At 63.7% G+C, this 55,793-nt stretch carries 57 protein-coding genes and 1 riboswitch (1 of these 58 cut by a window edge); of the genes, 26 read left to right on the forward strand and 31 right to left on the reverse strand.

The genetic code is table 11. The features are described 5' to 3' along the window. Positions 1-343 precede the first annotated feature (343 nt). Complete coding sequence (locus tag NW855_RS06430) at positions 344-1,849, reverse strand: methyl-accepting chemotaxis protein (RefSeq protein ID WP_414508534.1); 1,506 nt, start codon at positions 1,847-1,849, stop codon at positions 344-346. 108 nt (positions 1,850-1,957) lie between these two features. Here NW855_RS06430 and NW855_RS06435 point away from each other — a divergent pair, with 108 nt between their 5' ends. Then, positions 1,958-2,899, forward strand: coding sequence for a S66 peptidase family protein (locus tag NW855_RS06435; RefSeq protein WP_414508535.1), 942 nt, complete (start codon positions 1,958-1,960; stop codon positions 2,897-2,899). An 11-nt stretch (positions 2,900-2,910) separates the two neighbouring features. Here the strand turns inward: NW855_RS06435 and NW855_RS06440 are convergent, their stop codons facing one another. Beyond that, positions 2,911-3,696 carry a hypothetical protein gene (locus NW855_RS06440; RefSeq protein WP_414508536.1) on the reverse strand — a complete coding sequence of 262 codons (786 nt, stop codon included), beginning with the start codon at positions 3,694-3,696 and terminating at the stop codon, positions 2,911-2,913. A gap of 448 nt (positions 3,697-4,144) precedes the next feature. Here NW855_RS06440 and NW855_RS06445 point away from each other — a divergent pair, with 448 nt between their 5' ends. Beyond that, complete coding sequence (locus NW855_RS06445; protein WP_414508537.1) at positions 4,145-4,972, forward strand: tetratricopeptide repeat protein; 828 nt, start codon at positions 4,145-4,147, stop codon at positions 4,970-4,972. Between the two features lie 6 nt (positions 4,973-4,978). Here NW855_RS06445 and NW855_RS06450 read toward each other — a convergent pair whose 3' ends face one another. From NW855_RS06450 to NW855_RS06470, 5 genes are all read right to left on the reverse strand, one after another. Continuing rightward, entirely contained in the window at positions 4,979-5,755 is a 777-nt protein-coding gene (locus NW855_RS06450; RefSeq protein WP_414508538.1) for a Uma2 family endonuclease, read from the reverse strand. Positions 5,756-5,770: 15 nt separating this feature from the next. Further along, positions 5,771-7,057 (reverse strand): dihydroorotase, encoded by a 1,287-nt coding sequence (locus NW855_RS06455; protein ID WP_414508539.1) that lies wholly within the window; start codon positions 7,055-7,057, stop codon positions 5,771-5,773. A 129-nt stretch (positions 7,058-7,186) separates the two neighbouring features. Further along, positions 7,187-8,023, reverse strand: a complete 837-nt coding sequence (folP, locus tag NW855_RS06460) for a dihydropteroate synthase (RefSeq protein ID WP_414508540.1) — start codon at positions 8,021-8,023, stop codon at positions 7,187-7,189. Positions 8,024-8,069: 46 nt separating this feature from the next. Next, a complete protein-coding gene (locus NW855_RS06465; protein WP_414508541.1) occupies positions 8,070-8,828 on the reverse strand; it encodes a tetratricopeptide repeat protein in 759 nt (252 codons plus the stop codon). A gap of 72 nt (positions 8,829-8,900) precedes the next feature. Further along, positions 8,901-10,874 carry a diguanylate cyclase gene (locus NW855_RS06470; RefSeq protein WP_414508542.1) on the reverse strand — a complete coding sequence of 658 codons (1,974 nt, stop codon included), beginning with the start codon at positions 10,872-10,874 and terminating at the stop codon, positions 8,901-8,903. Positions 10,875-11,055: 181 nt separating this feature from the next. On the opposite strand from NW855_RS06470, the gene NW855_RS06475 reads away from it, so the two are divergent. Together NW855_RS06475 and NW855_RS06480 are read left to right on the forward strand one after the other, a co-directional pair. Next, positions 11,056-13,116, forward strand: a complete 2,061-nt coding sequence (locus tag NW855_RS06475) for an ATP-binding protein (protein ID WP_414508543.1) — start codon at positions 11,056-11,058, stop codon at positions 13,114-13,116. A 48-nt stretch (positions 13,117-13,164) separates the two neighbouring features. Continuing rightward, the gene (locus NW855_RS06480) at positions 13,165-13,350 is read left to right on the forward strand and encodes a DUF2892 domain-containing protein (protein WP_414508544.1); all 186 of its coding nucleotides are present in this window, start codon (positions 13,165-13,167) and stop codon (positions 13,348-13,350) included. Between the two features lie 141 nt (positions 13,351-13,491). Here NW855_RS06480 and NW855_RS06485 read toward each other — a convergent pair whose 3' ends face one another. Further along, complete coding sequence (locus NW855_RS06485) at positions 13,492-14,457, reverse strand: electron transfer flavoprotein subunit alpha/FixB family protein (protein ID WP_414508545.1); 966 nt, start codon at positions 14,455-14,457, stop codon at positions 13,492-13,494. 12 nt (positions 14,458-14,469) lie between these two features. Continuing rightward, a complete protein-coding gene (locus NW855_RS06490) occupies positions 14,470-15,219 on the reverse strand; it encodes an electron transfer flavoprotein subunit beta/FixA family protein (protein WP_414508546.1) in 750 nt (249 codons plus the stop codon). Between the two features lie 125 nt (positions 15,220-15,344). Between NW855_RS06490 and NW855_RS06495 the strand changes: the two genes are divergently transcribed. Beyond that, positions 15,345-16,883, forward strand: coding sequence for a YifB family Mg chelatase-like AAA ATPase (locus NW855_RS06495; protein ID WP_414508547.1), 1,539 nt, complete (start codon positions 15,345-15,347; stop codon positions 16,881-16,883). Positions 16,884-16,970: 87 nt separating this feature from the next. On the opposite strand, the gene NW855_RS06500 is transcribed toward NW855_RS06495, so the two are convergent. From NW855_RS06500 to rpmE, 11 genes are all read right to left on the reverse strand, one after another. After that, a complete protein-coding gene (locus NW855_RS06500; RefSeq protein WP_414508548.1) occupies positions 16,971-19,058 on the reverse strand; it encodes a hypothetical protein in 2,088 nt (695 codons plus the stop codon). Positions 19,059-19,163: 105 nt separating this feature from the next. Continuing rightward, on the reverse strand, positions 19,164-20,018 hold the full coding sequence (locus NW855_RS06505; RefSeq protein ID WP_414508549.1) for a helix-turn-helix domain-containing protein: 855 nt from the start codon (positions 20,016-20,018) through the stop codon (positions 19,164-19,166). Between the two features lie 4 nt (positions 20,019-20,022). After that, positions 20,023-20,421 carry an exo-alpha-sialidase gene (locus NW855_RS06510; protein ID WP_414508550.1) on the reverse strand — a complete coding sequence of 133 codons (399 nt, stop codon included), beginning with the start codon at positions 20,419-20,421 and terminating at the stop codon, positions 20,023-20,025. A 107-nt stretch (positions 20,422-20,528) separates the two neighbouring features. Next, positions 20,529-21,035, reverse strand: coding sequence for a hypothetical protein (locus tag NW855_RS06515; RefSeq protein WP_414508551.1), 507 nt, complete (start codon positions 21,033-21,035; stop codon positions 20,529-20,531). Between the two features lie 3 nt (positions 21,036-21,038). Then, positions 21,039-22,532 (reverse strand): ThiF family adenylyltransferase, encoded by a 1,494-nt coding sequence (locus tag NW855_RS06520; RefSeq protein WP_414508552.1) that lies wholly within the window; start codon positions 22,530-22,532, stop codon positions 21,039-21,041. Then, a complete protein-coding gene (locus NW855_RS06525) occupies positions 22,523-22,966 on the reverse strand; it encodes an E2/UBC family protein (RefSeq protein WP_414508553.1) in 444 nt (147 codons plus the stop codon). The genes NW855_RS06520 and NW855_RS06525 overlap by 10 nt, the downstream gene beginning before the upstream one ends. 3 nt (positions 22,967-22,969) lie before the next feature. Beyond that, complete coding sequence (locus tag NW855_RS06530; protein WP_414508554.1) at positions 22,970-23,161, reverse strand: hypothetical protein; 192 nt, start codon at positions 23,159-23,161, stop codon at positions 22,970-22,972. Positions 23,162-23,265: 104 nt separating this feature from the next. Next, positions 23,266-24,891: a hypothetical protein gene (locus NW855_RS06535; protein WP_414508555.1), complete on the reverse strand. Its 1,626-nt coding sequence runs from the start codon at positions 24,889-24,891 to the stop codon at positions 23,266-23,268. A 160-nt stretch (positions 24,892-25,051) separates the two neighbouring features. Further along, on the reverse strand, positions 25,052-25,819 hold the full coding sequence (gene csx2, locus NW855_RS06540) for a TIGR02221 family CRISPR-associated protein (RefSeq protein ID WP_414508556.1): 768 nt from the start codon (positions 25,817-25,819) through the stop codon (positions 25,052-25,054). Beyond that, complete coding sequence (locus NW855_RS06545) at positions 25,788-26,747, reverse strand: DUF1385 domain-containing protein (RefSeq protein WP_414508557.1); 960 nt, start codon at positions 26,745-26,747, stop codon at positions 25,788-25,790. Before NW855_RS06545 ends, csx2 begins: the two co-directional genes overlap by 32 nt. Beyond that, the gene (gene rpmE / locus NW855_RS06550; RefSeq protein ID WP_414508558.1) at positions 26,747-26,965 is read right to left on the reverse strand and encodes a 50S ribosomal protein L31; all 219 of its coding nucleotides are present in this window, start codon (positions 26,963-26,965) and stop codon (positions 26,747-26,749) included. Before rpmE ends, NW855_RS06545 begins: the two co-directional genes overlap by 1 nt. 191 nt (positions 26,966-27,156) lie before the next feature. Between rpmE and NW855_RS06555 the strand changes: the two genes are divergently transcribed. From NW855_RS06555 to NW855_RS06565, 3 genes are all read left to right on the forward strand, one after another. Further along, on the forward strand, positions 27,157-27,789 hold the full coding sequence (locus tag NW855_RS06555; RefSeq protein ID WP_414508559.1) for a matrixin family metalloprotease: 633 nt from the start codon (positions 27,157-27,159) through the stop codon (positions 27,787-27,789). A 93-nt stretch (positions 27,790-27,882) separates the two neighbouring features. Beyond that, positions 27,883-29,493, forward strand: coding sequence for a DUF255 domain-containing protein (locus NW855_RS06560; RefSeq protein WP_414508560.1), 1,611 nt, complete (start codon positions 27,883-27,885; stop codon positions 29,491-29,493). Then, positions 29,490-30,155: a hypothetical protein gene (locus NW855_RS06565; protein ID WP_414508561.1), complete on the forward strand. Its 666-nt coding sequence runs from the start codon at positions 29,490-29,492 to the stop codon at positions 30,153-30,155. The genes NW855_RS06560 and NW855_RS06565 overlap by 4 nt, the downstream gene beginning before the upstream one ends. A gap of 8 nt (positions 30,156-30,163) precedes the next feature. On the opposite strand, the gene NW855_RS06570 is transcribed toward NW855_RS06565, so the two are convergent. After that, positions 30,164-30,916: a prepilin-type N-terminal cleavage/methylation domain-containing protein gene (locus NW855_RS06570; protein ID WP_414508562.1), complete on the reverse strand. Its 753-nt coding sequence runs from the start codon at positions 30,914-30,916 to the stop codon at positions 30,164-30,166. Between the two features lie 132 nt (positions 30,917-31,048). Continuing rightward, a riboswitch (cobalamin riboswitch) is annotated at positions 31,049-31,230 on the reverse strand. 15 nt (positions 31,231-31,245) lie between these two features. Between NW855_RS06570 and prmC the strand changes: the two genes are divergently transcribed. Then, positions 31,246-32,187: a peptide chain release factor N(5)-glutamine methyltransferase gene (prmC, locus tag NW855_RS06575; protein WP_414508563.1), complete on the forward strand. Its 942-nt coding sequence runs from the start codon at positions 31,246-31,248 to the stop codon at positions 32,185-32,187. Positions 32,188-32,194: 7 nt separating this feature from the next. Here the strand turns inward: prmC and NW855_RS06580 are convergent, their stop codons facing one another. Beyond that, complete coding sequence (locus NW855_RS06580) at positions 32,195-32,785, reverse strand: sigma-70 family RNA polymerase sigma factor (RefSeq protein ID WP_414508564.1); 591 nt, start codon at positions 32,783-32,785, stop codon at positions 32,195-32,197. Between the two features lie 221 nt (positions 32,786-33,006). Further along, positions 33,007-33,903, reverse strand: coding sequence for a glycine--tRNA ligase subunit alpha (gene glyQ / locus NW855_RS06585; protein ID WP_414508625.1), 897 nt, complete (start codon positions 33,901-33,903; stop codon positions 33,007-33,009). Positions 33,904-33,943: 40 nt separating this feature from the next. Between glyQ and NW855_RS06590 the strand changes: the two genes are divergently transcribed. The 10 genes from NW855_RS06590 (at position 33,944) to NW855_RS06635 (ending at position 41,646) form a co-directional block, all read left to right on the forward strand. Next, complete coding sequence (locus tag NW855_RS06590) at positions 33,944-34,600, forward strand: site-2 protease family protein (RefSeq protein ID WP_414508565.1); 657 nt, start codon at positions 33,944-33,946, stop codon at positions 34,598-34,600. Between the two features lie 17 nt (positions 34,601-34,617). Further along, positions 34,618-35,862 (forward strand): 2,3-bisphosphoglycerate-independent phosphoglycerate mutase, encoded by a 1,245-nt coding sequence (locus NW855_RS06595; protein WP_414508566.1) that lies wholly within the window; start codon positions 34,618-34,620, stop codon positions 35,860-35,862. A 44-nt stretch (positions 35,863-35,906) separates the two neighbouring features. Next, on the forward strand, positions 35,907-36,149 hold the full coding sequence (secE, locus tag NW855_RS06600; RefSeq protein WP_414508567.1) for a preprotein translocase subunit SecE: 243 nt from the start codon (positions 35,907-35,909) through the stop codon (positions 36,147-36,149). A 20-nt stretch (positions 36,150-36,169) separates the two neighbouring features. Further along, positions 36,170-36,700, forward strand: coding sequence for a transcription termination/antitermination protein NusG (gene nusG / locus NW855_RS06605; RefSeq protein WP_414508568.1), 531 nt, complete (start codon positions 36,170-36,172; stop codon positions 36,698-36,700). A gap of 11 nt (positions 36,701-36,711) precedes the next feature. Next, entirely contained in the window at positions 36,712-37,137 is a 426-nt protein-coding gene (gene rplK / locus NW855_RS06610) for a 50S ribosomal protein L11 (RefSeq protein ID WP_414508569.1), read from the forward strand. A gap of 51 nt (positions 37,138-37,188) precedes the next feature. Beyond that, entirely contained in the window at positions 37,189-37,938 is a 750-nt protein-coding gene (gene rplA / locus NW855_RS06615) for a 50S ribosomal protein L1 (RefSeq protein ID WP_414508570.1), read from the forward strand. A gap of 65 nt (positions 37,939-38,003) precedes the next feature. After that, positions 38,004-39,518, forward strand: coding sequence for an ATP-binding protein (locus NW855_RS06620; protein WP_414508571.1), 1,515 nt, complete (start codon positions 38,004-38,006; stop codon positions 39,516-39,518). Positions 39,519-39,534: 16 nt separating this feature from the next. Next, on the forward strand, positions 39,535-40,566 hold the full coding sequence (locus NW855_RS06625) for an ROK family protein (RefSeq protein ID WP_414508572.1): 1,032 nt from the start codon (positions 39,535-39,537) through the stop codon (positions 40,564-40,566). Continuing rightward, positions 40,563-40,781, forward strand: a complete 219-nt coding sequence (locus NW855_RS06630) for a hypothetical protein (RefSeq protein ID WP_414508573.1) — start codon at positions 40,563-40,565, stop codon at positions 40,779-40,781. Before NW855_RS06625 ends, NW855_RS06630 begins: the two co-directional genes overlap by 4 nt. A 61-nt stretch (positions 40,782-40,842) precedes the next feature. Next, positions 40,843-41,646: a DUF3800 domain-containing protein gene (locus NW855_RS06635; protein ID WP_414508574.1), complete on the forward strand. Its 804-nt coding sequence runs from the start codon at positions 40,843-40,845 to the stop codon at positions 41,644-41,646. 161 nt (positions 41,647-41,807) lie between these two features. Here NW855_RS06635 and NW855_RS06640 read toward each other — a convergent pair whose 3' ends face one another. Then, positions 41,808-42,014: a hypothetical protein gene (locus NW855_RS06640; protein WP_414508575.1), complete on the reverse strand. Its 207-nt coding sequence runs from the start codon at positions 42,012-42,014 to the stop codon at positions 41,808-41,810. 74 nt (positions 42,015-42,088) lie between these two features. Further along, complete coding sequence (locus tag NW855_RS06645; protein WP_414508576.1) at positions 42,089-42,604, reverse strand: hypothetical protein; 516 nt, start codon at positions 42,602-42,604, stop codon at positions 42,089-42,091. Between the two features lie 177 nt (positions 42,605-42,781). Here NW855_RS06645 and NW855_RS06650 point away from each other — a divergent pair, with 177 nt between their 5' ends. Together NW855_RS06650 and NW855_RS06655 are read left to right on the forward strand one after the other, a co-directional pair. Next, entirely contained in the window at positions 42,782-43,036 is a 255-nt protein-coding gene (locus NW855_RS06650) for a DUF433 domain-containing protein (protein ID WP_414508577.1), read from the forward strand. Between the two features lie 4 nt (positions 43,037-43,040). After that, a complete protein-coding gene (locus NW855_RS06655; RefSeq protein WP_414508578.1) occupies positions 43,041-43,358 on the forward strand; it encodes a hypothetical protein in 318 nt (105 codons plus the stop codon). 80 nt (positions 43,359-43,438) lie between these two features. Here NW855_RS06655 and NW855_RS06660 read toward each other — a convergent pair whose 3' ends face one another. Further along, positions 43,439-44,146 carry a hypothetical protein gene (locus NW855_RS06660; protein ID WP_414508579.1) on the reverse strand — a complete coding sequence of 236 codons (708 nt, stop codon included), beginning with the start codon at positions 44,144-44,146 and terminating at the stop codon, positions 43,439-43,441. 200 nt (positions 44,147-44,346) lie between these two features. Here NW855_RS06660 and NW855_RS06665 point away from each other — a divergent pair, with 200 nt between their 5' ends. From NW855_RS06665 to NW855_RS06680, 4 genes are read left to right on the forward strand one after another with little or no spacing between them, the layout of a single operon-like run. Further along, positions 44,347-44,634: a hypothetical protein gene (locus NW855_RS06665; protein WP_414508580.1), complete on the forward strand. Its 288-nt coding sequence runs from the start codon at positions 44,347-44,349 to the stop codon at positions 44,632-44,634. Next, positions 44,609-45,022: a type II toxin-antitoxin system VapC family toxin gene (locus tag NW855_RS06670; RefSeq protein ID WP_414508581.1), complete on the forward strand. Its 414-nt coding sequence runs from the start codon at positions 44,609-44,611 to the stop codon at positions 45,020-45,022. The genes NW855_RS06665 and NW855_RS06670 overlap by 26 nt, the downstream gene beginning before the upstream one ends. A gap of 49 nt (positions 45,023-45,071) precedes the next feature. Continuing rightward, complete coding sequence (locus tag NW855_RS06675; RefSeq protein ID WP_414508582.1) at positions 45,072-45,554, forward strand: hypothetical protein; 483 nt, start codon at positions 45,072-45,074, stop codon at positions 45,552-45,554. Beyond that, entirely contained in the window at positions 45,554-47,422 is a 1,869-nt protein-coding gene (locus NW855_RS06680; RefSeq protein WP_414508583.1) for a type ISP restriction/modification enzyme, read from the forward strand. Before NW855_RS06675 ends, NW855_RS06680 begins: the two co-directional genes overlap by 1 nt. Positions 47,423-48,310: 888 nt before the next feature. Here the strand turns inward: NW855_RS06680 and NW855_RS06685 are convergent. Next, a complete protein-coding gene (locus NW855_RS06685) occupies positions 48,311-50,596 on the reverse strand; it encodes a DUF255 domain-containing protein (RefSeq protein ID WP_414508584.1) in 2,286 nt (761 codons plus the stop codon). Positions 50,597-50,649: 53 nt separating this feature from the next. Between NW855_RS06685 and NW855_RS06690 the strand changes: the two genes are divergently transcribed. Then, positions 50,650-51,825, forward strand: a complete 1,176-nt coding sequence (locus NW855_RS06690; RefSeq protein ID WP_414508585.1) for a thiolase family protein — start codon at positions 50,650-50,652, stop codon at positions 51,823-51,825. 165 nt (positions 51,826-51,990) lie between these two features. On the opposite strand, the gene NW855_RS06695 is transcribed toward NW855_RS06690, so the two are convergent. The 4 genes from NW855_RS06695 to NW855_RS06710 form a co-directional block, all read right to left on the reverse strand. Then, positions 51,991-52,905: a hydroxymethylglutaryl-CoA lyase gene (locus tag NW855_RS06695; protein ID WP_414508586.1), complete on the reverse strand. Its 915-nt coding sequence runs from the start codon at positions 52,903-52,905 to the stop codon at positions 51,991-51,993. A 102-nt stretch (positions 52,906-53,007) separates the two neighbouring features. After that, positions 53,008-54,618, reverse strand: a complete 1,611-nt coding sequence (gene groL / locus NW855_RS06700) for a chaperonin GroEL (RefSeq protein WP_414508587.1) — start codon at positions 54,616-54,618, stop codon at positions 53,008-53,010. 21 nt (positions 54,619-54,639) lie between these two features. After that, entirely contained in the window at positions 54,640-54,927 is a 288-nt protein-coding gene (gene groES, locus NW855_RS06705) for a co-chaperone GroES (protein ID WP_414508588.1), read from the reverse strand. 172 nt (positions 54,928-55,099) lie between these two features. Continuing rightward, positions 55,100-55,793: the 3' portion of a hypothetical protein gene (locus NW855_RS06710; RefSeq protein ID WP_414508589.1), read on the reverse strand. 1,310 nt of this gene lie beyond the right edge of the window; the window shows 694 of its 2,004 coding nt (coding positions 1,311-2,004); its start codon lies beyond the right edge, outside the window — the gene reads right to left on this strand; its stop codon occupies positions 55,100-55,102.

Here is a 55,793-nt window from a genome sequence, read left to right on the forward strand (position 1 = left end):
GGAGTGCGGAAGCGAAGCTTCCGCCCGACGCTGAAGCTGACGCTTCAGCACTCCATAGGGTCGGCGCACTGCGTGGGAGAGGGGTTAGGGATGAGGGCAAAACAGCACGCGCCCGCCCGCACGCAGGCGAGGGGGATATGGAGTGCGGAAGCGAAGCTTCCGCCCGACGCTGAAGCTGACGCTTCAGCACTCCAAAGAGGGGACTCGTGCAGATTTCGCGCGTGCTGAAGCGAACACAACGGCTTATGGAGTGCGGAAGCGGAGCTTCCGCCCGACGCTGAAGCTGACGCTTCAGCACTCCAAAGGGGGCATGGGGCGCGGCTCCCGCGCCCCGAGTTGGTTCCTACGCCGCGCGGGTGGTGGTGTGCATCTCGCGGCGCTGGAACGCACTCAGCGCGTGATTGAGCCGCTCGGCGATTTGGTAAAGCTCGTTCGCCCAGCGGGCGACCTCCTGCGCCTGCGCGGCAAGCTCTTGGCTGGACGCGCTGACCTCTTGCGCAGCGGCGCTGGTCTGCTCGCCCGAGCTGGCGACCTCGTCCATCGCGACGCGCACCTGCTCCGCGCTTTGCGCCATCTGGCGCGCCACGCTGCGGTACTGCTCGACAATCGCGCTCACCTCGCGCACGGCGGTGACCAGCTCCTGCTCGAACTGCTGGGTGGACTGCTCCATCGCGCCGACCGCCTCGCCGACCACCTGTCGGATTTGGTTCACGAGTTGCCCGACATCTTTGGCGGACTGCGCGGAGCGTTCGGCGAGTTGTTGCACCTCTTTGGCGACGACGGCGAAGCCGCGTCCCGCCTCGCCCGCGCGCGCGGCTTCAATCGCGGCGTTGAGCGCGAGCAGGTGCGTCTGAAACGCGATTTGGTTGACCACTTCGATCATCTCGCCGATGCGCTGCGAATGCTCGCCCATCGCGCGTACCTTGTCGGCGGTCGTGCGGATTTTGCCGCCCACTTGGTCGATGACCTGCGTGGCGCGTTGCACGGCTTGCGCCTGCTCCTCAACGCCGCGCGAGACGGTCTGCACGCCCTCGCTTAAGGTGCGCGTTGACTCGGCGGCGTGGTGAATCTGCGTCGCTTGGTGCGTCGTCGCGCGCGCCACCTGCTCAATCGCGGAGGCAATTTGATTTACTGCCAGCTGCGTCTGGTCGGTCGTCTCCTTGAGATTCGAGGACGCCTGCAGAATCTCGCCACTGGCATCGAGCGAGGAGTTAATCGCATCGGCGAACAGGCGACGGATGTCGCCAAGATACTCTGTCAGGTCTTGGCTCTGCGATTGTACACGTACTGTGCTGGTGTCCAATCCGAAATCTTGCAGCAGCATCACAATAAACGAGTCGACGACCGCCTGAATGTCGTAGTAGAACACCCGCAGCACGGCTTGGAACAGGTCGCGACCCTCATCTGCTGGGATATGCTCGGACTCGCGGATGTAGCGCGCTAACAGGTCTGTGTGCAGTCCGTAGCTGCCAAGGTACCACTTCATCGGCAGGTCGATGACATTATGTGTGTAGCCGATGCGCAGCCGTCTGGCGAAAAAGTCCATCCCGAAGTCGCCGCCGCGTTGCGCCTCGCGGAAGATGTCCAGTAGGTAGTTCGCCTGTGCGTTCTCCAGCGCTACCCGCAACTGGGCGAGGGAGACGCCTTTTTTATGCGCATAGCGTTCGAAAAAGGCGCGCGTCTCAGGGAAGTCGAACTGGAAGTCGTAGAACTCACGGGCGTAGGCGGGGGCGATTTGCTCTGCCCAGCCAGCGTACTTGCGCAAAAGCTCCGCCTCGTGTTGACTGAGGCGCAGAAACTGCTTGCGCTGCCTTAAGTTCTGCTCGTTGATGTGCAACTGCTCCGCCAAGTTTGCGTGAATATGCATCTCCTTCTGCCTCCTGCGCTAATTATTGGTAGACGGGCGCGTTTTTTAGAGGGGCAGGATTCTCTCGCTGGGGGGCGTATCCGAACCGCTATGGAGTTGCTCCGACCGAAGGCGATTGAACCTGGCATGACGCTGGGGGTGGTCTCGCCCTCCAGCGCGATCGAGGCGGAGGACTTGGAGAAAGGGCTGGAACCGTTTTACCAGCGCGGCTACAAGATTGTGCTGGGCGAGTATGCGCTGGCGCGGCGGGGCTACTTAGCAGGCACGGACGAGCAGCGCGCCCACGACTTGATGGCGATGTTCGCTCGCGACGATGTGGACGCTGTGCTGTGTTCGCGTGGGGGCTACGGCGCAGCGCGGCTCATCCCGTATTTAGACCCTGCGGTGTTTCGCAACCACCCGAAGCTGCTCATCGGCTACAGCGACATCACCGTGTTGCATCTGTGGCTGCTGCGGCAGGTGGGGCTGGTCGGGCTGTACGCGCCGATGCCCATCACGATGACGCGCCCCATCCCCGACCACGCGATGGAGGTGTTCTGGCGCGCGCTGGAGGTTCCCGAACCGCTGGGCGAGCTGCCCCCTTGGAACGCGCCCTACCGCACGATTGTGCCGGGCAAGGCGCAGGGGCGCATCACGGGCGGCTGCCTCTGCCTGATGGCGGACTCCATCGGCACGCCCTACGAACTGGACACGCGCGACGCGATTGTGATTATCGAAGATGTCGACGAGCCGCCCTATCGCCTCGATGCGATGCTGAACCACCTTGCGCTGGCGGGCAAGTGGGCGGTCTGTCGCGGAATCGCCTTCAGCGAGGACACCCGTTGGGAACAACATGTCAAGGAGGGCGAGCGGACACTCACGCCCGACGAGATACTGGACGACTACTTCGGCGGGTTGCCGCAGCCGTCGATGGCGGGCTTCCCGTTCGGGCACATCAAAGACCCGCTCACGCTGCCCTATGGCGTGCTGGCGGAGCTGGACAGCGTGCGCGGGACACTCACGATTCTGGAGTCGGCGACGGTGCGGCGGTGATGGTCTCACACTTAGTACAAAAACACCACCGCCAGCCGTTCCAGGAAGCCGCCGACGGCGTTCTCGCGAAGTAGGCGTTCGGCGTCGGCGGAGTCGAGGATGATCTCGTTGCGCCCCACGCCTTGCACACGAATCGCGCGTATCCAGAGCGGGTTCTCGCCGATGCGCGCACGCAGATTAGGGTGCTGGAGTTCGGCTTCGGTGCGCGCCCAGCCTGCCAGCCCGTACTCGATGACCACTTCGGGCGCTATCTCGAGGTTGCCCCAGAGTGTGTTGCCGTAGGCGTCGCGCAGGCGCGGCGACATACTGGGCTGCAGCCCCAGTCCGCGCGCGTCGATAACCACGCCCGTGTAGCCCATCGGGATGCGCGGTGCATGGCGCGTCGGGGGCGTTCCAACGGGCGTCGGCTTCGGCAAGGCAGGCTGTCGCTCTGGCTGGGGGAGCGCACCTGCCCCGCTGGGCGGCGTCCAGCGCATGCGCACCTCGTACATATCGCCCCGATCGCGCTCGGCGACGATCCGCGCGCCCCGCAGCACGCCCTTCGTGTGGACGACGATGTCCTCGTCTATACGCTGATTGCTCTTGCGCCGTGTGGCAGTGACCTGCACGCCGTACAACTGCTCCACCAACTGCTGCTGGGCGTCCAGAATCGCCGCCTGACGCGCCTGCATACGCGCGTGCGCACGCGACTCGGCGCGGGCAGGATACGGCGCGACGCCCACCACCTCAATTGCCTCGCTGGGCAAGTAGTTCAGCGTCCAATCCGCCGAAACGCCGACGCGCTCGGCGGATGCCAACCGACGCTCAGGCGGCGCGGCATGGGCAACGGACGGCTTCGGCTTCGGCGGGCCGAACGGCTTCGGCTTCGGCGGGGCGGACGGCTTCGGCTTCGGCGGGCCGAACGGCTTCGGCTTCGGCGGGGCGGACGGCGTCGCGGGGAGGGACTCCTCCACACGCTCAGCCGCAGGGGGCGACTTGCGCTCCGCACGCTTGGGCGTCGCGTGCGCCATAGGCACAACAGACGCTGCAACCAGCCCTAACACTCCACATACGAGTAGACCACGCGCCCAAATGCAAGTGATTCGCATACTGCACCTCCTTGTGAAAAGTTCTCCTGCAGCAGCAGGTACACATATGGACGCCTGTGAACGCATGCGGTTTCTGTTGCCCGACACTAAGTGAGACGCAACGCCCGTCCTGCCGATAATTGACCCCGTGCAAGTGGGTACGCTGATAGGCGCGGTAGTGGTTGCCCTATGCGCCGTAGTGAGCGGCGCGCTGGTACGGGTCGCCACGCCCTACCACACGCAGCGCGCGGAGACGCTGGACGCACTGACCGTGTACGACAAAAAGGCGCTGGCGTCGGTGATGGGCGAGTTTCGCGGCAGCGTCGCCAGCTACCTGTGGGCGAAGACCGACGAGTATACGCACGGGGGCGTGCGCCTGCGCCCGATGACCGAGCGCGAGAAACAGCACGGCACGGCGCACGCCGCCAGCAGCGCGGACGGACTGCACGACCACCACGACGAAACGGGCGTCATCCCCGAACCCGAACGCGACCCGCGCTGGCTCTGGGGCGACATTGAGCGAAATGTGAAGCCCTACTTCGATGTGCGCCACCACTTCCACCGCCCCGTGCGCGAGGTGCTGCCCCTGTACCGCTTCATGACTTGGATTGACCCGACCTTTGTGCCCGGCTACCTCGTAGGCGCGCAGATGATTCTGTTCGACAACTCCAAAAACCTCCCGCAGGCGTTGGCGTTTCTGGAAGAGGGTGCACGCAACAGCCCCAAAAGCATCGCCATCTTCACCGAGCTGGGACGCTACCACCTGCTCTACACCGAGCGGTACGACCTGAGCGAGCGGTATCTGCTGCGGGCGGTGGAGAACGGCGCGGACTGGACGCCGAGCAATCCGTTCGAGCGGGAGGGGCTGCTGTACGCCTACCGCTGGCTTGCCTTGAGAGCCTACAAGCTCGGCGAATTGGGCAGGATGCGCACTTGGGCGTGGCGCGGACTGCAACGCTTCCCCGACGACGGCGTGCTGCAAATGCTGATGGAGAAGCGGGAGTAAGCGACGCTACTCCAGCGTGTCAGGGTCAATCCCCAGTTCACGCAGCCGTTGCGCCAATCGCTCGGCGCGGCGCTGCTCTTGTCGTGCGAGCCGTTCCTCGCGTTCCGCGCGCCGTTGCGCCTCCAGCATCTGCTGACGGAACCGCTCTGCCATCTGACGCTCGCGCTCGGCGCGCCGTTCCGCAAGCTCCGCCATACGCGCCAACGCCTCAAAAGTGATGAACGCGCTGCCATCAGGACGGCTCAAGCCTGGGTTCTCTTTGAACCCCTTGCCGAACACGATCCCCAGCAGCGGGCTGCGCCAGCCCTCCATCTGACGCACGCGCGTCAACCGACGCCCCCGACGCACCCAACCCTGCCACAGCCCCGTGTCAGGGTCATACACATAATACTCCTGCACCCCATACCGCGCATAAAACCGACGCTTCGCATTCATCGCCGCCGTGCGATTGCCCGGCGACAGCACCTCAAACACCACCTGCGGCGCAACGCCGCCCTCCTCCCACTGCTTGTAGGAGCCGCGATGCCCTTTGGGGCGTCCGAGCGCGACCAGCACATCGGGCGCGACGCGAATGCGCGGGTTGCCCTCCACAGGGTACCACAGCAAGTCCATCGCGACGAACACATTCGGGTCGTCGGCGAAGATGGCGCGCAGATTGTTGTAGATAATCGTCATCGCGTCTGCTTGCAGGGTGTTGTCTGCCATCGGTTTGCCGTCCGAGTCAGGGTAGATGATTTCGGTCGGTTGTTGTTTTGCGGCGATTGTCGCCATACGCATCACCATGCGCAGTATACCCGATTAGTCCCCGCGATGCACCAACGCGCCGCCGACGAAGGTATAGCGCGCCTTGCCCGTCAGTGCCCAGCCCTCGAACGGCGTGTTGCGGCTGCGCGAGCGGAACTGCGTTGCGTCCACCCGCCAGCGCAGGTCGGGATCAATCACTACCACATCGGCGGGCGCGCCGAGTTGCAGTGTGCCCGCAGGCAACCCCATCAGTCGCGCGGGCGCGGTACTCATCAGGTTCACCAGTTGCAGCGGCTCCAGCGGCTGGGGCAACTGGCGGTTCCAGTGCAGGATGCATCCCAGCGCGGTCTCCAGCCCGACAATCCCGAACGGCGCGCTGGGGAACGGCTGCGCTTTCTCGAACGGCGCGTGCGGCGCGTGGTCGGTCGCGATGCAGTCGATGACGCCCTCCAGCACGCCGTGCGTGAGCGCGTCGCGGTCGGCGTCCGTGCGCAACGGCGGGTTCATCTTCGCGTCGGTATCGAAGCCTGCGCACGCCTCGTCGGTCAGCAGCAGGTGGTGCGGGGCGACTTCGGTTGTTAGGCGCACGCCCAGCCCCTTGAAAAACCGCACGAGCGCGACGCCCACCGCCGTCGAGAGGTGCTGCACATGCAGGTGGCAGCCTGTCTCGTGCGCCAGCAGCGCGTTGCGAGCAATCTGCACGGTCTCGGCGGAGGTAGGCGCGCCCTTCAGCCCCAACCGCGCGCTGACCGTCCCCGCGTGCATGCTCGCGCCGTCGCTGAGCGACTTGTCCTCGCAGTGCGTCACCACAGGCAGCCCGTAGGCGGCGCAGCCGAGCATCGCGCGGCGCATCACCTCGGCAGACTGCACGGGGAAAGCATCGTCGGAGCAGGCGACCGCGCCCGCCTGCTTGAGCGCGTGATAGTCGCACGGCGTCTCGCCCCGCATACCCTGCGTGAGCGCGGCGACCACATAGACCCTGCAGGGCGACTCGCGTTCGGCGCGAGCGTAAATCTCGCGCACGAGCGCTGGGCTGTCCAACGGCGGCTCGGTGTTAGGCATACAGCAGACGCTGGTGAACCCGCCTGCGACCGCCGCCGCGCCGCCCGTCTGCAGCGTCTCCTTGTAGCTTTGCCCCAAGCCGCGCAGATGCACATGGATGTCCACCAGCCCTGGCGCGACCCAGCAGCCCGTGCAGTCAATCACCGTCTCGCCTGCGTCGGGCGCGAGCGCGTCGCCCCATTCAGCGATGCGCCCCTCGCGCAGCCGCAGGTCGCCCCGCACATCCAGCGACTGCGACGGGTCGAGCAGGCGTCCGTTCCTCAGCAGGTAGCGATTCATAGCCGTTTATACCAATCGCGCGTCTAAAATTCCCCCCTCCTTTAGGTTCCCCCCGCTTCGCGAGGGGAACCAAGCCGCGCGCCCGTTCGGTTCCCCCTGCTTGCAGGGGGAACCTTACGGAGGGGGTCATCAATTGCTCTCATTTTTGCGAACTTGGGCGGTGTGGACTGTTGTTAGTGTTTCCTCACGCACGAGCGCGTCGGCAATCCGCACGGTGCGCACGGCAGCCTGCACATCATGCACGCGCACGATGTCCGCGCCCCACGCGACGGCGAGCGCGAGCGTCGCCAGTGTGCCCTCCAGCCGCTCTTCAGGGGGCAGCCCGCCCAGCAGATGCCCGATAAACGACTTACGCGAAGTGCCTATCAAGATAGGGTAGCCCAGCGACTTGAGCGTCGGCAGATGGCGCAGCAGTTGCAGGTTGTGCTGCACGGTCTTGCCGAAGCCGATGCCAGGGTCCAGCCAGATGTTCTCGCGTGGGATGCCTGCTTGCTCGGCGCGTTGGGCGTGGGCGCGGAGCGCGTCGCGCACTTCGGCGACCACATCGGTGTAGTGGGGGCTAAGTTGCATGGTGCGCGGCGTGCCTTGAATGTGCATCAGCACGACCAGCGCGCCTGCCTGCGCTGCGACCTCCGCCATGCGCGGGTCGAAGGTCATCCCGCTGATGTCGTTGACGATGCACGCGCCGGCATGCAGCGCAAGTTCGGCGACGCGGCTTTTGGTCGTGTCGATGGAGATAATCGCTTGCGGATAGCGCGCGGCGATGGCTTCGATCACGGGGACGGTGCGGCGCAGCTCCTCGTCTTCGGGCACGGGTTCCGCGCCAGGTCGGGTCGATTCGCCGCCGATGTCGAGGATGTCCGCGCCTTCGGCGAGCATCTGTTCGGCGCGTGCGAGGGCGCGCTCGAACGCCGCGTACCTGCCGCCGTCGTAGAAGCTGTCGGGCGTGGTGTTCAGCACGCCCATCACCAGCGTGCGCGCGCCGAGCGCGTGGCGAACGGGCTGCAGTCGCTCAGCTATAGCCTGCATTGTGGCGGAGGGGGCGCGGCATCTCGCGCAAGAGCGTGTCGGGCAGCGCCTCCAGCACCTCTTCGCCGACGCGACTGAAGATGAAGCCGCGCTCGCGCGCCGCGTCTTTCGGGTCGCGGATGAACTTCACCCAGAACAGCGCGTCCTCCATCAGCAGGCACATCAGCTGGCGAATCTGCAGCCTGTCAAGCCGTTGCAGTTCGAGGGTCGCCCAGACCGTGATTCCACGCGGGGCGTGCGCTTCAAAGGCGAGCCATTCGTAGTCGCGGACGGCTTCCCCGCGCCGTCCGAGGTTGTCCAGCAGGCGTGCGCGGCGCAGGCGGTAGTGCGCGGCGTAAGGCTGCAGGTTCACCAGTCGGTTCGCCGCCTGTAGGGCGCGCGGGTAGTCCATCGCGTGCCAGTGGGCGTCCAGCAGCAGTTCCAGCGGGGTGGGGTGCTCGGGCATTTCGCTGAGCCAGCGTTCGCACTCGGCGACGGCTTCGGCAAGGCGTCCGCTCTCGATGAGCAGCTCGATGAGCCGTTCTCGAGCCACTACGGAGTCGGGCTGGCATTGAAGTGCGGCTCGGATGGCGTCGATGGCGTCGCGCCAGTTCTCTTGCATGCGGCACACCTCCGCAAGGCGCAGGTAGCATTCCAAGGGCGCGTCGCCCGCCTGCACGGCGCGTCGCAGCACCCGCGCCGCTTGTTTTAGCCGTCCGCGCTGTAGATACTCCTCGGCTTGTTGCAGGGTCGTGGGTTTCATCACGCGCTCTCCACTTTCGCCCAGCACAGTGCCTATATTATAATCCGTCGGCGGTGCGGGCGACTTCAGTATTTATACGATATTTTCGCTGGCGACGACCCGATTCCTGCCACTTCGCTTGGCGGTTTCGAGCGCTTCATCCGCCTTTTCCAGTAATTCGACGGGGTTCTGCGTGCTGTCGGGGTAGGCGGCGACGCCGATGCTCAGCGTAATTCGGAAGCGCGGCGCGCCCATCGTGTCCAAAAAGTGCGTCTCGCGCACGGCGTGCAAGACCCGATTCGCGGCAGCGACGCCCCCCTGCAAATTCGTGGAGGGCATCAGCACCACGAACTCGTCGCCCCCGTAGCGGGCAATCAGCTCCGTGTTGCGCAGCGTATGGCGCAGCACATCCGCCAGCTGCACCAGCAGGTAGTCGCCCTCCAGATGCCCGTAGGTGTCGTTCACCTGCTTGAAGCCGTCCAAGTCGATGAGCATCATCGCCAGCGGGTGGTGGTAGCGTCGGCAGAGGTTCACCTCCTCCCGATACCGCTCTTGGAAGTGGCGGTAGTTATATAGCCCCGTCAGCCCGTCCGTCACGGCGAGCCGTTCCAAGTCGCTCAGCAGCAGGGCGCGCTCCAGCACGCTGGTCAGCTGGAACGCCAGCGTCTGGAGCAGTTCGAGGTCTACCTCATGGAATGCGGGCAGCTCCGTGCGACCGAGCGCAATCAGCCCTTGGATGCGCACGCCGCCGCGCAGGGGGGCTATCATCAAACTGGTGGCGGGCGCGAACGCCTGTGCCTGCTCGTGGTTGGCGTCGTAGAGGCACGCCTGCGCGGGCAGCTCGGCTTGGCTCAGGCTCGGCAACGCCGTGTGCAGCGGGGGCATCGCCCCCTCTTGTGCCACGAGTTCCAACTGCTTGTCGCTACACAGCAGCAGCTGGGCATGCTCATACGGCAGCACCAACTTGAGTACGGCAAGCGCACGCTGGGGCAGGGCGCGCGGGCTCTCGACGCTGAACAGCAGGTTCTCCAAGTCGTACAGTGTCTGGGTCTCCGCAAGGCGCACGCTCATCAGGCGCATCTGGTCGATTAGCGTCACCAGCGCGGTGAGGTGCGGCGCAAGTGCGCGGACGCGGGCGCGCGTTTCGGGACTGAACCCGCTTGCTGCGCGCGCCGTGAGCGCGACCACGCCCAGAATACGCCCCTCGCCCATCAGGGGAACAACGATTGCGTCGGCGCGCTCGGCAGATTCCTGATGCGCCTCCGTCAATCGCTCGATTCCCAGAACAGCCGCACGAACATGGTTGACCAGCGGCTGGATACTGGGCTGTTTTTGAAACGGGCGCACGGGCGTGGTGAACGCGGTTTTCTCAAGTTTGGCGAGTGCGCCTGTGGCGCACGCGGCTTGCACCACCGCGCCCGTTTCGTCGGTGAGGTAGATTGCCGCGCCTGATGCGCCGAACCGCGCCCGCAGCCGTTCGAGCAGCGCGTGCAACAGCGATTCTGGCTCCCGCGCCTGCTGCAGCGCGTGCAGCAACTCAGCGGTGTCCTGTAAGGCGGTCAGGTGTTCCTCCAGCCGATGGTAGTGGTGCGCCAGCTCGCGATAGCTCTCACGCACGCGCCGTTCGGCGGCTTCGCTCTGTTCGACGGCGCGCGCCGCTTCGTCCAGCAGTGCCAACTGCTCAGACTGAATGCGCCGTTGCCAGAGCCAGCCCAGCGCGCCGCCCAGCCCTGCCAGCCCGCCTACCCAACTCAGGGTCGTTGCATCGGTAGGCAACGCGCCTATGCGGAGCCAGTCGGTTAGGTACACTGCTGCGCCGCCCAACACGCCGCCCAACCACGCGCCCGCCGCGCCCGAACGATACAGCGCGTACACCAGCGGCAACACGAACAGCCAATAGGCGATTGCCGTGCCTCCCACCACCCACAGCAGCCCCCCAACCAGCGCGTAATCTGCAAGCAACGCTACACCCGTTGCCGCAAGCGTGCGCCCGCGACGCTCCCACAGGCTCACCGCCAGCGCGCCCAACACGAACGCGCCGAACCCCCACCATGCTGTGTCGGGCACTCCACGCGCCCAAAGCACGCTCCCCAGATACACTGCCCCAGCAAGCCGTAGCGCCCACACGATAGATCCCGCCGTTATAATTAAAGTATACCACTGCTGACAGCGCAAGTATGGATATACTCCCATGCACTTGCGTCCGCGAATCCGTCGGGTATAATCCCACATATAGCGGGTGATCATCATGCAGACCCAATCGTTAGCAGCGGTACAGACGAACGGCGCGCCGCCGACCAGTCGTCAGGTCATCGGGCGCGTGGTGGCGACCGAGCGGCAGCCCAACACCGCCTACGAGTTCCACTTCTGGGCGACCGAAGACGCCTCGCTGGGCATCGGCGCGCTGGTCAAGGTAGACGCAGGCGCACGCAAAGTATGGGGCGTCATCACCGAAGGCTACACCTACAACGATGTGCCCAACCCATTAGCGGACTACCTGGGCTTCGACGGCAACCCCCTCATGCCTATGCCCACCGTGCGCACCGAGATCCGCCTCTACCGCGCGGCAGTGTTGCGCCACTACCCTGAGCAGCCTGTGCAGCCCCCCCCGATTGCGCCCGTCTATCTGGCGACCGAAGCCGATGTGCATTACGCCTTGCGCATCGATGAAATCCCCCCCGCGCGGCGCATCCCTGTCGGCGTCTACGAAAGCGGCGAAACGCTCGTGCCCATCTATCTGGATGCCGACTTTCTGCTGGGACCCGAAGCGGGACACCTGAATGTCACGGGCACGAGTGGACTCGCCGCCAAAACGAGCGCAATTCAGTTCCTGCTGACCGCCATCTTCCAGAAGGCGCACAAAAGCGTAGCGGTTGTGTGCTTCAATGTCAAAGGGGGCGACCTGCTGTTTATTGACCACGCGCCACTGCACACCCTGAGCGAACACGACCTGAAGGTTTACCAGGCGGTGGGCATTCAGCCGAAGCCGTTCCCGCATGTGGAATACTACGCGCCCTACAAGCCTGACCGCATGAACCTCGCCACCTTACGCACGCACCCCAACCTGCGCCACAATGTGCGCCCACTCCTGTGGGGCATGAAAGAGGTGATGCGCTATGTGGAGGTGCTGCTCAACAAAGACGATGTGGACGCCAAAGCGGACGCCTTTTTGCAGTTTTTGCGCCAGCGCGTGATTGACCCCGAGGTGTTCGAGTTCGAGGGCGAAGAGGCGGAGATTCTGCAGGCGCGCAACCTGCCCACTCAGCTCAAGGTGCGCAGCTTCACCGACCTCGTACAGTGGTTCGAACTCGTGCTGAAGTACCTGGAGGCGAAAAACCAAAAACAGTGGCGCAGCTTCGCGGTGGAGACCATCCGCAAAATCCAGAACCGCTTGGTGAACCTGACGACGCGCTTTGCGGGGCTGGTCGGCGAGTGCGAGAAGCCTTCCGATCTGCCGTGGGGCGAGTTCCAAGACCGCACGGTGTATGTGATCGATGTGGCGAACATGTCGGCGGAGGCGCAGGATTTGATTTTCACGCGCATCATCGCCGAGCTGCGCGAGCGGATGGAACAGCGCGACTTAGGCGTCGATTCGGTGGTCGTGGTGGTGGACGAGCTGAACCAGTACGCGCCGAACACCAATCGCGAGACCTATGTGATGCGCACGCTGCGCGACATCTGCGCGCGCGGGCGGTATCTGGGGCTGGTGCTGTTCGGGGCGCAGCAGTTCCGCTCGCAGGTTGACCGCCAAGTGGTGGGCAACTGTTCAACCGCGCTGTACGGGCGCATCGAGATGGAGGAGCTGGCGCAGCCGGGGTACGCGATTTTCGGCGACGCGGCGAAAGAGAAGCTCGGCGCGCTTGCGCCTGGCGAGATGCTGGTGCGCCACCCGTACTTCAACCAGCCGATTTTCGTGCGCTTCCCGCGCCCTGCGCTCATGCGCGGGCAGGACGGTCTGAAAACCTACCCCCCCGCGCCCGACCTGCCCCTCGAAGACGCCGTGTGGCAGCACCTGCGCCAGCTGAACCCTAAGTTGCAGCGCAACGCCGTCGCTGACCTGATTGCCCGCACCTGCAACGGCAACGGCAAGCCGAACCGCGACGCTGTAATCGGCGCGATGCACAAGGTGCTGGTCAACCCACCCGCGCCTGATGAGGTGCTGCGCGCGTTCGAACGCGCCCTGCCCACCGTCATCCACCCGCACCGCGTGGAGTCGAGCGCGCTCCCCGACGACACGCAGCCACCTGTAGACGCACCGCTCGGCTTGCTCGACGACGATGACGACGAACCCGATCCGTTCCGCTTCTGAAACCATGCGTGTGGCAGTTGCGTAGAATAGCGTAGGAGGTGCAACACCATGCAACCGAATGTTGGCGGTATTGACCGCGTGCTGCGGATTGTGCTGGGCGCGGCGATTATCGGCTGGGGCGTGTACGCCCAGAACTGGCTGGGGCTGATTGGCGTCCCGCTGCTGCTGTCGGGGCTTGTAGGGCAGTGCTTCCTCTACAAGCTCATCGGCGTCTCCACCTGCAAGGTGAAGTAGCGTCCGCCCCGCTCCTGCAGGTTCCCACGCTTCGCGAGGGGAACCGCGCACGGATTCGGTTCCCCCTGCGAGCAGGGGGAACCTTAAGGAGGGGGTCTTCAGTCTTGCTGGTTATCGTAAACTTTGCCCACGCGATAGGTATTATTGTCCCTTATTGTTTTTCAGCAGTTCCGTCAGTTCGGGCACTACTTGGTAGAGGTCTGCCACCAGCCCGTAGTCGGCTACCTGAAAGATGGGCGCTTCAGGGTCGGTGTTGATGGCGACGATGACCTTAGAGTCCTTCATGCCCGCCAGGTGTTGCACGGAGCCAGAGACGGCGACGGCGATGTAGAGTTCGGGCGCGACGGTCTTGCCCGTTTGCCCCACTTGGAGTTCGTTGGGCGCAATGCCCGCATCGACAGCCGCGCGGGTTGCGCCGACCGCGCCGCCGAGCGCGTCCGCCAGCCCGCCGATGTATTTTTCGAAGGTCTCTGGGTCTTTGAGGGGGCGTCCGCCAGAGACGACCACGCGGGCTTGGGTTAGGTCAGGTCGTCCGCCGCCGCCACCCTGCAGGCGCACCCACTCGGAACGGGTCGGGATGTCGGCGGGGGCTTCAGCGGTTTGCACGGGCGAGTCCGCGCCTTTCGGCTCAGGTTTGCCCCACGCGGGTCCGCGCACGGTCATCACAACGGGGCTGCCCTCCACTTCGAATGTGCCGATGAGGTTCGCCGAGTAGATGGGGCGTTTGGCGACCAGTTTGCCGTCGGTTTGTTCCAGCGCGATGATGTCGCTGAGCATCGGCGCGTCCAGCAGTCCTGCGACGCGCGCCAGCACATCGCGGCTGAAGGTGGTGGTCGTGGCGACGATGGCGTCCGCGCCGAGTTGTCGCGCGTAGTGGGCGACTACAGGCGCGTACCGCTCTGCCAGCGGCTTCGCCAGCGCAGGGTGGTTCACGGTCAGCACCGCCTGCGCGCCGTAGCCCGTAAGCGTCTCGATGCACTGCAGGTTGTCGCCGATTGCCAAGATGGTGAACGCATCGGGCGACTTCTGCTGTGCGAAAGCAATCGCGGGCAGGCTCTTTTCCGAGACGCGCCCGCCGTCCGTTTCTGCCAGCACCAGAATCTTCATGGCTTTGCCTCCTTAGATGACGCGCGCCTCCTCGCGCAGCAGGCGCACCAGTTCGTGGACATCGCTCACGCGCTTGCCCGCCTTGCGTGCAGGTGGGGCTTCCACTTGGGTCAGGCGCACGCGCGCACGCGGCTGCACGCCCAAATCGGCGGGGGTCAGCGTCTCCAGCGGCTTGCTGCGGGCGCGCACGATGCCGGTCAAGGCGACATAGCGCGGCTCGTTCAGGCGCAAGTCCGCCGTGATAATCGCGGGCAGCGGCACTCGGACGGTCTCGATGCCGTTGTCCGTCTCGCGCTCTACAGTCGCCGTGCCGTTCTCGACCGTGATTTTCGACGCGAAGGTCGCCTGTGGCAGGTCTAACATCGCCGCCAGCATCTGCCCCACTTGGTTCTCGTCCATATCGATGGCTTGCTTGCCCATCAGCATCAAGTTCGGCTGCTCGCGCTGGTAGACGGCGGCGAGGATTTTGGCGACGCTGGGCGCGTCGAGGGGATCGTTGGTCTGCACGAGGATCGCGCGGTCTGCGCCCATTGCCAGCGCGGTGCGCAACTGCTCCTGCGCCTCGGCGCTGCCGATGGACACGGCGACCACTTCAGTCGCCTTGCCCGCCTCCTTGAGGCGTATCGCTTCCTCTAACGCAATCTCATCGAACGGGTTGACCGCCATCTGCAGTCCGTCGCGGTTGATGTCGGTTCCCGATGCGTTCGGGCTAATCTTCGCATACGGGTCAGGCACACGCTTCACGGAAACTAATATCTTCATCGATAACTTGCCTCCTCGTGCAAGAGTATACCCCAGCCGCGCGGAATTTGACTCGTTGTTCGAAAAACGCTGTGGGGCGTCTGGTAGCAGGAACCGTCGCCGATTCGCCGAATCGGGGCGCGGCTATGTTCGCTCGTGTCGAAAGCGCGGCGCTGCACGGGATTGACGCTTTCACCGTGCAGATTGAGATTGACCTGCAGCAGGGCGCGCCCGTTTGGACGCTGGTCGGGCTGCCCGACACAGCGGTGCAGGAGTCGCGCGACCGCGTGCGCACGGCGATTCGCAACTCGGGACTCTATTTCCCGCTGCTCAAACTCACGGTGAACCTCGCGCCCGCCGATGTGCGCAAAGAGGGTCCCGCCTACGACCTGCCGATGGCGATTGGCATTCTGGCGGTGTCGGAGCAGGTTCCGTTAGACGCGCTGGAGGGGACGCTGATTGTGGGCGAGTTGTCGCTGGACGGCGGCGTGCGCGCGGTGAACGGCGTGCTGTCGATAGCGATGCACGCGCGCGAGTCGGGCAAGCGGCGGCTGATTGTGCCCCAAGCGAACGCGGCGGAGGCGGCGGTCGTCGGCGGCGTCGAGGTGTACGGCGTGGAGACGCTGCTGGACGCCGTGCAGCTGCTGATTAACCCCGCGCACAAGTCGCCCGTGCGCGTGGATGTGGACGCGCTGCTGCGCCAGCCCGCCGAGTACGAGGTGGACTTCGCGGAGATTCGTGGGCAGGAGCAAGCCAAGCGCGCGCTGGAGATTGCCGCTGCGGGCGGGCATAATGTGCTGCTGATTGGTCCGCCAGGGTCGGGCAAGACGATGCTGGCGCGCCGTCTGCCGACGATTCTGCCGCCCATGACGCTGGAGGAGGCGTTGCAGACGACGCGGCTGTATAGCGCGGCGGGGCTGCTGCCGCCCAAGACGGGGCTGATGACCACGCGCCCGTTCCGCTCGCCGCACCATACGACCTCCTACGCCGCGCTGGTGGGCGGGGGCAGCATCCCGCGTCCGGGCGAAATCTCGCTGGCGCACAACGGCGTGCTGTTTCTGGACGAGCTGCCCGAGTTCAAGCGCGATGTGCTGGAGGCGATGCGCCAGCCGCTGGAAGACGGCGTCGTGTCGGTCTCGCGCGTGCAGGCGGCGGTGCAGTTCCCCGCGCGCTGCATGCTCGTCGCGGCGATGAACCCGTGCCCGTGCGGGTTCTACGGCGACACGCACCAGACCTGCCAGTGCAGCCCGACGATGATCCGCAAGTACCTGCAGCGCATTTCGGGACCGCTGCTGGATCGCATCGACATCCACTTGGAAGTGCCGCGCCTCAAGCAGGACGAGTTGCTGACCTTGCAGGCGGGCGAGAGTTCGGCGGCGATTCGCGAGCGCGTGGTGCGCGCCCGCGAGCGGCAACTGCAACGGCTGCGCCCCTACGGAATTGTGTGCAACGCGCAGATGAGTTCGAAACTCGCGCGGGAACATTGCCCGATTGGGGAGGATGCGCGGGGGTATCTGCGCATGGCGGTGCAGCGGCTGGGGTTGAGCGCACGCGCCTACGACCGCATCCTCAAAATCGCACGCACCATCGCCGACTTAGAAGGCTCGGACGCGATTCAACTGCCCCACATCGCCGAAGCGGTGCAGTACCGCAGCGTCGACAGGCGGTTCTGGGGCGGGGGGTGAAGCACGCAGTCAACAACATATGGTTTCAACACGGCGCTGCGCCCTATGCCCCCCGAATGCGTGCAACTGCATGCATGGCAAGTGGTTTCAGCACCCCGTTCCAAAGTTGAACAGTACTATCAGCAAATCCGCATCGTCCACCACGCCGTCGTTGTTGAGATCTTCAAGTTCCGCAAGCGTCTGACCGAACGCCAGCAGCACCCGCAGGAGATCAGAATTATCCACACAGCCGTCGCCGTTCACATCACCAACCTGCCAGAAGGGATTGCGTGCGAGGACGATGGTTGCATCGCCGCGTCCGTAGGCAAAAGAGCGACTGTTCGGAGAAAACTGTATCGAGGGGACGCCAAAAACGGTTTCTTGGTTGTAAGTTCGCATGAGTGAGCCGTTTGAGACGCTCCATAGTCTGATTTCCGCGTTGCCGCTTGCCGAGGCAATCACTGTTCCATCGGGTGAGAACGCAACGCTATTGACCCACGATGTATGCCCGACGAGCGTGCTCGCAAGTCTACCGTCCGATACGCGCCAGAGTCGGACAGTTCCGTCGCTGCCGCCCGACGCGACCAAGCTTCCGTCGGGGGAAAAGGCGACGGTAAACACCCCGCTTGTGTGCCCCGTAAAGACACGCACCAGAGCCCCGTCGGAAGCGCGCCATACTCGGATAGTAGAGTCCATGCTGCCTGAGGCAATCAGGTTCCCGTCAGGAGAAAACGCGACGCTTCTGACGCCGTCTGTGTGTCCTCTAAGCGTGCGCAACATGGTTCCATCCGAGACACTCCATAACTTGACAAGAGCGTCGCCGCCGCCTGAGACAAGTCGGTTTCCGTCAGGAGAAAAACAGACGCCTCCAACCCAAGAAGAGTGTGCTGAAAGAGTGCGCACGCGCGAGCCATCTGACACGCGCGTGAAAATAATCCTTCCACTGTCATCACATGAGGCGAGCAGCTCTCCATTGGGCGAGAAGGCAACGCCTGTGACCCAAGAGGTGTGTTCGCGGAGGGTAAGCACAGGCATTCCATCCGACACGCGCCAGAGCCTGACCGTTTGATCGTCGCCCCCAGACGCAAGTAGCCTCCCGTCGGGTGCAAATGTGACCCCCCTCACCCATGAGGTGTGCCCCGTCACCGTGCGCGCCAGCACGCCATCGGAGACGCGCCAAAGATTAATCACGCTATCCTCACTGCCAGACACAATTAGACGCCCGTCGGGAGAGAACGCAACGCTTCTGACCCAGTGTGTATGTCCTGTGAGGGTGCGCAGGAGTGTTCCATCCGACACACGCCAGAGCCTGATGGTGCGATCGTAGCCACCTGATGCAACGATACTTCCGTCGGGCGAGAACGCGACGCTATGTATGGAGTCTGTGTTTCCCTCAAGCGTGCGCACGAGCGTGCCGTCCGACACGCGCCAGAGCTTGACACTCCTATCGTAGCCCCCAGAAGCCAGTACGCTGCCATCAGGTGAAAAGGCTACGCTGTGGGCAAGTTCGTTGAGCGTGCGCACGAGCGCGCCGTCGGACACACGCCACAGCCTGATGGTGTTATCACCAAACCAGCCTGCGGAGGCAAGCAGTTGCCCATCGGGTGAAAACGCCACAGCCGACACATGGCGTGTGTGCCCTGTGAGCGTATGCACGAGCGCGCCATCTGACACGCGCCAGAGCCTAATCGTATGGTCTTCACTTCCAGCCGCGACAAGAGCGCCGTCAGGGGCAAATGCTACACATCTGACGATAGAGGTGTATCCGCTAAAGGTGCGCACGAGCGAGCCATCCGAAACTCGCCACAGATCAACCGTGCCGTCGGCGTTCCCCGACACAATAAGGCTCCCATCGGGTGAAAACGCTACACTTCGTGCAACGGTTTGTCTTTTCAGAGTGCGCACAAGCGTTCCGTCCGACACGCGCCACAATTTCACAGTGCCCTCTGGGTTGGCTACAGACACAATCATTTGCCCATCGGGAGAAAACGCGACTTGGGTGATGCCCCAGCGGTGCCCCCCCCTCATCCAGACAATCTCTGGGCGTCCTTGCGCGTGGGCAGGCTGGGCTATCGGCAACACCCACAGTAGAGCAAGTAGCAACACGCTGCGCCACTGCCAGTAAATCGCTGTGTTTCTGAGCGTCCAGCATTGCGATGCGGATGTTTCAACCAACACGGCTCGAGAAGCACCCATGCTCGTACCTCCATTCGATAGCCCTACCAAAAGGGCAATTTATTGTACCTCAACCTCTATTGTTTCCCAGGACAGGCGCGTATTTTGCAGGTACTGTGGCTATGTTCACTTCAGCGACAGCTCCTCGACGCTTAGGCTGGGCGCGGCGCGGAAGGCGCGGGGCGTCTTGCCGAACCGCTCGCGGAACACGCGCGAGAAGTGGCTTAGGCTCAGGTAGCCCACCTCCAGCGCGATTTCGGAGACCGACAGGTTCGTGCTGACCAGCAGCGTCGCCGCGCGGCGCATGCGCAACTCGGTCAGGTACTCCGACGGCGAGCAGCCCATCGCGACGCGGAACAGCCGCTGACACTGGCGCGGGCTGACACAGAGTCGTTCGGAGACCTTCTGTAGCGCGTGCGGGTCGCTCAGGTGCTGCTGCAGGTACTCCAGCGCGTCGCGCAGGCGGGCGTCGTCTTGGGCAGCGACCACCTCTGGCTCCGCGAAGCACAAAAAGGCGACCAGCTCGCGCAACTTGCCCTCGTAGAACAGGCGCAGGCTGCCGACGGGCGGGGGCATCAGCAGCGCCTCGACCACGCCGTGCAGCAGCGGGTTGTCCACCAGCAGGTAGAGCGTGCGCGGGAACGGGGCGTCGCCGCGCACGAACGGCTGCAGCTCAGGCAGCACGCGCGCGCCGTCGGGCGCGAGCCAGCGGCGCAGGCACTCAGGCGACAGGCGCGCCACCAGATGGTGATGCAGGTAGCGCACATCGCTGCGCAGCGTGCGCGGGCAGACCAGATGCTCCGCGTCGGGCGGGCGCAGACTCAGCACGAACTCCGCCCAGTCCGTGTCGCTTTCGAACTCCTGCGCGGCGAGCGGGTCGTCCGAGTAGAAGCGTCGCTCGTAGACCAGCGCGTTCTCGCTTCGGTACAGCAGCCTCGCCCCTGCAGGCGCGTCCACAGGCGGCGGCAGCGTCGCATGCATCGCCCTATAGGATACCCGATGAGTCGCCCTGAAGCAACCACTCGCGATCGAAGCGCGCCCACTTGATCGCGCTGCGCTTGGGTCTGCCCTGCTCGTCGCGGGGCAGGTCGTCCCGTTCCAGCGCGTAGCTGTAGGTCACATGAATCGTCCCGTCGCGCGCCTGAATCGCGCACGGGTAGGCGTAGCGTCCGCGTCCCTCGGCGTCGCGCTCCAAGTGGCGAGCGATGCGCCAAGTGCGCCCCTCGTCGTCCGAGAGCCAGACGGCGAGTTGGTGGCGTCCCTGCTCGGTGTCGTTGCCGATGAGGAGCCACTGCGTCGGCGTGCGCCCAGAATCTGCACATCGTCCGCCGTGCGCTCGCCTGAACCGCTGAACCAGCACGCCAGCAGGTCGCCGTTGGGGCACTCCACGAGGCTGGAGGCGTGATTGTGCCAGCCGTTGAGCGGGAAAATCAGCTGCGCTTCGAACACGAGGCGATATTCGAGCCGCCGCCGACGGTTCCTGCACGGGCGCTACGAGTCGCGCTGACGCTGCTGGGCGCACGGCTCGTGAACCCAGCCCAGTCGGGGAACTTGTGTGATGCGCTCGCCGGGGTGGACGGGCTGCCCGCAGTGTCGACAAATGCCAGGGTAGCGTGCGACGATGGTGTAGGCGACCGCGGCGCGTTGCTGGCGGTTGCGGCAGTGGGCATGCACATACCGTCCCCACTGCGGGTGGCGCACGATGGGGTCGCCGACTTGGATTGGCTCGCCGCAGCCGGGGCACTGGCTCTCGAACCGCGCGTAGAGAACGGCGTCTGCCTCGCGCGGCAGCTCTTGGAGATACGCCCGCACGAGCTCGATGGGGTCTACCTCGTCGTCGGGTTCGGGGACATTCAGCGCGGCGCAAATGATTGCCTGCAGTCGCTGTGCCTGCTCTCGGACGACGGGCGGTGCTGCAGCAGCGGGGTCAGCCGCCGCCTCTGCGCGCGCCTGCTGATTCTGCAGCCATCGCCGATTGAACGGAATCGGTTTCGCCATCGGTTATCCCCCTCGTGGTGTCGGGATGGGTTTGCTTTTCGGGGCGCGTCGGGGCGCAAGGTAGCCCATCAGCCCGTACAGCCCCTGCCCCAGCAGGCTGTCGGGGTGCGCCGCGCAGAGCAGACAGTTCGGGTTGCGCTCGGCGCGCGCGGGAAACACATGCTGCCCCGGCAGGTCGTAATACACATACGGCTGCACGGGCGCGCAGTGCGTCACTAATTTTACCAGCTCCCACACCAGCAGGTTCCCGACGACGCCGTTGAGGAACACCACCTGCGGGTTGGGTATCGCTTCGCCCTGAATGTAGCCCCCGCGAATGGAGAGTTCGCGCTGGTGGGGCGTGAGTTGTTCTTCGACGCTTTGGCGGATGCCGCGCTCGGTGCAGGCGAGGCACGCGGTCGCGCCAGGGATGATGACCTGCACCTGTCCGCCGCCTTGCGCGAGGCGTCCGTTCTCGCTGCGGACGCCGACGCCCGCATCGAGGTAGGGGATCAGCGCGCACATCGCGACGGTGTTGAGGTACTGGCGTGCGACCGCGCTGTCCACTGCGCCGACGATGAGGTCGCAGCTGAGCAGGTGCGCCAGCGCCTCGCGTGTGCGCACATCCAGCGGCAGCGGGGCAACGGTGCGACGCCCAGGCGGGCGCGCACGGTTAAGCCGCTGCGCCAACGCGCGCGCCTTGCGCCAGCCGCGCAACGCCTGCGCATAACTCGCGCCCACCACACGGTTCAGGTTGCTCAGCTCCAGTCGGTCGGGGTCAATCAGCAGCAGGTGTCCGACGCCGAGTAGCGCGAGCGCGTTGGCGATTTGCGAGCCGAGCCCGCCCGCGCCGACCACCGCCACGCGCAGATGGCTGAGCATCGCCTGACCCTCCAGCCCGAACGCGCGTACCTGACGGTCGTACACCGCCAGCGCCGTGCGCGTCCAGTCGGGGGGCTGGCAGTCTGTGCCGTACAGCGTGCGCGGGGGCGTCTCCAGCACCTGCAGGCGCGTGATGGTCGCCATCGCCTCGCGCGTGTAGTCCCAGAAGCGACCCTCGAAGCTCATATCGCAGCCAAACACGAGGCTGCCGTGCCGAAACGGGGGCGACATCGACTGCGTGGTCTGGAACTTCTGCAGGTCGCTGCGGTCGTCGACGCCCGAAAAGCGCGGCAGCGTCGTCCACGGGTGCGTGTGCGCGTCCAGTAGCGCGTAGCCCTCGCGGGCGCAGCGTACCAGCAGCGCGTGCACGAACTCAGGGCGCGTCTCCACGAGGCTTGCTGAACGCTGCGCATACGCCTCGTCGGGCACGGGCACGACCTCCCGCGCCAGAAACACCACGCGCCCGCTGCTCTCCAGCGTGCGGCACAGCACGAAGCACTTCGTCTCGCGGCTAAGATCCGCCAGCAGCGTCGCCCGCAGCTGCTCCCAGACTGCCTGCGGGAAGCGCACCTCGCCCGTCATCGGCGAGTAGTCCAGCGTCACGGTCGTTGGCGCATGGTTCGGGTTCACTTCCACCGCTCGAACGCCTCCTTGATGAGTTCGCACACACTTAGCAGCGAGTGCCCCTGCAGCGGGTCAGCGGCGGGCTGCCAGTCGTAGATGTGCAGGCAGCAGCCCGTCCAGCCGCGCATCTGCGGCGGGGCGTCCTCGAACCACTCCTCGTTCGGGTCGAAGCTGAGGTCGTCATAGAACACATGGTCAGGCTCGTCGCCGTTTTCGAGCAGCAGTTCCGCATCCACATAGAACCAGTCGGGCGGCGTCTGCGGGTAGTTGCCAGGCAGCAGGATCAGCACATCGGTGTGCGTGTAGTTGTATCCCGCTGGCAGTGGGAAGTCCTTGATGATGACCCAGCTCCCCGCCTCGTCGTCGTAGTGGGCGCTGCGCGTCGCGGAGTAGCGGACGGCAGCCAGCGCGACTTCCGTCATGATGCGCTGTAGCCGCGCGTTCATCGGTTAGCGTGCGCCGTCTTCCCAGCGCGGCAGCCGCTCGATGGAGGGCACGCGCTCCAGCACCTCGTCGGGCGTCGGCAACGGCTGATCGAGAACCATCGGGTCGTTCTCCGTCTGCGGCAGAACGGGCTTGAGGGTAATCTCGAACTCCGTGTCGTTCACCCGAACTTTTTCCTTGACAGCAGTATTGGTCATACTATACCCCCTGAGCGTGTGATAGCCAATTATACTCCATGCGCCCTGCAAAAGTTTCAAGGGTTTGGGCGCAGAATCGGCGATTTGGGTCGGGATTTGGCGGTTTATCTTGCGAGGCGTATGGCTTCAATGGCGCCGTTGCGGTAGATGATGATCAGCGTTGGCTGCCCGTTGCGCCGCGCGGGAAACGCCGCCACAATCGGCTCGCCCGTCAGCAGCGGCGTGTACCGCCACTGCCCGTCGCGGAACTGCGCGACGCCCCCGCCCGCGGCGTGGCTGAGCACATACTCCTCGCTGCCGTCCGAGTCGTAGTCGCCGAACCAGACGACGCGCCCATCGAGGGCGAGGACTGCCCATCGCGCGGGGTCAGCCGCCGCGTCGCCGTCGGGGATTCCTGCCAGCACGGTCGCCGTCTGCAGTATGGACGGCGCTTCCGAGAGAAGCGTTGCGGGGGCTTCGGTATCAGACCCGCCGACGCGATACCCTCGGCGCAGCTCATGGGTTGTGTTCGCTGCGAGGGTGCGCTTGCCGCGCATCAGCCACTCTGCGTCCGCGAGGCGACTTAGGTCTGTGCGATGCTCGCCCGATTGCTCCACCAGCGCGCCGTTGGCGTAGCGCCAGACTGTCCAGCGCGCACGGTTGCCCGACTCGACAGTGTTCGTGATGAGTTCGTCGCGCCCGTCGCCGTCCACATCCATTGCCTCCAGCGCAAGGTAGTATTCCTTCGGAAGGCTATGCGTGAGGATTGTATGCAGTTTCCCGTCTTTGAGGTGGTACACTGTAATTTCGAACAGGGTGTTCGCTGGGGTTCCGCTCTGTCGGGCGTAGATGATTTCCTGCGGGGCAGCGCCGTCCAGCTCGGCGACGAGCCACTGCTCGCCTGCTGTGAACGGATGCGGGAACGGTATCTGCTTGCCGCGGGAGAGGCGTATTGTGCGCTGCAGCACATCGAACTGTTCGGGTTTGCCGTCCCCGTCGCCGTCGGGCAGCGGCACAGTCGGGCGCGGAGGCTGGTACAGAAACACAGCAGGCGTGCTAATCTGCAACTGTCCTGATGGTTGGCGGTGTTTTAGAGAGACTTGGTCTTGCAACTGCGCAATTACTGAACTTGGATCAGGTACAGGCTCTGCCAACGGTTGCCAGCGCCCCTCTGGGGTTAGACGGAACGCCGTCGGGCGCGGGGCAAGGTGTACCAGCAGCGTTTCAGGCACGCCGTCGCCGTCTGCATCGAATACCGTGGCAATTGGAAACCGCTCGGTGCGCACATCACCTATCGCTGTTAGAGCGAAGGCGTTCCCTTCGCGGCGCAGGCGCGTCAGGCGTTGGGTGGTCGCGTCCCAGCCCATCACCTCGCGCTGCAGGATGGGTTGCGTGGGGCGTTTGCTTTCGTAGGCAGGGAAAGGCGTGTAGGTATATTCACAAAACACCGCGATTGGCAGCGTCTCGAACTTGCCGTGCAGGTCGCTCCAAAGCGCGGCGTCGCCCTGCCGTGTGCTGAGCCGTTGGCGCACGGCGACCACCTCGTGGTTGCCGTCGTCGTCCAGGTCTACGGGGAACGCCGCGACGACCTCGCGTGCGCCTGGCGGCGTGGGGAACTGCCCCAGCGACTCGCGCACGAGGTTCGGCACATGCGGCGGCTCCCGACGCGCCGCGCGGGTCATCACCAGCACCAGCGCAACCCCAAACGCAAACAGACCCACCAACGCCCAAATCACTCTCTGGTAGCGCATGCAACTCACCCGCCTATAGGTTCGCGCGCGTGGGGGAGGTTCCTGCAAGTTGGGACGCTGAAGTTGCAGTGTGAACGCTATGACTCGCTCTGACTGCTCATGAAGTTCCTCACTGTCTGGCTCGCTTTCTTGTAGAACGCTTGAAGCTCCTCATCCGACTCTAACGCCTTTTGTGTTGCCCCGTCAGGCGGCTGGCTTGCGTGGACAATCGTGTTGCGCACACTGCGAAGAGTCTTGAGAACGCCCGTCGTATTTGGATGTATTCCAGCAGCTCAGGGAACAGGTCTAACTTTAGCACGCGCTTATCCATGTCCAACGCGCCGTAGTAGAGTTCGACGCCTGAGAGGTTTTTCAGCATGCCCAGCAGCACCACCATCGGCGCGAGCAACATCGGCTGGTGGCGGAAGCCGTGCGTGGTGTCCAGCACCAGCTCACTGCCTTCGAGAACCTCTTGGCTCAGTACGCGCCACATCTGCAGCTGCGAGGTCGGCGCTTCGCACCAGCCCACCAGCTGGCACTTGACCACCATCGGGCGCAAACGCTCCGAGAGCGCGTCGCCCCACTCATCCAGCAGCGGCTGGGTCAGTTGCCCGATGCCCGTGGCGCAGGGTGATTGCTCCTCCGCTTTCACGGCGTCGCGAATTTTTTCGTAAACCTGATTCAGGGCGCTGTCCCGTTGGTCTTCGGGAACTGCTTCCAGCAGCGCGTCCCAGTTCGACTGCGGGCTGCCCAGCACCAGCCACTTATCAATGGATCTACGCAGGTGCGCTTCGTAGTAGGTCAGCAGTGCAAGCCCAAAGACCGAGATTGGCGGGCTTTGCCACCCGTCTGGGAAGGTATACTGCGTTGTCCTGTAGCCGCTGGACGAGCCGCCTGATTGCCCCTTCCCAATAAAGCTAACCAGCACTCGCGGCTTCGGTGGGTTCATCGGCGGGTTCCTCCGCCGTTAGTGTACCCTCTTCCAGCGCGCGCACTTTCTGCAGGGCAGCGACGGCGACTTCGATTTGGTCGTCGGTCGGCTCGCGCGTGGTTAGGTACTGCGTCCACAGCCCCGGCGCCAGCAGCACCCGCGCCAGAAAGCCGCTTTTGAACATCCCCGCCAGCCGAATAATCTCGTAGGTGACGCTGGCAATCACGGGCAGCAGCGCGAGATGCATCGGAATCCGAATATACGCAGGCGGTCGCCCCAGAAACGCGAACACGAAGATGCTCAGAATTAGCACCAGCAGCACGAAGCTGGTGCCGCAGCGCGGGTGCAGGCGCGTTTGACGGCGCGCCGCCTCCACCGACACGACGCCCTCCTCCTCCAGCGCGTTGATGGCTTTATGCTCCGCGCCGTGATACTGAAACACGCGCCGAATGTCGGGCATCAGCCCAATCAGCCCCACATAGAGCAGGAAAATCGCGATTCGCAGCCCGCCGTCGACCATGTTGCGTGCGATGGCGCCCCAGCCCTCGCGCGCGAGCCAATCGGTCAGCAGCGTCGGCAACACGAAAAACAGAAACATCCCGATAGCGAACCCGCCCAGCGCGGACGTGCCAATTGCAATATCCTGCACGGGCTTGGACATCGGCTTGATGTCGGGGTCGTGCTGAATCTGTACCTGGCTGGAGAAGTGAAGCGACTTGATGCCCAGCGCGAGCGAGTCGATGAGCATAAAAATCCCGCGCAGCAGCGGGCGGTTCAGGAACTGCAACTTGCCGAGGAGGGTCTTCTCGATGGGTTCGGCATGCACAATCATCCCGCCGTCGGGCTTGCGGCAGGCGACGGCGAAATAGCGGGGGCTGCGCATCATCACGCCCTCGATGACCGCCTGCCCCCCATAACGCCAGTACGCGGGTCGTTGTGCGCTCATTAGCGGTTGCCGTAGTTTTGGTACTTGCGCTTGAAGCGCTCCACGCGCCCTTCGGTGTCGACCACGCGGCGGCTGCTGCCCTCGCCCGTGAACACGGGATGGCACGCCGCGCACACCTCGACGCGAATCTCCTCTTTGGTGGAGAGCGTCTCAAAGCTGTTGCCGCACGCGCAGCGCACCGTCGCGACGACATATTTCGGGTGGATGCCTGTCTTCATCGGTTATCGCCTCCAAAATCGGGGTAAATTATACCATGCGGGGCGCGAGCCGATGGGTAGGTTTCCCCCTGCCCGCAGGGGGAAACCTGCAGGAGGAGGTCGTTGCCTCGTAAAACCCGAAACGCCCAAGCGAAAAGCGGAGAGTGACTATGAATCGAAGGCTGATGCTTGGGGTGGTCGTTGCGTTGGGTGTGTCGTCGCTTGCAGGGTGCGGGGGCGGCGGCGCAACTTCGGGCGAGCAGCGCGTCTGCTCGGCGGATACCTTCACGCCCAACTATGTGCCGCTGCTGGAGCGACTGCTGTATTGGGAGCGGTTCCCTGTGACGGTCTACTTCGAGCGCGACGCGAACTACTCAGACTACTACCGCACGCTCGCGCGGCAGGGCTTCGACCAGTGGGTGGAGGCGACGGGCGGTGTAGTGCGCTACCGCGAGGTCAACGCGCCCGACGGTGCGCAGATACGGGTCGTGTTCAAACACAACACGCGCAACGGGCTGACGACCTATACCTACTATCCCAGCAGCGGGCGATTGATTAGCGCGAAGGTGGAAATCGGCGTGCAGGGCAACAATCCGATCGACATCCGCAGCGTCGCTGCGCACGAGTTCGGACACGCGATTGGCATCGGCGGACACAGCCAGAACCCCGACGATATGATGTACCCGAACTTCGTGTCGAATGTGCCCCTGCAAATCACGCCGAGCGACCTGAACACTGTGAAGACCGCGTACTGCAACTACTTTATCGGGCGCACGCGCGTTGCGCCGCCGCCTGTTGACGAACAGCCTGTGCAAGTCACCATTCGCTGTGGGCACGACCACTGACGGTATACTACGGCTGTGAGCGGGCTAACGCCTGAGTATCGCGCGACGGTAGAGCGGTACGCGCCGCGCTTCGCGGTTCTCAGCGGCGTGTGCATGCTGATGGTGCTGCTGGCGTGGCTGGGCATCAATCTGCGCGGGCTGGAGCGCGCGCAGCACCCGAACGCCCTCCAAAACTGCTCCGAAACCTACCTGCGCAGCGGGCAGTACCAACTGGTAAACTGGCTGCCGTGCAGCGAGGATGCCTTCCGACGCGCTCAGCAGCGCGACCGCTTGGTGCTGATGGAGCTGGGCGCGTACTGGTCAGGGCGATGCCAGCGGTTGGGCAGCGAGGCGTTCTCCGATTCGGGCGTGGCGGACTTGATTAACCGCGAGTTCGTCGCCGTCAAGATTGACGCGGACGCGATGCCCAAGCGGGCGCGATACTTGCGGCAGTTGGCGCAGCTGATGGGCGCGCCCGACCGCTATCCCATCGTCGCGTGGTTCACGCCCGACGGCAAGCCGATCCGCGCCGTTGCGCCCGACACCCGCGCCGAGCTGATGCGCCACTTGGAGGAGCTGAGCCAGATGTACCGCACGCGCCCTGCGCAGGTGCAGCAGATGGCGGAGCAGCTCGGTAAGGCATGGGACGCCCGCTGGGCGCGTTCGGCGCGCGCGGCGACCGTTTCGGACGCGACGGAAGCGTTCCTGACCGCGCTGCCCCAGCTGCCGACCGAGCCGACCGATACGCCGCCACAGTTCCACCTTGCCCACTTGGAGACGCTGCTGGCGCTGGCGGAGCGCGGCGACATCACAGCGCAGGAGACGCTGTTTGCCCGACTACGCGCCCTGCGCGACAGCCCCTACTGGGACGCCGAGCGCAAGACCGTCGCTGCGCTCCGCGACGGGATTGACCCTGAAGGCAAGCCGACGGGCGGGGCGCGTCTGATTGAGCATGCCCGCCTGCTAAGCCTCTATAGCCGCGCCGCGCGCCTTGACCCCGAACTTGGCAGCGTTGCGCACGAACTGGCGGACGGGCTGCGCACGCAGTTCTATCGCGAGCGACCTGCGGGCTTTGTTGCCGCGCTCGCCCCGCCGAAACTGCGCATCGCCATCGCGCAGGGCAAAGGGCTGCCCCAAACCGACCCGACGCTGTTCGCGGACGCGAACGCCTATGCCATCCTCGCGCTGGCCGACTACGCTGAGACCTTCGGGACGCTCGACCCGCAGGCGCACTGGGCGCGTCAGACCGCCCCGCGCGTGCTGGAGACGCTGCGCGCGATGCGCACCCTGCGCGGCGACCTGTACCGCAGCGCGACGCGCACAAACAGCGACTGGATGCCTGACCTCGCGCTGGTCGCCCGCGCCGCCGTCCGCGTGCATCGCCTGCAACCCAACCCGCGCGCGTTGCAACTCGCCGAGCAACTGCTGCAGCGCGTCTGGCGCGACTACGCCGACCCGACAGGCGGCTTCTACGACGCCTCGCAGAGCAAGCAGTGGGGCAACTTCAAGGTCGTGCCTGTGCGCGTCGGCAGCGACGACGCTGACCTGCCCGCCGACAACGCGCTGCTCGCGCTGGCGATGTACGAGTACGCCGAAGCCTCTGGCGATACGCGCTGGCGGGAACGCGCCCTGCAACTGCTGCAGACGCTCGGCGGCGACTACGACCCTGCACAACCGCTCGCCTACGCAGGGTACACTCAGGCACTGGCGCGAATCCAACCATGAGCCAAGTGTTGTTGGGACGCACGAATCGGTATGTGTTCCCCGTGTGGGCGCGGGGGCATCTCACGGGCGACGGCTCGGCGGAGGCGCGCGCCGAACGCTTGATGGACGCGCTGCTCGCCTCGCCGATTGAGACGCTCGACATCTCGCCTGCGCCCGCCCTATGGGGGCGGTTCCTGCGCGAGCGGGCGAATCGGCTCCAAATCGCTGTCGCGACGCCGACGAACCTGCTGCTGCACGCCCCCGACGCCCGCATCGCGGCGAACCTCCTGCAGTCGCACATCATCGAGACGCTCTGCGCCGTCGGACGCACGCACATCGACTACTACTTCCTAAGCCTGCACGAGACGCCAAACGAAATGCAACTGAGCGGTGCGCTGGAGGCGTTGGAACTGGCGCGTCAGGAGGGGCAAATCGGCGCAATCGGGCTGGCGGCGTATGGCGCGCCGTTGGCGATTCTCGCGCTCTGGCGCACCCGCGACGCCTTCGAGGTCGCCCTGCTGCCCGACGAGGCGGAACGGCTGCAGACGCTGCTGCCCGAAGCGCACGCTCGACGCGCAGGGGTCGTCGTGCTGAGTGAAGCCAATCGCCTGCCCGACAAGGGACAGGTCATGCTGAGCCCCATCGAGCAGGCGATTGCGCTGGCGTCCGCACTCCACAAGTAGACGCTGCCCTACTCCAAGTCCATCAGCTCGTCGGTCTGGGGGTTGCCGTCGCGATCGATGTTGCCCAGATTATAGCGACGGTGCGGTTCGTAGGTCGCCTCCGTGCGCAGGACGGGCTTGAACGCCTTCGCGTGTCCATCGCACCACAGCACATTCCCCATGCTGTTGTGCCGCCCGTGGAAGGTCGGATTGTTGTAGGAGGGCGGTTCGAGGAAGCCTGTGCCCTCGAAGGCGGGCGCGCCTGCGCCCCAAGTGCGCCACTGCGCCGAATCTGCCAGCCATGCGGTCTCGGCAGGGCTATTGATTTGCGCCAGCGCGACCGCTATCGGCGTGTAGGTCGGCGGCTGCATCGGGCTGAGGTACACATAGTTGTAGCCATAGCCCAGCAACCCGTACTGGTAGGCGCGACTCTCGCGGAACGAGGGACACGCCTGAATCTCCGCGTTGCGCATGTACGGATACAGGAAACTGCGCTGCGTGTCCAGTCGCTGGTTCTGGCGATCCACATAGCCCCACCAGTAGTGCGACCAGTCGTCGTAGGCGATGGGGAACAGCCGCTCGTCGTAGTCTTGGGCGTACATCAAGCCTGCGGTTCCGATTTGGCGCAGGTTGCTCAAACACGAGGTCTGACGCGCTTTTTCGCGCGCCTGAGCAAACACGGGGAACAAGATCGCCGCCAGAATGGCGATGATCGCAATCACGACCAGCAGTTCAATCAGCGTGAAGCCGCTGTTGCGGCGCGTTTGGTGTGTGTATCGCATCGGTTCATCCCTCCACATAGGCGTTGCGCTCTGTGGTCGGGACGAAGGCTTGCGTAGCAGCGCCCGCCGCTGGAGGCGTCCAGCCGCAGGCGAGTGCTTACGCGCGCTCTTTCGCCCAACCCGCGAGGCGAAACGAGCGAGACACGGCTGAACCGGTCTTCGGGCTTCTGGATCGTTCTACTGGCGACGCCTTCCCAGCCGAAGCCAGTGGCATATCGTCGCGTTCGTCCCCAGTCACCGCTGCGCGTCAGCGTCGGATTTGCACCGACTTCCCGTACATTCAGCCGCCGCGAACTCGTTTGCCGAAGCGGAGGTATTATACCGCGCCGATGACCGTTCGCGAGGCGATTGCACGGGTAGGGGCGCGGTTGCAGGCGGCGGGGCTATCCGAGCCGCTTCGGGAGGCGCAGGCGTTGATTGCAGCGTGCTTGGGCTGGGAGCGTGCGCGGCTAATCGCCCACCCCGACGCGCGTTTGTCGGCGCGGCAGGTGCAGCGACTGGAGTGTTGGGCGCGCCGTCGCGCCGCGCGCGAGCCGCTGGCGTACCTCACGCGCCGCGCGTGGTTCTACGGGCTGGAGCTTATCGTCGGGCGCGGCGCGCTCATCCCCCGACCCGAAACGGAACTGCTGGTGGAGGTGTTTCTGGGGTGGGCAGGTAGCCTACCCCCCTCCGTAAGGTTCCCCCCGCTTCGCGAGGGGAACCGACCCGACTCGGTTCCCCCTGCCCGCAGGGGGAACCTGAAGGGGGGGGTCTCTTGCTCACCAATCCTCGTAGATGCAGGCACAGGCACGGGCGCCGTTGCGCTGGCGTGCCTGACGCACGCCCCGCACTGGCGTGGGCTTGGGACTGACCGCAGTCGGCGTGCGCTGCGCTTGGCGCAGGCGAACCGCCGCGCGCTGGGGCTACAGTCGCGCCTGATGTTGGTGCAAGGCGACTGGCTGCGCGGGCTACGCACAGGCGCGGTGGACGCGGTGCTCAGCAACCCGCCGTATGTGCTGCCCGACGAGTGGGACGCGCTTCAGCCCGAAATCACGCGCTACGAGCCAAAAGGCGCGCTGCTGGTTCCTGCGGACGACCCGATGCGCCCGTATCGTCGGATTGCACAGGGCGCGCGTTGGGCGTTGCGTTCAGGCGGCTTGCTCGCGTTTGAGACCAGCCCGCGCCTTGCGCCGCTATTAGCCGAGCAGCTGCCTGTGTGGGGCTTCGCCCAGCCCCGCATTGAGCGCGACTACACAGGCGCGATGCGCGTCGTGTGGGCGGTTCGGGGATAGGCTCGGTTCAGCGACACTCGCGGCTGCGCCGACGCGCCTTGCGCTTGATGCGCGCCAGCGCGTTGTCCACCGCTTTCGGCGAGCAGCCCAGCCGCTCGGCAATCTCGCGATAGGTCAGCTGCTGCTGGTACAAGGCGACCACCTGCGTCTCCAGCGGGCTGAGCTGCGTCGTGAGGAACTCCCGCTGCCGTTGCGCCGTCTCGCGCTCGCTGAGCTGCTCGTAGAGGTTCTGGCGCGGGTCAGGCAACTGCTCCAGCCACGCTTGTCCATCCGCTTCGTCCGACAGGCTGACTGCAGGCACTGCCCACCGTTGCGCCCGCTTCAGTTCCGAGAGAATCTGCCGTCGAATGCACACCCGCGCGAACGCCGCGAAGCCCGCCTTGCGCTGCGGGTCAAAACACAGCACCGCGCGCCACAGCCCCATCAGCGCAATTTGGCACATATCTTCAGGCTCATAACTGGGCACAAAGAACCGTCCCGCCACGCTCTGCGCTAGCGGACGGAACAGCGTCAGCACCTGTTCCGCCGCGCGCTCGTCCCCCTGCTGCGCCCGCAACACCAATTCGTCTGCCGATAAATACTCACAATACGGCTCCATCGTGCGCTCACCTACCCTATTATAGCCCAATTTCGATACCAATGGGGGTCGGAACCTCGAAGTTCCGACCCCTCCATCCGCTTTCAACCGTTCCTGCAGGTCGGCATCGTCCACGAGGCGGTCGCTGTTCACAGCGGCAGCGCGCTGCACAGACCAAATCCGATGCGTCGCATAAGCGTCTCTCCGTTCACAAGGCTATTATACCTCGATTCGGGGGATGCCTACTTCCCCTTCAGTCCGACGCGCCACTCTTTTTGCAGCAGCGGGAAGCCCTCCGCCTCGCGCTTTTCGAGGTGCTTGAGACAGCACGCCCGTGAGAGGGCGCGAATGCGCTGAATATAACTCGCCCGCTCCGTGACCGAGATACTGCCCCGCGCATCGAGCAGATTGAAGATATGCGAACACTTCAGTGCGAGGTCAAACGCGGGATGCACATAGCCCAGTTCGGCAATCCGTGCGCTCTCCGCCTCGTACATCTCGAACAGTTTGAAGAGCATCTCGGTGTCGGCATGCTCGAAGTTGTAGTAGTTATGCTCCAGTTCGGCTTGGTAGTCCACATCGGCGTAGGAGATGCCGCGGCTCCACTCCAGTTCCCAGACGCTGTTTTTCTTTTGCAAGAGCATCGCGAGCCGTTCGGGACCGTAGGTGATTTCGGCGCACACGGGGTCGCACTCGATACCGCCGACCTGCTGGAAGTAGGTGAACTGGGTGATCTCTGTGCCGTTGAGCCACACTTCCCAACCGACGCCCGACGCGCCGAGCGTGGGGGCTTCCCAGTCGTCCTCCACGAAGCGGATGTCGTGTTCGCTCGGGTCGATTCCAATCGCGCGCAGGCTCTCCAAGTAGACATCGACCACATCGTCGGGCGACGGCTTGAGGATGACCTGATACTGATAGTAGTGCTGCAGGCGCATCGGATTGCGGGCGTAGCGTCCGTCGGCGGGTCGACGGCTGGGCTGCACATACGCCACATACCACGGCTCAGGTCCCAGCGCGCGCAGCGTCGTGGCGGGCGCCATCGTACCCGCGCCTACCTCCACATCGTACGGCTGCACAATCAAGCACCCGTAGTCCGCCCAAAACTGCTCCAGCCGAAACAGCAACTCCTGAAAGGTCATAGGCGCGATAAGTATACCTCGCAGGGTATACTCCCGCCCGATGTTCGACTTGGAGACGCTCATCAGTGCGGTCATCTGGATACTGGCGATTCTGCTCAGTTTGGCGGTACACGAGTACGCGCACGCCAAATACGCCGACTGGGCGGGCGACCCGACGCCGCGCAGTCAAGGGCGCGTGACGCTGAACCCGATTGCGCACTTAGACCCGCTGGGCACGATTCTGATTATATTCATGGCGTTTTCGGGCTACGGCATCGGCTGGGGCAAGCCCGTGCCCGTCAACCCGGGCTATTTTCGCAGCCCGCGCCGCGACTGGGTGCTGTGCGCTTTTTGGGGACCGCTGTCGAACATCATCCTGGCGGTGATTTTCGCTATTCCCCTGCGCCTGATGCTGGCGTCGGGCGAACGGCTGCCTGACAGTGTGTTTGTTGACTTCACGCTCTCGATGGTGCTGGCGAACATCGGGCTGGCGATTTTCAACATGATTCCGCTGCATCCGCTGGACGGCTCAAAGGTGCTGTCGGGGGTGTTTCCCGACATTTACGACCGCCGCTACTGGGGCTTTCAGATGGTGTACGGACCGATAATTCTGTTCGGCTCGATTCTGATTCTGCCGCTGATTGGCTTGCCGAACCCGTTGCGCTTTATTCTGTTGCCCGCGCGTGAGTTTCTGGTGGACTTGCTGCTTGGCATATAGGTATACTTGCGAGTGCTATGGCGCGTGCGTTATACAAGGGACTGCTGTTGATTGCGGACGGTCTGGGCGACCGTCCTGTGCCTGAGATGGGCAGCAAGACGCCGTTGGAGTACGCGGCGACGCCGACTTTGGATCGGCTGGCGCGCGAGGGCGAGTGCGGACTGATGGACCCGATTGCGCCGGGCATTCGCGCTGGCTCCGACACAGCGCACTTGGCGATTCTGGGCTACGACCCGTATCGGGTGTATCAGGGGCGCGGACCGTTTGAGGCGCTGGGAATTGGCATGGAGGTGCGCGGGGGCGATGTCGCGCTGCGCTGCAACTTCAGCACAGTGGACGCCGAGATGCGCGTGATTGACCGTCGTGCGGGGCGCATTACGGAGGGCACGCGCGAACTGGCAGAAGCCGTAAACGGCGTCGAAATCGAGGGTGTGCAGTGCTTTTTCAAGGAGTCGGTGGCGCATCGGGGCGCGCTGGTGCTGCGCGGCGAGGGGCTGAGCCACCGAATCACCGATGTTGACCCGCACGCGGAGGGCGAACCGATTCACGAGGCGCGCCCGTTAGACCCCGACGACCCCGCCGCTGTGCGCACGGCGCAGGTGGTGAACGCCTTCGTGCGCCTGAGTTATGAGCGGCTGAACGACCACCCTGTGAACCGCGCGCGTCGGGAGCAGGGGCTGCCCCCCGCGAACATCATCCTGCCGCGCGGGGCAGGCGTTGCGCCGCACCTGGAGCCGTTCCCCCAAAAACACGGCATGACCGCCGTTGCGGTGGTGGAGACGGGGCTGATTCGCGGCATCGCGCGGTTCGTCGGGATGGACACGCTCGACGCGCCAGGCGCAACCGGCGGCGTCGACACCAACTACGCCAGTATCGCCGATACGCTCGCCCGCGCCCTGCAGCAGTACGACTTCGTGCTGTGCAATGTGAAGGCGCCCGACCTGTGCGGGCACGACCGCAACCCGCACCTCAAAACGCAGGTGATTGAGCGAATTGACGGCTTGGTCGCGCGGCTGCTGGAGGGCTATCGCGAGCCGTTTTATCTGGTCTTCACGGGCGACCACTCGACGCCATGCTCGGTGGGCGACCATTCGGGCGACCCTGTGCCTGTGTTATTGCACGGACCTGACCTGCGCGGCGACGAGGTGCTGCGCTTCCACGAGTACGCCTGCGCGCGCGGCGCACTCGGACGCCTGCGCGGGGGCGACCTCATCCCCATCCTGACGCAACTGATGGGCGTGCAGGAAAAATTCGGCGCGTAGTCGGGTATACTTAACTCCCGACGCTGACGGAGAGGCAATAACCGATGGCATCGACGAAAACGCAAACGGAACGCCCTGGTCTGGTCGCGCGGCTGCGCAACTGGTTCCACGACATCGTGGCAGAGTTGCGCCGCGTTACCAAGCCCACGCCCGAAGAGACGACACAGATGATGCTGGTGGTCATCGGCTTCGTGCTGGTGGTCGCTATCTGGTTCGCGGTTTGGGACACTGCGCTGACCTATGTGACGCAACGCATCGAGGCGTGGGTCGACACAATTGGGCGTTGAGGGAAGCAACGATGATAGGCATGGCGCGAACAGCGTGGTATGTCGTGCGCACGCTGGTAGGACACGAAAACAAGGTGAAGTTCGCCATCGAAAAGCGCGCGGCGGCGAAGGGGCTAAGCGACCGCATCTTTCAGGTGCTCATCCCGACCGAGCAGGAGGTGCGCACCAAAGGCGGCAAAAAGCAGACCATCACGCGTCGGGTGTTTCCTGGCTATGTGCTGGTCGAGATGACTTTAGACGACGAGACTTGGACGCTGGTGCGCACGACGCCGGGCGTCACGGGCTTCGTCGAATCGGGCGGCAAGCCGGTGCCTCTATCCCCCGAAGAGGTGGAGGAGATCAAGCGCTCCATTCTGGAGAGCAAGGAGCGCCCGCGCATCGCCTTCTCGCCCGGCGACACCGTGCGCGTGATCGAAGGCGCGTTCGCCGACTTCAACGGCAAAGTGGAAAGCGTCGACGCCGAACGCAGTAAGGTCAAGATTCTGATTAACATCTTCGGGCGCGAGACGCCTGTGGAACTGGAAGTCGACCAGGTAGAGAAAATCAGTTAGGAGGCGTATCTATGGCGAAAGAGGTAATTAATGTGGTGAAGTTGAACCTGCCTGCGGGTGCGGCGACGCCCGCGCCCCCTGTGGGACCCGCGCTCGGTCAGGCAGGGGTCAACATTATGGAGTTTGTGAAGGCGTTCAACGAGCGCACCGCCAGCATGAAAGGCTCCACGCTGCCTGTGGAGATCACGGTCTACAAAGACCGCACCTTCACCTTCATCGTGAAGCAGCCGCTGGCGTCGGACTTGATCAAGCAAGCCGCGGGCATCCCGTCAGGCTCGGCGAACCCCTTGCGCAACAAGGTCGGCAGAATCACGCGCCAGCAACTGCGCGAAATCGCCGAGCGCAAGATGCCCGACCTGAACGCCAACGATATCGAAGCGGCGATGCGCATCATCGCGGGCACCGCGCGCTCGATGGGCGTCGAAATCGTCGACTAACGCAACCCAGTGGCAGGGGCAATCGCTCCGCTACGACCACAGGAGGCAACTATGAGAGGACGCACAATCAAGAAGAAGCAGCGCCACAGCGAACGCTACATGCAAGCGGTCAAGGCGCTTGGCAACGGACAGCAGACCTACTCGCCGATTGAGGCGATTCGCAAGGTGAAGCAGACCGCCACCGCCAAGTTCGATGAGGCGGTCGATATGGCGGTGAACTTGGGCGTCGACCCGCGCAAGAGCGACCAGATGGTGCGCGGCGTGGTGAACCTGCCGCACGGCACGGGCAAAAAGCAAAAAGTGCTCGTGTTCGCCAAGGGCGAGCAGGCGGACGCCGCGCGCGAAGCGGGCGCGGATATGGTCGGCGCAGAGGACATCGTCGAACAGGTGCAGAAGGGCTGGAAGGGCTGGAAGAACTTCGACCTCATCGTCGCGGGGCAAGACATGATGCCCATCATCAGCCGTATCGGTGGCGTGCTGAAAGCGCGCATGCCCAACCCCAAGTCGGGCACGGTCTCGCCCAACCCCGCCAAAGTGGTGCAGGAGATCAAGCAAGCCTCGCGCGTGGAGTACCGCGTCGACAAGGCAGGCATCGTGCATATGCCCATCGGGCGCGCCTCCTTCAGCGAGGAACAACTGCTGGAGAACATGCTGGTCGCGCTGAACGCCTTGCTGAAGGCGAAGCCCGCGACCTCCAAAGGACGCTACCTGCAGAAAATCACCCTCTCCAGCACGATGGGTCCTGGCGTGCAGGTCGATGTGAACGAGGCGCAACGCTTGGCAGAGCAGGTGAAGGGTTAACCGTTCGCATCATCGTACCTCTGAACCGCCCGCCCACACTGTCGTGGGTGGGTATTCTTTTATGTGTGAAATCCCACACTTCAGGTGAAGACACGCTGTTTGGCGTTGTGCTGCCCGCAGAGTTGGAGCAGTTTGTGTGGGACGCCAACCCGTGGTGGCACGGTCAGCCAATGCGCCCGCTGCCACGCTATCGGCGTTGGCTGTTCCCCACCGTGCTGAAGCGGTTGCAGAGTCCCCTTGCGCCTGTTGTTGCGCTACGCGGGGCGCGGCAGGTCGGCAAAACAACGCTACAGCTGCAGATTATCGAGCAGTTGCTGGGTGAAGGCGTCGCCCCGCAACGGCTGTTCCGGGTGCAATTCGACGAACTCCCAACGCTGAAGGGATTTCAACAGCCGATTCTGACGCTGTGCCGCTGGTTCCAGTCGCGCGTGCTGCAGGGCAGTTTCAACGAGTGGGCGCAACGCGGCGAGCCTGTCTACATCTTTCTGGACGAGGTGCAGAACCTGCCCGACTGGTCGGCGCAGGTGAAAGCGTTGGTGGATCATCACGCCGTGCGCGTGCTGCTGACAGGCAGCTCCGCGCTGCGGATTGAGTATGGGCGCGAGAGCCTCGCAGGGCGCATCACGACAGTAGAGTTGGGACCACTGCTGCTGCGGGAGATTGCCGAGTTGACAGGGATAGGCGCGATTCCGTCGCTTGCGCCTGAAAACGGGCTGGACGCGCTGCGGCAACAGGCGTTTTGGCGGGAGTTGCGCGAGGCGGGTCAGCAGCATGCGCCCGCACGCGATCAAGCGTTCGAGGTGTACGCCGAGCGCGGGGGCTACCCCTTCGCTTACGCCCAGCCGCTGCCCGACTGGGAGATGCTCGCCGAACACCTGAACGAGACGATTATTCGGCGCGTGCTGCAGCACGACTTGCGCGTAGGCGAGCGCGGGCGCAGGCGCGACCCCGTGCTGCTGGAGATGCTCTTCCGTCTGGCGTGTCGCTACGCGGGTCAAGCCCCCAGTCCAACGCACTACCTGCGCGAACTTCAGGAGACGACGCAGGCGAACATCGGCTGGCAGCGCGCACTTGCCTACCTGCGCTTTCTCAACGACAGCCTGCTGATTCGCCTGATTGAGCCGTTGGAGATACGGCTCAAGCGGCGCAAGTCGCAGCCGAAGGTGTGCCTGTGCGACCACAGCCTACGCGCGAGTTGGCTGCGTGAAATCGTGCCTTTCACCCCCAACGCGCTGCGCGAGCAGCCCGACCAAGCTTCGCTTGCAGGACACCTCGCCGAGAGCATCGTCGGCTTTTTCCTCAGCGGTATCCCGAACCTGAACCTCAACTGGTACCCCGAACGCGGCGTGGAGCCAGAGGTGGACTTCGTGCTAACCGTCGGCGACTACCGCATCCCGATTGAGGTGAAGTACCGCCAGCGGATCGACCCGCACCGCGACACGCTTGGGCTGCGCGCGTTTCTGGAAAAGACCGCCAACAATGCGCCGTTTGGGCTACTTATCACGCTGCAGGACGGCGTGGAAATTCCTGACCCGCGCATCGTCGCCCTGCCACTCAGCACGCTGCTGCTGATGCGGTGAGGTATACTCCCCGCCGATGGCGACGGCAGTTGTGGGCGTGGACTTGGGCGGGACGAATGTGCGTGCGGCGGTGGTCGGGCGCGACGGGACGCTGCTCGCCCCGCCTGTGCAGTACCCCTCCCGCGCACAGGAAGGCTTCGCAATCACGCTGGAGCAGATTACGCTTGCCATCCGCGAGGCGATTGCGACGGCAGGCGTCAGCCCCGCGATGATTGGCATGGCAGTGCCTGGACACATCGACGCGACGCGTGGGGTGGTGCGCTGGGCGCCGAACTTTGGCGAAATGCGCGGCGAGGTGTTCGAGGTGTGGCGCGATGTGCCGCTGGGGGACGCTGTGCAGGCGCGGCTGAACCTACCCATTGTGATGGGCAACGACGCGAACCTTGCCGCGCTGGGCGAATACTACTACGGCGTCGGGCGCGGGATGGCGCGCGGGCTGGTGATGCTCACGCTCGGCACAGGCATCGGCGGCGGCGTGGTGCTGACCCGCCATCAGGTGCAGGGCAACGCGCACTGGGACGGCGGCGTGCTGCTGGTGGGTCTCAGCGGCGGCGCGGGCGAACTGGGGCACACCATCATCAACTTCGCGGGATCGCGCTGCGGATGCGGCGCACGGGGCTGCATCGAGGCATACGCCCGACGCGACGCGATTGTCGAACTCGCGCGCGAACAGGCGCGGCGCAACCCCAACAGCCTGCTGAACCGCCTCACGGAGGGCGACCCCGCCAAAATCACCCCCGCGCTGGTCAGCGAAGCCGCCGCGCAGGGCGACCCGACCGCGCTCGCCATCTGGCGCGAGGTGGGCTACTACCTGGGGATTGCGGTGGCGAACCTGATTAGCGTGTTCAACCCCGAAATCGTCGCCATCGGCGGGCAGATTGCCAAAGCGGGCGCGCCGCTGTTTGAGGCGATTCACGCCGCCGTGCGCGACTACGCGCTGCCGACCCTGCTGGAAGACTGCCGCGTCGTGCCCGCCGAGCGGATTGAAGACGCAGGCATTCTGGGCGGAGCCGCGCTCGCATGGCAAGCGGTGGAGGCGCGCCGATGAAATACCGCATGCACAAGCGCGTCGAGACCAAACCCGACGGACGCAAAATCTACTACTACACCTTCGAGCCTGTGGAGACGAAGGCTATGCACGCGCATTTGGAGGCATCAGGGCATCTCCCCCCAACGCCCAAAGAAGTTCTGGAACGCATCGAGGCAGAACGCGCCTGTCGGAAGAAGGAGATGCCAGAGCGTGCAGAAACGCATCTGCCTTGATAGCGAGACCATTACCTACCCACCTGTAAATACCTGAGCCCAATAGGGTACAATATACGGTATGTGTAGCAGACGCTTCATCGCATATGTTGACGAATCTGGCGACGAAGGTATGAAGTTTGAGAAGGGCAGCCCGAAATGGTTTGTTCTTAGTGCTGTGGTTGTTCCGAACGAACCACAATCGCAACAAAAGTCGCGCCAGCTTATCGAAGAAGCGCGTGATGCCATCAATCGCGAACGGCATGAGCAGCACAGGATACCTCACAAAAAACCTCTTCACTTCCGAGACCTGAAGCATGACGACCGCAAATTCTTCTCTATGAAGATAGGTCAGATTGAAGAGATTGGCACAGTTAGCGTCCTGTGCCACAAGCCCAGTCTGCGTTCACAGATACAAGACCGCTTGTATAACTATCTTCTTCGTTTCCTTGTGGAGAGAGTAGCCCGCTATTGCTACGCCCAGTCAGGAAACAACCAAGTGCTTCCGAAACTGAAGCTGGTCCTCTCGAACAGAGGAGGGCTAAAGCAATCGGCAGTGAACGAATATTTTCATCGTGTATGGTACGATGACACAGCCAAAGAGATAGTTATAGAGCAGAGCGCAATTCTGGAAGATATCTTGGTGCAATCTTCGGGCAAAGCTATGGGGCTTCAGTTAGCTGACGCCGTAGCCAGCAGTTATTTTTACAGTGTGGAGCCGAACCGATACGGAATGGTAGAGACGGCATACTTACGCCTCATTATCCCACGCGCTTATCGTCATAACCATAGGTTGATAGGGCATGGTGTAAAACTTTTTCCTAACGACGCCCAGCATCAGCTGCCTGAAGAGACAAAAACAATCATCGCGGGTCCCGGGCTGTAGGATCCCACCGCGTTACGCGGCTGCCGCCCGTTCGGACGACCTACAGTGGCTCCCAGCGCGGACCCGCGACCATATTATACCACATTGTACCATGCGAGATGCACTTCAGACAACCCCAAGTGGATTGCATTAGGGACGCACGCACTGATTGCTATCCCACTTTAGCGGGTATTATGCGGGACGATGAGACGGCTGAGAGTGCGCGGCGTGTTGGTCTCGCCCGACACCGTGCAGTTTCGCCAGCCACTACCGCTGCCCGATGGGTCAGAGGTGGAGGTTCTGGCACAAGAGCCGACCACCCGAGGTTCCTTGCCGCTGATGCTCGCGACTTTGGAGCGATTCACACGCGGCTGGAGGCGGCTGGGCATCGCCCCTCAACGCCCGAAGAGGTACGCGCCAGTGTTGAATAACGCGCCAAAAAAATCCTCCGAAAAAGAGCTACCTATTGTTGACTGCCAAACAACCGAAGCATCTCGCGCTGCTGTTCTGTGAGGGTCAGAAGCGGATTTCTCGGCTGGGGGTAAATTTCTGCAGCGTTCCACGACGCGCGTGGCGGGTCAGGCGATTGCACGATTGTGGACTGGTCAAAAAGGTACACATAGTCAATCACGAAAGGACGCTTTCTGCCCTTCGACGACGCAGCAGACGCGCGGGGTCCTGTCAGCACAAGATAGAAGTCGGCGAGGTATTTGGGAGGCGTGCTGGTGTAAAGCAGCCCGCCCTCATCCAGCGCGAGATACTTAATCTCCACCGACCGCCCCGCCAAAGCGCCGCTTCGGAAGTAGCCGTCCGCGCCGGGGTTCGTTTTGGAGCTGCACAGTTCGATGTCGAAGATTATCGCTGCGATATATTCGCTGATGTGCCCTTTCTCGGCAGGTCGCCCGATGAGGTCAGCAATCGCGTCGTCGATTCGATTCCGCTGTCGTATCAGTTCCGCCAATTGCTGTAGTTGTTCCATCCCTCTCCGCCTCCGCAGGCATAATGTACCTCAAAGAGCAGCTTTTGGGCGTGCGCTATCCTACTCCCTCGGCGGCACGCGCACCAGCAGGTAGCCGAACTTCCCGCCAGAAGCGACGCTGCCCCGACAACTCCCAACGCGGCAGTAGACCGCTCCACAGGGTAGAATCAGGGCGCAATGTCAAAAATAGCATGCTCTCAGTCCCTTCGCGAGCTGACTTGGGTTGACCCTGATAGGGTGAGCGGCGCGCTGTGCTTTCGCGATACGCGCGTGCCTGTGGCGCTGCTGTTCGAATACTTAGCGGCGGGCGATTCGCTGGAGGAGTTCCTACAGGGGTTCCCCACCGTGCGCCGCGAGCAGGCGGTCGGCGTACTGCAATGGGTCGCCCAGTACCTCACGGGCTTGACGGATGAGGCGTCTCTTGCTGGATGAGTGCGTGGACTGGCGGCTGAAGCGATACTTCAGCCCCGAATACGAGGTACGCGCCGTTCACGAGATGGGCTGGCAAGGAGTGCGCAACAGCGAGCTGTTGCAACTTGCGTCGCAGGCGTTCGATGTTCTTATCACTGTGGATAAACGCTTACCTGAGCAGCACGACTTATCGCGATACTCTCTGTCGGTTGTCGTGATTCGTGCGCCTAACAACCGACTGGCAACTCTGGCTCGAGCCGTTCCCTTGATAGAAGCAAAACTTGCAGCGCTGCGAGTAGGAGAAGCCATCGTTGTCGAGGTGGACGATAGAGGAACTGGCTAACCCGCAAAGCAGTTCTCCGTCTTGGATGGACACCTGCACTGCGCGCGCCAGCTGAGGACTCAGGCAGTCCTGAAGGTTCGCTACCCACTCGGCGGCACGCGCACCAATAGGTAGCGGAACTTCCCATGATCGATCCTGCTTCCCCTAAGGGGCTTTGCCAACGGAGGTGCGAGTTCGGAGTAATCGCGCCATTGAAATCTGTAGCCCCAGCGAAGAACAATTGGATGCTTACGACCCTTAACATCGCTTGCCGTCGCTCGTTCACCCCAAGTAAGCACTTCACCGCCAGCAATAGTTCTGTTGTCGTGAAGCTGGAAAGCGTAGTCCTTTGCGTTTTCATCGTTGAGTTTATTCCAGTAGTTCTGGTCATTCGTAAGTAGAATCGCATAGCCCACTGCTTCAGGACAGTGTTGCGTGCATTCTGCTACCCAAGTTTCTATTCGCGTGATGTCTTTGAGAAAGTCATACCGTCCCCACTCACGCGCCTGGTCGCAAAGGTCGTAAGTTTCGTGCTCTCCTTCAGCGATTTGTACCTGCGCATGCAGCGAGCGGGGTAGGTACTTGAGTTCCAGAAAAAGGACACAACCTTCGCAAGACGCGAGTATGTCCACACGGGGTCTACCCTTAGAGATTACAGGCGTTTCTAATCGAAGCCTGAGGTGAGGGCGCTTCTGCTGCATTTTGAACGCCAGTGCAAACTGAAAATCGCCCTCCGAATGGAACACGGGTCGCTTGCGGCTGAGTTCCGCGAGGATACGCTCCACATCCGCCGTTTGCAGTAGACTCATCCCTCTTCGCCTCCGTAGCGTGTGTCGGCGCGCCGCCCGTTCGAACGACCTACCGTGCCTCCCAGCGCAGACCCGCAACCACACTATTGCACTACACTATACTATACCATGCGAGATGCGCTTCAGACAACCCTAAGTAGATTGCACTGTGGACGAATGCGCTGATTGCTATCCCACTCCAGTGGGTATCATGCGGGACGATGAGACGGATGAGAGTGCGCGGTGTGTTGGTATCGCCTGACACCGTGCGGTTGCACCAGCCGCTGCCGCTACCCGATGGGTCAGAGGTGGAGGTTCTGGCGGAATCGCCGCTCGCGCGAGGCTCCTTGCCGCTTATGCTCGCAACTTTGGAAGCGATTCACGCGCGGCTGGAGGCGGCTGGGCATCGCCCACCCACCCCCGAAGAGGTACTGGAACGCATCGAGGCAGAACGCGCCAGTTGGGAAAAGGAGATGCAAGAGAATGGAGAAACGCATCTACTTGGATAGCAACACTATCATCTATCTGGTGGAAAACACGATAAAGAAACCCTCCGTACTGTCGGCACTCGCTCAGTATTCAGGCTACACGCTTTGCTCTTCTGCACTTGCGCTAATGGAGTGCCTGGTGAAACCCTTGCAAAGCAATAATCAGCTGCTTGTTGCTGCCTACGATGCGTATTTCCAGACCTTGCTACTCATTCCAAGCTACCTCGGAGTGTTTCGCCGCGCAGCTGAAATCAGGGCGTTGACAAACCTGCGCACTCCCGATGCACTCCACCTTGCATATGCTTCTACGGGAAGATGTGAACTAATCATTACGGGCGACCAGAAGTTGGCAACAGTGTGGAATCAGAAGCGTCCTTTGCCATTCCCTATCAGCGCGGTGCTTGTTTAGGCACGACCAAATCCTGTTCCCCCACCTCATCAGGTACACTCTCTCCCGCATGCACGCGCTGGTAGACTACCTGGGACACCTGCGCACAGTCGCGCAGCAGCCCCACGCAACGGGCGAGCTGTCCTATCACGGTGCGCTGGAGCGACTCCTGCGCACGCTGCGCCCGAACCTGACCCTCGTTCACGAGCCGACGCGCACCGTCGTCGGGCGACCCGACTTCGCCATCCTCCACCAGCACGCGCCCGTCGGCTATGTGGAAGCGGAAGCCTACGCCGCCGACCTCGATAACCTGCCTCCACACGCCAAAGCCCAAACCGACGCCTTCCGCCAGCACCTGGAGAACTTCCTGCTGTTTCAATCCTCACCCGCCCGTGGGAGCGGGTGCAATGTGGGCAGACTACGCCCGCCAGCGGCTGTTGCCCCGCCTGTTCGGCTTTGTTTCAACCCTCACCCGCCTGTGGGGGCGGATGCGTCATCAGTATACCCTGCGGGATACAAGATTCCTGCCAGTTTTGGCTTGCTCCGCGACTGATGCTCATCGTCCACAAAATCAACGCACTGGACCCTGCCGTCAAGACCTCCGAACTGCTGCTGGGCGAGTTCATCACCCGCGAAGCCAACGAAGCCGCCGAAGTCAAACGCGAGAAACCCATCCTCGTCGTGCTGGGCAATCCCCCCTACAGCGGACACTCCGCCAACCGCAGCTATGTCGAGGTGAGCGAGACCATCGGCGGACGCACCCGCAAACGCAAACAGCCCACATGGATCGGCAAACTCCTCGAAGACTACAAGCAGGTGGACGGGCAACCACTTCGAGAAAGACAGCAGAAGTGGCTGCAGGACGACTATGTGAAGTTCATTCGCTTCGCCGAGTGGCGGATTGAGCAGACGGGGCAGGGCGTCGTGGCGTTCATCACCAACCACGCCTACTTGGACAATCCGACCTTTCGCGGGATGCGGGCGCACCTACTGCGCACCTTCCAGCGGCTGTATATCGTGAACCTGCACGGCAACGCCCGCCGCAAAGAGCGCGCCCCCAACGGTAGCCCCGACGAAAACCTGTTCGACATCCAGCAGGGGGTCGCCATCCTGATTGCCATCCGCAACCCCAACAACTTCGCCGAGCCTGCGGAGAGCGCGCCCGTGTGGTACTGCGATGTGTGGGGTTCGCGGGAGGCGAAGTACGACTTGCTGCGCGAGGCGACGCTGGAGAGCATCCGATGGACGCCGCTGACGCCCCGCGCGCCGATGTACCTGTTCGTGCCCCAAGACGCCGCGCACGAGGCGGAGTACCTGCAGGGCTGGCGCATTCCCGATATCTTCCTTGAGCATAGCACGGGCACTTTTACCGCGCGCGACGGGCTGACCATCCACCGCACGCCCGACGCCGTGTGGCGCACGGTGTGTGAGTTCGTAGCGATGGAGCCTGAAAGAGCGCGGGAGCGGTTTCATCTGGGCACAGATTCCGTGAGCGGCTGGTCAGTTGCCCGCGCCCAGCAGGACTTGCGCGAGGCAGGCGTGCCCAACGAGTCGGCAAAGGTGCATATCACGCCCATCCTCTATCGCCCGTTCGATGTGCGCTACACCTTCTACACAGGCAAGTCGAGCGGTTTTCACCTGCGTCCTCGCTACGGAGTAATGCGCCACCTGTTGGCGGGGGAGAATGTGGCGTTGGTGGTGGGGCGTGCGGGGGCTGCCACAGGCGACGAGGAGTGGAATATCGTGTTTGTGGCGCAGCAGCCTGTGGACTTGAACATCTTTCGGCGCGGTGGGGGCGAGGTGTATCCGCTGTGCCTGCTGCCCGATACGGCGGGTGCGCAGAAGGCGTTGTTGCCTCACGAGGGGTGCGAAGCGAACCTCAACGCAGAGTATCTGCAGGCGTTGGCGGGCGTGCTGGGGCACGAGCCTACGCCCGAGTCGGTGCTGGGCTACCTGTACGCGGTGTTGCACAGCCCTGCCTATCGGGCGCGGTACGCCGAGTTTCTCAAGCGGGACTTTCCGCGCGTGCCGTTGCCTCCCGACAAGGCGACCTTCGACGCACTGGCGCAGCTGGGGGGCGCGCTAATCGACCTGCACCTGCTGCGCGACCCTGCGCTAAACACGCCGTCGTGCAAGTATCCCGTTGCGGGCGACCATCGCGTCGAGCGCGTCAAGTACGACGAGAAGGCGAAGCGCGTGTGGATTAACGGGGCGCAGTATTTCGAGCCTGTGCCGCCCGAGGTGTGGGCGTATCGGGTGGGCGGCTATCAGGTGTGCCACAAATGGCTGGACGACCGCAAGGGCGCCGTGCTGTCGCTGGACGAGCGGCTGACCTATCAGAAGATGATCACCGCGCTGAAGCGCACGCTGGCGTTGCAGGCGCAGATTGACGCGCTGGCGTGCGCGGCGTGGGGGTGGTGAGATATACAAACTGCGTAAGCAGAGGTTGTAGTTGCCCCCCTCCTTAAGGTTCCCCCCGCTTCGCGAGGGGAACCGCGTGGGGCGCAGGTTCGAGTTCCCCCGCTTCGCGAGGGGAACCGCCCCCCTTAAAGGGGTAGGTTTTTTGCTGGCATGCCTGCCCGCTAAGCTGCCGAGCAAGGGGTTACTGCTTCCATGCGAGCGAGACGCTCGCGCTCCCAGTACGCGCTGCGCTGGGAACGCGGGCGTCCCGCCCGCAATCCCGACCACGCGAGAAAAAAACCTACCCCTTTAAGGAACCGCCCCCTCGGTTCCCCCTGCCTACAGGGGGAACCTGCAGGAGGAGGTACACTGTTTCGTTGTGCCCCGCTTCGCGAGAGGAATCAAGCCCTTCGGTTCCCCCTGCCTGCAGGGGGAACCTGCAGGAGCTGACAAGGGTACAACGGCTTGGCACGGAATCTCTGCAGCAGGGGCTGTTTTTCCCAGCGCAAGCGTGAACGGGCAGGCGCGCTGTATTGCCCTCACCCCCTTTGTCCCCCTCTCCCGCGAGGCGGGAGAGGGGGAACGCGCTGCAGGGCGCACTGCCGCGCGCTCCTACACCCCTCTCCCACAGCGTGGGAGAGGGGCTGGGGGTGAGGGCAAAAAGTGGGCGCCCCCTGCCCACAGCGAACCCAAGCGATGTACCCTTATCAGACCTGCAGGAGGGTGTCGTCAACTACCGTTTCTTGTGAACTTTGGTGCAGCGATCGTGTAAGGGCGAACGGTGTTCGCCCCACATTCACGCGCGGGGGGTTCTGAGGGCGCACCGCCGTGCGCCCCTACGACTGTGGGCGCAGCGGTTCCCCCCACATTCACGCGCGAGGGGTTCTGAGGGCGCACCGCCGTGCGCCCCTACGACTGCGGGCGCAGGCTGAGCGGCATCAGGTAGACGCGCTCGACGGGCAAGCCGCACTCGGTGTCGGTGCAAGGCTGGTAGCGCACGAAAATCCGCGCGAAGCCGTCCGACGGTTCGCCGTCGCCAATCTCCAGCACGGGCACAATCGCCTGCGCCATCCCCGTGTAGCCCTCGATGACCTCGCTGCCTGCCTGAATCTGCTGGGGGGACGACCAAATCGGCGCGCCCAAGCGCAACGGCAGGTCGGTCGTCACCTCCACGGTGGTCGGCACGCGCTCTGCCTGCGGGCGACTGGAGTTGATGTGCCAGCCCTCCTCGATCTCGAACACCACGAGCAAGCCTTCGGGCATCGGAACGATTTGCACCTGCACGGGACCCGCTTCTTCCTCGTCGCCGTCCATTTCGAGGGTCGGCATGCTGAGGTCGGGCATCTCCAGCGTCTCGCCCTCCAGTTGCAGGTAGCCGTACAGCAGGCTGTCGCCTGCGGTGGGCGCGCGCTGCAGGATGCCCCAGCAGCTGTCCAGCGTCTCGGCGGCGAGTTGCGCGTACCGCTGGCTGCGTGTCGGGTCATCGACGGTCAGCGCGGTACTCAGTGCCGCCAGAAATTGCACCGCTGCGCCATTGCCCGACGGCATCGCGCGGTCTTGGTACGACTTGACGGGCATAATCAGCAGGTCGTGCGCGGGGTCGGTCGTGAAAAAGCCGCCGTACTCGCGGTCGTGGAAGCGTTCGATCATCTGGTCGGCGACGGCGACGGCGCGCTCCAGCCACTGCGGCTCCAGCGTCAAGCCGTAGAGTTCCATCAGCCCCATGCCGTAGAAGGCGTAATCGGTCAGGTAGGCGGGGATGCTCGCCTCGCCGTCGCGGTAGCGGTGCAGCAGCCTGCCGTTAGAGTCGCGCAGGCGTTGCCAGACGAACTCGGCTGCCTCCTGCGCCGCTTGCGTGTACGGCTCGCGATGCGCTTCCAGCACATCGGCGGCGTAAGCGAGCGCCCAAATCGCCAGCCCGTTCCAATCGGTCAGCACCTTGTCGTCGCGCATGGGCGCGTGGCGCGTCTGGCGGGCGACCAGCAGCCGTGCACGGATGTCGCGTAGCCGCTCCTCCAGCGCCGCAGGCTCTACGCCAAGTTCCTCCGCGTGCGCTTCCAGCGGGCGCGTCAGGTGCGGGATGTTGCGCCCTGTCGGCTGGCGAGTCGCTTCCTCGCGGTAGTTGCCTTCGGGTTGAATCTCGTACACCTTGCAGAACAGGTCTGCCTCATCGCGCGGCAAAATCTCGTACAGTTCGCGCTCCGTCCAGGTGTAGTAGTGCCCCTCGCCTTCGGGGGTGTCGGCGTCGAGCGCGCTGGCGAACGCGCCGTCAGGGGTGCGCATCTCGCGCAGCATCCAATCCAGCGTGCGCACGGCGATGTCGGCGTAGAACTCGTCGCCTGTGAGCGCGTAGGCGTGCGCATACGCCCAGCCGAGCTGCGCGTTGTCGTAGAGCATCTTCTCGAAGTGGGGCAGCAGCCAGCGTTCGTCGGTCGAGTAGCGATGGAACCCCCCGCCGATGTGGTCGAAGATTCCGCCCATCGCCATCGTGGTCATAGTCATGAGCGCCATGCCCGCACAGTCGGTATCGTCCCACTCCGCGCCGAGCGTCAGCAACACGGGCAGCGCGGTGCTGGGTGGGAATTTCGGTGCGCCGCCGAACCCGCCGTAAATGGGGTCAAACCCTTCCAGCATCTGCGCTTTGTAGGCGCGGAAGATGCTGGGGCTGCGCTCGCCCCGCAGCGACTGGTGGCGCATCGCCACGAGTTGCTCCAGCTCCGCCTTCAGCTCGGCAGCGGCGGCAAGCACCTGCCCGCGATTGGTTCGCCACACGCCCGCCACGCGCGCAAGGATGTCGGCGAACGCATGCGGCGGGTAGTATGTGCCCCCGTAGAACGGGTAGCCGTCGGGCGTCAGGAACACCGACAGCGGCCAGCCCGCGTGCCCCGCCATCAGTTGCACCGCGCTGATGTAAATCTCGTCTACATCGGGGCGCTCCTCGCGATCTACCTTGATGCTCACAAAGTACTGATTCAGCAGGTCGGCAATCGCGGGGTTTTCGAACGACTCGCGCTCCATCACATGGCACCAGTGGCACGACGAGTAGCCGATGGAGAGGAAGATGGGCTTGTCTTCCACACGCGCCTTGAAAAACGCCTCCGCCCCCCACGGATACCAGTCCACAGGATTATAGGCGTGCTGTAGCAGGTACGGGCTTTTCTCGTCGATTAGTCGGTTCGGTTTGCGTATGAGCATCGGTATCGCCTCGGCTATAGGATACCTGATGATTGCGGGTACACTATGCCACTATGCAAGCCGTGTATGTGGTTGCTGCGGTACGAACAGCGATTGGCAAGGCGCCGCGTGGGAGTTTGCGCAACACGCGCCCCGATGACCTCGCCGCGTTCGCCATTCAAGGCGCACTCGCGCGCGTGCCGCAACTGGAGCCGAAGCAGATCGAAGATGTCGTGCTGGGATGCGCCGTGCCCGAAGCCGAGCAGGGCATGAATGTCGCCCGAATCGCCGTGCTACGCGCGGGGCTGCCCGTCGATGTGCCCGCCGCGACGGTGAACCGCATGTGCGCTTCGGGACTGGAAGCCATCGCCATCATCGCCCAACGCATCATGACCGAGCAAATCGATGTCGGCGTTGCAGGCGGCACGGAGAGCATGTCGATGGTGCCGATGGAAGGGCATGTGTTCCGCCCGAACCCGTACCTGACCCAGCACTACCCCGACGCCTACCTGGGCATGGGCATGACGACCGAGAACCTCGTAGCCGAGCATGGCATCACGCGCGAGGAAGCCGACCAGTTCGCGCTGGAGAGCCACCAGAAAGCGCTGCGGGCGCAAGCCGAGGGCGCGTTCGACGGCGAAATCGTGCCCGTCGAGGTTCACGAGAAGGTCGTCAAGGACGGCACGGTTCACGAGAACCGCTTCATCTTTGACCGCGACGAGGGTCCCCGCGCTGACACCAGCATGGAGGCACTGGCGAAACTCAAGCCTGTGTTCAAGGCGGACGGCACAGTGACGGCGGGCAACGCCTCGCAGCGCAGCGACGGTGCAGCGGCGGTCGTGCTGATGAGCGAGCGGATGGTGAACCAACTCGGTGTGCAGCCGCTGGCGCGCTTCGTCGGCTACGCGGTCGCGGGCGTGCCCCCAGAGACGATGGGCATCGGTCCCGCCTACGCCATCCCCAAACTGCTGCAACGCTTCGGCAAGAGCGTCGACGACATCGACCTGTTCGAAATCAACGAGGCGTTCGCGGCGCAGGTGCTGGCGGTGCTGCGCCAGTTGCCGATTCCGCGCGAGAAGCTGAATGTGAACGGCGGGGCAGTCGCGCTGGGGCATCCGCTGGGCGCGACGGGTTCGCGCATGACCGCCACTTTGCTGAACGCGCTGGGCAAGCGCGGCGGCAAGTGGGGCGTGGTCAGCATGTGCGTCGGTGGCGGCATGGGCGCAGCAGGGCTGTTCGAGCGGGTGTAATACCAACAGCGTCGCCAAAGTTCACAATTGCCCCCCTCCGTAGGTTCCCCCCGCTTCGCGAGGGGAACCGCGCAGGGGTTTGGTTCCCCCTGCGAGCAGGGGGAACCTGCAGGAGGGGGTTAACTGCCATGTTTCGTGAACTTTGACTCGGCGATTGGTATAAGATCAGGCTTCGACTCGCGCACAGGCGCGTAGGTAGCTGCTTGGGGGCGTCTCCCGCTGGAGATGCCCCAAGATAAACTGCGCCGCCGCTGCCACGCCCGCGAGGTCTACCCCCGTCTCAATGCCCATCCCGTGCAACATATAGAGCAGGTCTTCCGTCGCGAGGTTGCCCGACGCGCCCGGCGCGAACGGACATCCGCCCAGCCCGCCCGCGCTGGAATCGAAGATAAATACGCCCTGCTGCAGCGCGGTCAGCACATTCGCCAGCGCAGTGCCGTAGGTGTTGTGGAAGTGGTAGGCGAAGCGCTCCAGCGGCAGAATCGGCAGCAGCGTCTCGGTCAGGCGCGCGACTTGGGTGGGCACAGCCGCGCCGATGGTGTCGCCTAGGCTCACCTCGTCCACGCCCATCGCCAGCAGGCGTTCCACCACAGGCACAACGGCTTCGGGGGCAATCGCGCCCTCGTAGGGGCACACGAACGCGGTGGACACATACCCGCGCGCCCAGCAGCCCGCTGCCTTCGCCGCGCGCACGACCTGCTCGAACTCCTGCAGCGACTGCTCGATGCTACGGTTCAGGTTGCGCTGGCAGAAGGTCTCCGACGCGGCGGTGAAGACGGCAATCTCTCGCGCGCCCGCCGATAGGGCGCGTTCCAGCCCCTTGAGGTTGGGCACAAGCACGGGATAGCGCACGCCTGCGCGTCGCCTGAGCGCGTGCATCACCTGCTCGGCGTCGGCGAGCTGCGGCACCCACTTCGGGCTGACGAACGCGGTCGCCTCCACCACGGGCAGCCCCGCATCCGCCAGCATTTCGATGAAGCGCACCTTCGCCTCGGTCGGCACGGGGGTCGGCTCGTTCTGCAGTCCGTCCCGCGCGCCCACCTCCACAATTCGCACCAATCGCGGTATGCCCTGAAACATTTTCTGGCTCCGAATCGTAGAATAAATTACCTGACGGAGCGTGAGTGAAAAAAATGCCGGGGCTTTTCAGCCCCGGCTATTGGGGGGTGAGTGGTCTGTGTGTCAGTAGGGGGATGGTGAAGTCTTTTTGCCGTTCTTCTCTTCGGGCACTTCCGCCACCAGCGCCTCGGTCGTGAGGAGCATCGAGGCAATCGACGCGGCGTTCTCCAGCGCGGTGCGCGTGACCTTCGCAGGATCGACGATGCCCGCCTCGAGCATGTTCACGAACTCGCCTGTGGCGGCGTTGTAGCCCTGTCCCTGCGGCAGTGCTTTGACCTTCTCGACGATGACGGAGCCTTCCGCGCCTGCGTTGTGCGCGATTTGGCGCAGCGGCTCTTCCAGCGCGCGGCGGACGATATGCACGCCGATTTTCTCGTCGCCGTCCACTTGCAGCGCGTCCAGCGCTTTGATAGCGTTCACGAGGGTGACCCCGCCGCCAGGCACGATGCCTTCCTCAACGGCGGCTTTGGTGGCGTTGATGGCGTCTTCGTAGCGCGACTTTTTCTCCTTCAGCTCGGTCTCGGTGGCTGCGCCGACCTTGATGACCGCCACGCCGCCCGCCAGCTTCGCCAGACGCTCCTGCAGCTTCTCGCGGTCGTAGTCCGACTCGGTGGTTTCGATCTGCTTGCGGATTTGCTGGATGCGCCCTTGAATCGCTTCAGGCTTGCCCTTGCCGCCGATGATGGTCGTATGCTCCTTCTCGATGACCACCTTCTCGGCGCGTCCGAGCTGGTCGAGCTTGACATTCTCCAGCTTGATGCCGAGGTCTTCGGTGACGAAGGTGCCGCCCGTGAGGATGGCGATGTCTTCCATCATCGCCTTGCGTCGCTCGCCGAAGCCAGGCGCTTTGACGGCAGCGCACTGGAACACCCCGCGCAGCTTATTGACCACCAGCGTTGCCAACGCCTCGCCTTCCATGTCCTCGGCGATAATCAGCAGGGGCTTGCCCGCGCGCACAACATGCTCCAGTATTGGGATTAGGTCTTGCGCTGCGCTAATCTTCTTCTCATACAGCAGGATGTACGGCTCTTCCAGCACGGCTTCCATGCGCTCAGGGTCGGTGATGAAGTAGGGCGAGATGTAGCCGCGATCGAAGCGCATGCCCTCCACGACCTCCAGCGTGGTCTCTGTGCCTTTGGACTCCTCGACGGTAATCACGCCGTCTTTGGTGACCTTCTCGATGGCGTCAGCGACCACTTTGCCGATGGCGGGGTCGTTCGCGGAGATGGTCGCCACCTGCTCGATGGCGGCGCGCCCTTCCACAGGGGTCGCGGTCTGCTGGATGAACTGCACGGCAGCCTCGACGGCTTTATCGATGCCGCGCTTGACAAACATCGGGTTCGCGCCTGCGGCGACCGCCTTGAGACCCTCCTTGAAGATGGCTTGCGCCAGCACGGTCGCGGTGGTCGTGCCGTCGCCTGCAACATCGTTCGTCTTGGACGCCACCTCGCGCACGAGTTGCGCCCCCATGTTCTCGAAGCGGTCTTCTAATTCAATCTCTTTCGCAATCGTGACGCCGTCGTTGATAACGGTCGGCGAGCCGAACTTCTTCTCTAAAACTACATTCCTGCCTCGCGGTCCGAGGGTGACCTTAACTGCGTTGGCTATCGTATCGACGCCGCGCTCCAGTGCGTGTCGCGCCGCTTCCGTGTATAAAATCTCCTTCGCTGCCATGCGTAATCACCTCCTGTACGGTTATTTCTCCAAAACGGCTAAAACATCATCTTCGCGGAGGATGATATACTCCTCACCGCCGATTTTGACTTCTGTACCGCCATACTTCGAAAACAGCACGGTATCGCCAACTTTCACGCTCAGTGCAACGACTGTGCCGTCGTCCATAATCCGCCCAGTGCCCACAGCCATGACTTCGCCCTCTTGAGGGCGCTCCTTCGCTGTGTCAGGCAAGATGATACCACTCTTAGTCATCTCTTCCGCCGATTTGGGGCGGACAACGATTCGATCGCCTATCGGTTTCAGCATCGTCGTAGCACCTCCTTCTCCGATACGGTCTTCCTATGCCTGCCATAAATTTAGCACTCGCGGCGGGCGAGTGCTGAACGCAACTCTATAATACCCGATGGCAATCGGGTTTGTCAAGGGGGGCAGGCGCATGCGCCAACCCATCGTTTACACCCGCCCCCTTGCAGATGCCTTACAGGTTCAATCCCGCGATGTACTCGCTCAGTTCGCGTTGGGCGCGGGCGCGCTGCTCTTGCAGTCGCTCAATTTCGGCGCGCGCCTGCTCGATCTCGCGCTCCTGCTGCGCCAGCTTCTGCACATACTGGCGGTACAGGTCGGAGTTGCGATCTAGGGCGCGCATGTTCTCGCGAATGCGCGCTTGGTCGTCGGTGATGCTCTTGATGCGCGCCTCCTGCTGGCGGATTTGCCCCTCGAGGTTGCGTATCGCGCGGCGGCGGTTCAGAATGCTGCTCAGTGCCTGCCGAATCGGCTCGCTCAGTTGCTGGTTCTGCGCCAGTACCCGAATCGTGTCCTCGTTGCCCTCCAGCAGGGCGAACGACTCTTGGTCGGTGCGCTTCTGCACGACCCGTAGTGTGGCGGTCTTGCGCGGCTGCACTTCGACGGGGAACCGATAGAAGGTCGGCGTGCGCTCGAACTTGGCAGGCTCTACCAATTCCCAGCCGTCTTGGTAGGGCTGCTCCACCAGCACGGTGCGCGGCTTATCGTCGCGACTGGTGAGGCGGTAGAGGTTCTCCATACGCCGCTCCAGCCGCTGCTGCAGCACGCCGTTGGTAATCTTGACCGAGATCATCTGGGAGGTGAAGTTCGCCCGCTCTTGCACGACCTCTATGCCCAAGTCCAGCGCGTAGGTCAGGATGCGCTCGCCT

The sequence above is a fragment of the Synechococcus sp. RC10B2 genome, from assembly GCF_047502635.1.

Excerpts from the sequence above, each read along its gene's own strand:
- NW855_RS06435 (WP_414508535.1), top strand. The coding sequence starts at position 1,958 with ATGGAGTTGCTCCGACCGAAGGCGATTGAACCTGGCATGACGCTGGGG.
- NW855_RS06450 (WP_414508538.1), bottom strand. The coding sequence starts at position 5,755 with ATGGTGATGCGTATGGCGACAATCGCCGCAAAACAACAACCGACCGAA.
- NW855_RS06455 (WP_414508539.1), bottom strand. The coding sequence starts at position 7,057 with ATGAATCGCTACCTGCTGAGGAACGGACGCCTGCTCGACCCGTCGCAG.
- folP (WP_414508540.1), bottom strand. The coding sequence starts at position 8,023 with ATGGGCGTGCTGAACACCACGCCCGACAGCTTCTACGACGGCGGCAGG.
- NW855_RS06465 (WP_414508541.1), bottom strand. The coding sequence starts at position 8,828 with ATGAAACCCACGACCCTGCAACAAGCCGAGGAGTATCTACAGCGCGGA.
- NW855_RS06475 (WP_414508543.1), top strand. The coding sequence starts at position 11,056 with ATGCAGACCCAATCGTTAGCAGCGGTACAGACGAACGGCGCGCCGCCG.
- NW855_RS06480 (WP_414508544.1), top strand. The coding sequence starts at position 13,165 with ATGCAACCGAATGTTGGCGGTATTGACCGCGTGCTGCGGATTGTGCTG.
- NW855_RS06485 (WP_414508545.1), bottom strand. The coding sequence starts at position 14,457 with ATGAAGATTCTGGTGCTGGCAGAAACGGACGGCGGGCGCGTCTCGGAA.
- NW855_RS06490 (WP_414508546.1), bottom strand. The coding sequence starts at position 15,219 with ATGAAGATATTAGTTTCCGTGAAGCGTGTGCCTGACCCGTATGCGAAG.
- NW855_RS06495 (WP_414508547.1), top strand. The coding sequence starts at position 15,345 with ATGTTCGCTCGTGTCGAAAGCGCGGCGCTGCACGGGATTGACGCTTTC.
- NW855_RS06500 (WP_414508548.1), bottom strand. The coding sequence starts at position 19,058 with ATGGGTGCTTCTCGAGCCGTGTTGGTTGAAACATCCGCATCGCAATGC.
- NW855_RS06505 (WP_414508549.1), bottom strand. The coding sequence starts at position 20,018 with ATGCATGCGACGCTGCCGCCGCCTGTGGACGCGCCTGCAGGGGCGAGG.
- NW855_RS06515 (WP_414508551.1), bottom strand. The coding sequence starts at position 21,035 with ATGGCGAAACCGATTCCGTTCAATCGGCGATGGCTGCAGAATCAGCAG.
- NW855_RS06525 (WP_414508553.1), bottom strand. The coding sequence starts at position 22,966 with ATGAACGCGCGGCTACAGCGCATCATGACGGAAGTCGCGCTGGCTGCC.
- NW855_RS06530 (WP_414508554.1), bottom strand. The coding sequence starts at position 23,161 with ATGACCAATACTGCTGTCAAGGAAAAAGTTCGGGTGAACGACACGGAG.
- NW855_RS06535 (WP_414508555.1), bottom strand. The coding sequence starts at position 24,891 with ATGCGCTACCAGAGAGTGATTTGGGCGTTGGTGGGTCTGTTTGCGTTT.
- csx2 (WP_414508556.1), bottom strand. The coding sequence starts at position 25,819 with ATGAACCCACCGAAGCCGCGAGTGCTGGTTAGCTTTATTGGGAAGGGG.
- NW855_RS06545 (WP_414508557.1), bottom strand. The coding sequence starts at position 26,747 with ATGAGCGCACAACGACCCGCGTACTGGCGTTATGGGGGGCAGGCGGTC.
- rpmE (WP_414508558.1), bottom strand. The coding sequence starts at position 26,965 with ATGAAGACAGGCATCCACCCGAAATATGTCGTCGCGACGGTGCGCTGC.
- NW855_RS06560 (WP_414508560.1), top strand. The coding sequence starts at position 27,883 with ATGCTGATGGTGCTGCTGGCGTGGCTGGGCATCAATCTGCGCGGGCTG.
- NW855_RS06565 (WP_414508561.1), top strand. The coding sequence starts at position 29,490 with ATGAGCCAAGTGTTGTTGGGACGCACGAATCGGTATGTGTTCCCCGTG.
- NW855_RS06570 (WP_414508562.1), bottom strand. The coding sequence starts at position 30,916 with ATGCGATACACACACCAAACGCGCCGCAACAGCGGCTTCACGCTGATT.
- prmC (WP_414508563.1), top strand. The coding sequence starts at position 31,246 with ATGACCGTTCGCGAGGCGATTGCACGGGTAGGGGCGCGGTTGCAGGCG.
- NW855_RS06580 (WP_414508564.1), bottom strand. The coding sequence starts at position 32,785 with ATGGAGCCGTATTGTGAGTATTTATCGGCAGACGAATTGGTGTTGCGG.
- glyQ (WP_414508625.1), bottom strand. The coding sequence starts at position 33,903 with ATGACCTTTCAGGAGTTGCTGTTTCGGCTGGAGCAGTTTTGGGCGGAC.
- NW855_RS06590 (WP_414508565.1), top strand. The coding sequence starts at position 33,944 with ATGTTCGACTTGGAGACGCTCATCAGTGCGGTCATCTGGATACTGGCG.
- NW855_RS06595 (WP_414508566.1), top strand. The coding sequence starts at position 34,618 with ATGGCGCGTGCGTTATACAAGGGACTGCTGTTGATTGCGGACGGTCTG.
- secE (WP_414508567.1), top strand. The coding sequence starts at position 35,907 with ATGGCATCGACGAAAACGCAAACGGAACGCCCTGGTCTGGTCGCGCGG.
- nusG (WP_414508568.1), top strand. The coding sequence starts at position 36,170 with ATGGCGCGAACAGCGTGGTATGTCGTGCGCACGCTGGTAGGACACGAA.
- rplK (WP_414508569.1), top strand. The coding sequence starts at position 36,712 with ATGGCGAAAGAGGTAATTAATGTGGTGAAGTTGAACCTGCCTGCGGGT.
- rplA (WP_414508570.1), top strand. The coding sequence starts at position 37,189 with ATGAGAGGACGCACAATCAAGAAGAAGCAGCGCCACAGCGAACGCTAC.
- NW855_RS06625 (WP_414508572.1), top strand. The coding sequence starts at position 39,535 with ATGGCGACGGCAGTTGTGGGCGTGGACTTGGGCGGGACGAATGTGCGT.
- NW855_RS06630 (WP_414508573.1), top strand. The coding sequence starts at position 40,563 with ATGAAATACCGCATGCACAAGCGCGTCGAGACCAAACCCGACGGACGC.
- NW855_RS06635 (WP_414508574.1), top strand. The coding sequence starts at position 40,843 with ATGTGTAGCAGACGCTTCATCGCATATGTTGACGAATCTGGCGACGAA.
- NW855_RS06640 (WP_414508575.1), bottom strand. The coding sequence starts at position 42,014 with ATGCCCAGCCGCCTCCAGCCGCGTGTGAATCGCTCCAAAGTCGCGAGC.
- NW855_RS06645 (WP_414508576.1), bottom strand. The coding sequence starts at position 42,604 with ATGGAACAACTACAGCAATTGGCGGAACTGATACGACAGCGGAATCGA.
- NW855_RS06650 (WP_414508577.1), top strand. The coding sequence starts at position 42,782 with ATGTCAAAAATAGCATGCTCTCAGTCCCTTCGCGAGCTGACTTGGGTT.
- NW855_RS06660 (WP_414508579.1), bottom strand. The coding sequence starts at position 44,146 with ATGAGTCTACTGCAAACGGCGGATGTGGAGCGTATCCTCGCGGAACTC.
- NW855_RS06665 (WP_414508580.1), top strand. The coding sequence starts at position 44,347 with ATGAGACGGATGAGAGTGCGCGGTGTGTTGGTATCGCCTGACACCGTG.
- NW855_RS06670 (WP_414508581.1), top strand. The coding sequence starts at position 44,609 with ATGGAGAAACGCATCTACTTGGATAGCAACACTATCATCTATCTGGTG.
- NW855_RS06675 (WP_414508582.1), top strand. The coding sequence starts at position 45,072 with ATGCACGCGCTGGTAGACTACCTGGGACACCTGCGCACAGTCGCGCAG.
- NW855_RS06680 (WP_414508583.1), top strand. The coding sequence starts at position 45,554 with ATGCTCATCGTCCACAAAATCAACGCACTGGACCCTGCCGTCAAGACC.
- NW855_RS06685 (WP_414508584.1), bottom strand. The coding sequence starts at position 50,596 with ATGCTCATACGCAAACCGAACCGACTAATCGACGAGAAAAGCCCGTAC.
- NW855_RS06690 (WP_414508585.1), top strand. The coding sequence starts at position 50,650 with ATGCAAGCCGTGTATGTGGTTGCTGCGGTACGAACAGCGATTGGCAAG.
- NW855_RS06695 (WP_414508586.1), bottom strand. The coding sequence starts at position 52,905 with ATGTTTCAGGGCATACCGCGATTGGTGCGAATTGTGGAGGTGGGCGCG.
- groL (WP_414508587.1), bottom strand. The coding sequence starts at position 54,618 with ATGGCAGCGAAGGAGATTTTATACACGGAAGCGGCGCGACACGCACTG.
- groES (WP_414508588.1), bottom strand. The coding sequence starts at position 54,927 with ATGCTGAAACCGATAGGCGATCGAATCGTTGTCCGCCCCAAATCGGCG.